Below are 57671 nucleotides of genomic sequence, written 5' to 3'. Positions count from 1 at the left end.
ACGAAGCCCATCGACATCGTAATGTCATGCTTGCCCGCCTGTTGATTATACATTCGCGCAATGGCATGCCACGCTGCCTTTATATTATAGTCTACCGTTTCCTCCCTGCGCATACGTTTTCAGAGCGTTAGCGAAGGTATAAAAAAAATGGTATGCATGCAGAGTATTCCGGAAATTTTTGAAAACATGGGGCGGATTTAACATTAGGGACTCATACGATTGTAAAATATCGTACCCGGAGCAGATTCCGAAAGGTCCATGATCCATAGTCAATGGTCCATGGAAAGTACATCAAAATATCCATTTACAACGCTAAAAAGCAGAAATCCCTTAACACCATCCTTTTGCTTTCTTAAAACTGTCCTTTGAAAACAACCCTCCGGCCATGGACTATGGACCATCGACCATGGACTTTTTTTCCAATTGCCTGCAACCTTGTCTCTTCTCCAGCGTCTTATGCATAAGAGTATTATGTATCAGGCAACTATGCATTCATCCGAACTCCTGAAAGGAACGCTTCAGACCATTGTTCTCAAGATCCTGGCCGACCATGGCAAAATGTACGGTTATGAGATCACCCAGCGCGTAAAAGATCTTTCAGATGGCACCATCCTACTAACGGAAGGTGCGCTCTATCCCACCCTCCACAAAATGGAGGCGGAAGGACTTCTGAAAACGGAGACCGTGCTCATGGGCAAAAGGGTGCGTAAGTATTATACGCTTACGCGCGATGGCAAGAGCGTTGTTCAGGAAAAGGTGCGCGAGTTCGCCGCTTTTATGAAAACCATGTCTGCTTTATTGAACCTGCAAACTGCGTAATGGCACAGCTCAACGCCCAGCATATCGACTACATCGTCAAAGACCTGACCTACCGGGGCATCATTCTCGAGGGATTCAGGGATGAGGTGATCGATCATGTTTGCTCGGCGGTGGAAGCAGAGCTTGAGAAAGGTGTACGTTTCATTGATGCCTATCATCACGTGCTGCGCAGCTTCGGCCACACTGCGGGCCTGCGCAAAACACAACAACAAACTTTACGGTACGAAAATCAAAAGACAAAGATCATGTTGAAGAACTATCTCACCATCGCCATGCGCTCGCTGGCCAAGCATCGCTTTTATTCTTTTGTCAATGTTGCCGGGCTCGCTACCGGCGTGGCAGCCTGCCTTGTGATCGTGCTGTTCATCCAGCATGAGCTGAGCTACGATCGTTATCATGAAAAGGCAAACCGCATCTTCCGCGTGAATGGCGAGATCAAGTTTGCCGACAATCATTACAAACTTGCTGTTGCACCCGCCCCACTGGCCGACGCCCTGCTGCAAGACTATCCGGAGATAGAGACCGCGGTTCGTTTTCGTCAGCGCGGCACTTACCTGGTGAAAGTCAGTGACCAGGCCGAGAATATCCGTCAGGATGGTGTAGTATGGGCCGACAGCACTTTCTTTAAAATTTTCTCCGTACCTGTGATCAGCGGCAACGCCGGTAAAGCGTTGAAAGAGCCGAACAGCATTGCCATCAGCCGGAAGGTGGCCGAAAAATTTTTCCCCGATGGAAACGCATTGGGCCAGTCGCTAATTCTGGACAATCGTTGGAACCAAAAGGTCACCGCCATATTTGAAGACATGCCTGTCACGGGACATTTCCATTTCGAGATCATAATCTCGATGACGGGACTCGAAGAAGCAAAGAATAACAAATTTCTCGCTAACAACTTCAATACTTATCTCTTGCTGAAGAAAGGTGCCAGCGCACAGGCACTGGAAGCAAAACTGCCGGACTTCGTTGAAAAATATATAGGCCCGCAAGCTGCGGCAGCCGTGGGTGGTGATTTTACAATGGAGAAGTTCAGGGCAGCGGGCAACAAAATCGAGTATACGCTCATGCCCTTGCGCGATATCCACCTCCGCTCAGACCTTACAGCGGAGCTCGAGGCTAACAGTGATATCACCTATATCTATCTGTTTTCCGCCATCGCGCTTTTTATTCTCGGCATCGCGTGCATTAATTTTATGAACCTCTCCACCGCACGCTCAGCCAACCGTGCCAAAGAAGTGGGCGTTCGTAAAGTGATGGGCTCACTGCGTTCACACCTGGTTCGGCAGTTCCTCACAGAATCTTTTTTACTCAGTCTTTTTTCTTTCGCGCTCGCCGTGGTGCTGGCCTGGTTCCTGCTTCCCTTCTTCAATTCGCTGGCACATAAGGAGCTCTCGATTCCTTTTTCCGATCCTGTTTTCTATGGTGCGATGTTGCTCGCCGCCGCGGTGGTGGGTATGCTGGCCGGTCTTTACCCTTCATTTTTCCTTTCCGCATTTAAACCGGTGAACGTGCTCAAAGGTCAGGTCTCGCTGGGCATGAAGAGCGGACTCATCCGAAGCACACTGGTGGTATTCCAGTTTGTGATCTCCATTTTTCTGGTGGTGGGCACACTGACAGTGAACCGCCAGCTAAACTATATTCAGAACAAGAAGATCGGTTTTGAAAAAGACCAGGTGCTGGTGGTGAATGATGCTTATGCGCTGAGCGATAAAGTGGAGGCCTTCAAGAATGAGGTGCTTCAAAATAACTTCATCAAGAACGGAACCGTTTCAGGTTATATTCCCGTCAATGGCGGATGGAGAAGCAACGACACCTATTGGCCCGCAGACAGCGAACCTACCCAGGAAAACATGGTAGGCATGCAAGGCTGGGATGTTGATTACGACTACGTGAAAACCATGGGCATGACCATCAAGCTGGGTCGTGATTTTTCACGGGAGTTTTTGTCTGATTCTTCTGCTGTGATCATGAATGAAGCTGCCGTGAAGCAGTTTCGTTTTGAAAAAGATCCTATCGGCAAAAAGATCTCCACCTTCGGCGGCGATAACCCGGACGGCAGCCCCGACCGTAATTCAATAAAGTCATGGACGGTGATCGGCGTTGTAAAAAATTTCCATTTCGAGTCGCTGAAAGAAAATATAACGCCGCTCTCGTTGTTCATCAAAAGAAGCAACGGATATGTCATCTTCCGTTTCAATGCTGCCAATACACAAAACGTGATCGCCGCGGTAGAGAAGAGCTGGAAGAAACTGGCACCCGGCCAGCCATTCCAGTATTCATTTCTCGACGAAGACTTTGGAAGGATGTACGCGTCTGAGCAACGGCTCGGAAAAACATTTGCCGTTTTTGCAGGCCTCGCCATCATAATTGCGTGCCTGGGTCTGTTTGCACTTACTTCATTCACGGCCGAGCAACGCACAAAAGAAATTGGCATCCGCAAAGTTCTCGGGGCGTCGGTTCCCAGCATTGTGATGCTGCTCTCGAAAGAGTTCAGCAAGCTGATCGGTATTTCGTTTTTACTGGCTGCGCCGCTTTCATGGTTTGCCGTGAACTGGTGGCTGCAGCATTACACCTATAAAGTGGAAATTGGAGTTCTCGTGTATCTCCTGGCCGGCGTTTTTGCTTTTCTGGTAGCATGGCTAACCATGGGCTATCAATCGGTGCGGGCGGCAACGGCCAATCCGGTGAACTCGCTGCGCAATGAATAACCGATGAGATTAACAGCTGACCATATCAGCTATATCGTCAGGGATCTCCGCTACCGGGGCATCGTACACGATGAACTTGAAAATGAGCTCACCGATCACATCGCCACGTGTGTTGAAAACGAGATGGCTTCCGGAAAAAATTTCATCGAAGCCTATCACACGTGCTCCGGTCGTTCGGTCATACTTCGGGGCTGCGCCAGATCCAGCGCCAAACGATCCATTCAAAAAATCAAAAACCCGCGCTTATGTTAAAGAACTATCTCACCATCGGTTTTCGAAATCTGCGCAAGCATCGCTTCTATTCTTTCATCAACATTGCAGGACTCGCCATTGGCCTGGCTGCCTGCCTGATCATGGTTTTATTTGTGATGAGTGAGCTCAGCTACGATCGCCACTTTAAAAACGCCGAGCGGATCCAACGGGTGAACTGCGAGATCAAGTTCGGCAGCACCAATGCGAAACTTGCTACCGTAAGCGCAGCGCTCCCGGAAAGGCTTTCGGAAAATTTTCCCGAAATAGAATCAAGCGTAAGGATCGTCAGACGCTGGGGTCCGGTGCTGGTAAATAGAAACGACGGAGAGCGTTTCAAGGAGACTGAAATGGTGTGGGCCGACAGCTCTTTTTTCAAAGTCTTTTCCATTCCCGTGTTGCATGGCGATGCAAACCGTGCCTTAGCAGAACCTAACCAGATAGCCATCAGCAGAAAAATGGCCGAGAAATATTTCCCGGAGGGAAACGCTGTGGGACAGTCGCTCTTCCTGGATGACGAGAACTATCAGGTAACGGTCGTTTTTGAAAACTTCCCGGTAAATACCCATGTTCATTTCGAGGCTATCCTTCCAATGGCAAATCTTGAAGAATCCAGGTCTTCCATCCTGATCGGCGGCGCCGGTTTTAATACTTACCTGCTGCTGAAGGAAGGCACGGACGCGAAAAAGCTCGAGACAAAATTTCCAGAGATCGTTAAGAAGTACGTTGCACCGCAGCTCGCCGGGATCGCAGGTTCGGATTTCTCTTTTGAAAAATTCCTGAAAGACGGAAACACCTGGACGTACAGCTTAACACCACTTACCGATATCCACCTGCATTCAAACCTCACCGATGAGCTGGAACCTTCGGGCAGCATCACGTATGTTTATTTGTTTTCGGGCATCGCGTTGCTGATACTGGTAGCAGCATGTATCAATTTTATGAACCTCTCTACCGCACGCTCGGCTAACCGCGCAAAAGAAGTGGGCATGCGCAAGGTGATGGGTTCGCTCAGGCCACACCTGGTGCGGCAATTTATGATGGAGTCGTTGCTGCTCATGCTGTTTTCAGTGGCGATCGCGCTCGTGTTGGCCCAGCTGTTCATTCCTGTTTTCAATGACCTCGCCCTTAAAAAAATTTCGATACCCTTTTACGATCCGGCATTCTATGCGATCTTATTTTTAAGCACCCTGGTCGTTGGTGTTTCCGCCGGACTTTATCCTTCGTTTTTTCTATCAGCGTTTAAACCGGTAGATGTTTTAAAAGGCAAGCTATCGCAGGGTGCGCGAAGTGGAGCGATCAGAAGTGTGCTGGTGGTCTTCCAATTTTTGGTTTCCATTTTTCTCATCACAGCCACCATAGCCATCAACCGGCAGCTCACCTTCATCCATCAAAAAAAACTCGGGTTCGAAAAAGAGCAGGTGATCGTTGTCAAAGAAGCTTATCTGCTTGGCAACAGGATCCGGGCATTCAAGGAAGAGATGATGAACAACAGTTTTATCAAAAGCGGATCCATCTCTGGCTATCTTCCTGTAACCGGAACCTGGCGCGGGGGCGATACTTTCTGGAAAGAAGGAACCGTTTCTTCAGGCAACAAAGTGGATGATATGCTTCATTTGGAAGTATGGAACATCGATCATGATTACCTGCGAACATTGCAGATGGAAATAAAAGAAGGCCGGGGATTCTCTTCCGAATTTGCGTCCGATTCTATTAGCATAATTCTGAATGAAGAGGCCGTTAAAAAATTCGGCTTCGGAAAAAATGCATTAGGACAGCGGATCAGCAGAATTACTGGCAGAAAACCTGATGGAACACCGGATCCAACCCAGTTGACGACCTGGACCATTATTGGCGTAGTGAAGGATTTTCATTTCTCGCCCATGAAAACGATGATCAAGCCACTGGCTTTCCAGCTGCGCCAGAGCACCGGTAACATCATTTTCCGGTTTCAGGGACAGAATACCGCGGCGGTTATTGAGGCCGTTCAGCAAACCTGGAGCAAATTTGTGCCTGATCAGCCGTTGCTTTACTCATTTCTGGACCAGGATTTTGAAAAAATGTATGAATCTGAAACCCGGCTGGCTACCGTCTTTGGCCTGTTTGCCGGTTTGGCCATTATGATTGCCTGCCTGGGTCTTTTTGCGCTTACCGCATTCATGACCGAGCAACGAACCAGGGAAATCGGCATTCGTAAAGTTCTGGGCGCGTCCGTTACCAACATTGTTGTGCTTATTTCACGTGAATTCAGTAAGCTGATCCTGATTTCCTTTATTATTTCTATTCCTTTTGCCTGGTACGCCATTTCCCGCTGGCTGGAGAGCTACAGTTACAAAACAGAAATTGGCTGGATGGTGTATGCGGTTTCGGGAATTATTGCTGCGATCATTGCGCTGTTCACCATCGGCTACCAATCGATCAAGGCGGCAATCGCCAATCCGGTAAATTCCCTCAAAAACGAATAAATGAAAATCGGCTTTTTACAAAAGTGCATTTCGGCCCTGGAAACGCATTTGACGATTTGGAACTCTCGTGTGCTTCCGCCGATTCTTTGCCAGATCAAAAATTCAAATTTGACCCAGAAACAAAGATTCGATTTCGGCTAAAATAAAAAAGTGCATTTCCGTTACTGAAAATGCACTTTGAATTTTTTCGAAAAATCAGTTGATGGTCGGCTCCTGTTCGCCAGAAAAATCGCCGCGAAGAGTCCGGAATCGCTTCCGGGCTTCGGCCGCAAAAACGCTTCCGGGGTATTTGTTCAAAAATTCGCGATAGATCTCCATAGCCTTTGCCTTGTTTTTAAGCTGACGCTCGTAGATCTCGGCCTGAAGAAAGTAAGCGTCGTCACTCAGCACGTCGTCAGGGTATTCCGTTAAAATTTTTTGCAGCAGGCCGATCGCCTCGTCAAATTCGCCGCGTTTCATGCGCATATTCGCTTCCAGCCAATACACATCGTCGAGGATGGTCTGGTTTGAAAAAGTTACCGTGCCTACGGAGCCCTGTTTCAGATTTTTTATTTTTTCCAACGCTTCGTTTTGTTTGTTCTGATACAACAGCAGCTCTACGGCCGCATACTGCTTCAGCGCTTCGCCCACAGAATCGAAGGCGATGTTTTCTTTGATGCGCATGCTCAGCTCCATGGCGTCATTGGCGATCTCGCGGGTTGTAGCTTCTTTGAGAATGTCCAGGTGCTCTTGCGAAAGCCGGAAATCGCCCTTGTAATATGATAATTTGGCGTTTTTCAATTTCGCTTCGTAGCCCACCGGGTTTTCTTTTTGCGTTTTTTCAACCTGGGAGTACAAGAGTGTCGATTCCCACGGTTCGCCTTTGATGAGGTAAATATCACCCAGGTCGAGCTTGGCTTTCGATTTCAGGTAAAGTGACGCCCGCGGATTGAGGATAAGTTTGTTCAGGATCTGGATCGAGGAATCTTTCTGATCAAGGAAATTGGCAAACAGCAGCGCCTCGTTCCGGGTGGCTTCCAGCGAATTGGCGTTGTCCGGATATTTTTCAATGAATTTGTGGTAGTCGTCGATCAGCGTTTTTACAGAATCGACGTTTACCGGGAAGCTTCCTTTTACCCGGGCTTCCCTGGTCCGGATCAGACCGAGCCTCGCCAGCAGGTGATTTGACGTGCCGGAGTACTCCCGGATCACATACCGGTAAATTTTTGACGCGTTTTCGTAATCCTCGTTGTCTAGAGCGACTTTCGCCACCTCCATGGACTTTTCCCCCTCCTTTTTGTAACGCTTGTCATAAGCCCTTGCTTGGATAAATGAAGCGTAGAAGTTTTTCTGCTGCATTGTGACCCAGATCAGCAGATCTGAATAAACTTCCACATCCGGATTTTTCTGCACTTTGTCGTACAAGAGCCGCTCCAGGCTCTCCAGCTCCTCGGGCTTGGTCAGCAGCGCCTGCATCACATTTTTTACGTACTGGATGTTGGCCGAACTCTGGGTTACATAGCTGAGGTATTCCTGAACCATTTTATCCTGCTGGCCCTGGATGCGATAAAGCATGGCCAGGTCGAGGCAAAACAGGTACGGGTTTCCCAAAAAGCTGCGGGATTCATTCAAGGTCAGGATAGAGTATTCCGTCAGTGAACGTGCAGCCAGGTAATCCGACATCATTTTTGAAAGCTGCACATTGGACTTTACCTCACCGATAATATCGCGCAGGTAACGGTCCGCTTTGCTCAGGTCGCCGGAGCGCACATACACCAAACCAACATCGAGCTTGTATTGCATGTTCTCCGGATCGCGGCGCAGAATTTTTTTCAGGTAAGCGTGAGCTTCTTCGTAGCCGCCCAGGTCCAGCAACAGGTTGATATAATTGTTGTGGATCAGCGGAACGTTGGCATCACTTTTACTAAGATCCTTGTACAGCTCAACCGCCTTCTTCTTGTCACCCTTCAGAAGGTATTCATTGGCGAGCTGGATCTCACTGTGGTTCTGTGCCGAGAGCACCAGGGAGGTGAGCAGGAAAGGAATTAAGAAAACTGCCTTTCTTATTATTAGTATTAAATTATATATATAATAGATATAATAAGCCATGTTGAAAAGTTGATAAATAAGCGTTCCCGGGCCTTGTGGATTTGATGTTAGCTAAAATAAGAAATCAAATACTTAATGTTCAGCCGTTTATCCTTTTATCAACATGTTTTTTTTGTGTGCATAGATCTGGTGTGGGTATTTCCGGATGTTAGCAACTGTTGATAAAGGCTTACCTGTACACATCAGGCGTTGTCAGTTCTTGGTTTTAACGTTGTACACAGAATTTAGATTCCTTTCTGAAAGTTGTCAACATAGGTTTCAATAGTTTATCAACATTGGGGAAAGCTCAAATTCCCAGTTTGTTTTCAGCGGAATGGTCATCGAGCCCTTCTCATCTTTGTAGTAGAACAAACGTTCAGGCTCCTGTCGTTTGAGATAATTTCCTGGGTCCCATGCGTTGTTGGCGTTTGTGTCAATTACTACCCGCATCATATAGTCGCCGGCTTCGAGATCTTCGAACTGACCCTTTGTTTTGTTAACCATTTGCCTGAGAACATTCAGGTTTTTATCGAGCAGCTGGACAAGGAAGTTCTTTTGGGTAGTCTTGATCTGGAAGATGATCATCGCAAGGTCTTCGGTCCTCAATGGATTTGTGGATTGGGAGGTACTCTTTGAGGTATCACCGTCTACACTGATAAAACTTCCTTTACCCAGGTAAATCTGATTTGTCTTGTTTTGATTTCCCTTTTTTGTCGGTTCGGGTTTCTTTGGTTTCTGTGGAGGGTCAGTCGTTTCAGTTTTGGGTTTGGCGAAGAGCGCTTTATCTAATGTTTTGGTAATGGTTAGTGTATTGTGCATCTGTTCCCATACAAGATCTTCTTTAACAAAAGGTATTCGCGTTGCAGAGTCTACCTGGAAGTAAAGGCTGTCGAAATTTATCTCTGTGATGGGTTTGGTGAAAGTGAGCACTGTCTTAAGCGATCCTTTATCGGCAAGCAGTGAGGTTGACTTGAAGGCGATCTCGAACTTTTCGGGGGTTACCTCTCTCTCTGAGATCTTGGCATAGAGTAACGTGTCAAGCTTGTTGCCGATACTATCTTCCGCATGAAGGTTCACGGCAAGACTGTCACGATCTGCGAAAGTGTTGTAGAGTTTTATGTTGGCCTGATCTTCACCAAAGGAATATAGTAATAGTGTAGTGTCAATAGCCTTCAGTGAGAATGTCTTGAGATTCTTTGTAGCGCGGATATTGAAGTAGGTATTGTAAGGTCTGGCGCTGGTAAGTTTCAGAGGCCGGGCATCGAGCCTGATCAGGCCGATCTCGATCCGAGTGGTGTCCTCGACTAAGTTGATAGAATCTTTGAGGAACCCGTAGGCTTCCGTTCGGCTGTCGGCGGTGAGGTTCCTGTTCTTGTCATCTATCGCATAGATGTAATAGACATCCGGTCGAAGGTGGTCTATTTTAAAGTTTCCCTTTTTGTCTGTTTTGGTAAAGTAGGTTGCCGGATGTTTGAGAATGTTGAAGGTGTCGTTGCGCGGATGGATGGCAACCGTTGCTTCGGTGATCTCTTTTCCTTTGAGCAAGTCATAGACATTTCCCTGAATGGAGAGGGAGTCGATGTAGCTGCCGGTGCTGATGGCGAGCTGCAGATTTCTGACAGGGTTTTTTTCTGTGACATCCTGAACGGCATCGCGGAAGTTAAAGGTGTAGGTGGTGCTGTCTTGGAAGTCTTTCTCGAAGGATACGATGATGGAGTTCTTTTTCGCCTTCACTTCGAAGTCTTTTCCCATGGACGGCGTGATGATGAGTTGCTCCTTGGGATTGTTGGCCGCTACCATTTCTGTGAACTCAAGCTCGATGCTCCGGCCTTTGAAATTAATGGCTTCGTTTTGTGGGTTCGCGTTGACGAGCCTGGGTGGTATGGTGTCTTTAGGCCCTCCGGTGGGTGAGGTTTGTTTTGCGCACGAGAGTACAAAGAGAAAGTAGATGGGCCAGTGAAGATTCTTTTTTAAATTCATTTACGTACCAGGTAGATCAGACTTGAGTATTCATTGGGTTTAGCCAAAGCGTTCGATCGGAATCCATTCACAAATCCTTGTATGAATCCACCGATGGAGCTTCTGCCGCTGCTGTGTTTTTCGCTCAACATGCTCACGTAGAACGCATCTAGCTTCATCGGAATTATTTTTTCCAGGGTGAGGCCGTGCTTCTTTAATAGTTGGCTCATGGTTGGTTCGCTGAAATGCCAAAGGTGGCGCGGTACATCGTAACCAGCCCAACGTTCCTGATAAGTGCGAGCATCATAACTTTGATGGTTCGGTACAGCAATAAACATTATGCCATCTTTTTCCAGTTTGCTCTTGAGCTGTTCGATCTTCTGATTGAGATCGGGTACGTGCTCAAGCACATGCCAGAGCGTGATCACCTGGAAGCTTCCTTCAACTTCTTCCAGGGTGCTGTGAACTTTGCCGGCGGTGAGCTCGGCTGCGTGCGCCCGGGCGATGTCGGAAGGTTCTACCCCAGTAGTGACAAACCCATTTTGTTTGCATGTCTGCAGAAACTCTCCAGTGCCGCACCCGAAGTCGAGAATGGTGCTTGAGTTGCCTTTCGATCGGAGATTCTCTTTTACAAGATTCAGCTTCCATCTTAGGGTATAAAGTCTACTTGTCTTGTAGACTTTATCAAACAAACCTTTGGATTTTTTTGCGTGCGATACGTAATCGTCTGATAAATAGTAGCGGCCCAGTGCTTCATTGGTTGGCCGTGGTGAAGTGATCACCAGTTTACAGTTTTCGCATTTGATCAGTTGAAATGTTTCATGTGAAACAGTATGGTCCTTACACTTGAGGTATGGGCGGAACACTTTGCCCTCACATACCGGACACTGGTTAACTGCGATCATTATTTGCCGAGATAGATAGTAAGCACAGAAATGTCTGAAGGTGAAACACCACTGATGCGTGAAGCCTGACCAATGGTTTCAGGTTTGATGCGTTTCAGTTTTTCTCGTGCTTCGGATGAGAGAGCTTTTACCCTGTCGTAGTCAAAGTCTGATTTGATCTTGAATGTTTCAAGCGATCCGATCTTTTCAGCCAGCTTCTGTTCACGGTCTATATAAGCTTCGTATTTAATGTGTACTTCGGCCTGTTCCTGAACTTCCGGGGAATATTTGCCGATCAATTTTTCAAGTTGCTGATCGATTGATTTGATTTCCTTCATTCCAAGGTGCGGCCTCCTGAGAAGATTGATAACGGGGATTTTCTCGCGGATGGTGGCCGTGTTGAGGGTTGAAAGATCTTCGTTCACCACAGAAGGTTCTGCCTTGAACTTTTTGAGCTCCTGAATGAGTGATTCGATATCCGCTTTCTTATCGACTAGCTTTTTCATTCTCTCATCGCTGGCTAGTCCAAGCTTATGGCCGAGCTCGGTCAGACGCAGGTCGGCATTGTCCTGGCGGAGTAGAATCCTGTATTCAGCCCGTGATGTAAACATCCGATAGGGCTCCTGGGTGCCTTTGTTGACCAGGTCGTCAATGAGTACGCCGATATAGGCTTCGGAGCGTTTCAGGATGAAAGGTTCTTTATCGTGTACTTTGTTATGAGCGTTGATGCCGGCCATCAGTCCCTGGCAGGCTGCTTCTTCATAACCTGTAGTGCCATTGATCTGCCCTGCGAAGTACAGGTTTTCTATTACTTGAGTTTCCAGGGAAAGCTTAAGCTGCGTTGGGGGAAAGAAGTCGTATTCGATAGCATATCCGGGGCGGAACATCTTGGCGTTCTCAAATCCTGGTATTTTGGTCAGGGCTTTATATTGAACATCCTCAGGCAGTGAGGTTGAGAACCCATTCACGTAGATCTCTATGGTATTCCATCCTTCGGGCTCTACAAAGATCTGGTGGCGGTCTCTTTCGGCAAACCGGTTGATCTTGTCTTCTATAGAGGGGCAGTACCGGGGGCCAAGGCCTTTGATGCGTCCCTGGAACATGGGCGACCTGTCGAAGCCCTTCTGAAGCTCGCCATGTACATCATCGTTGGTATAGGTGATCCAGCAGCTTACTTGTTTGTCTAAGGGCCTTGTGTCAGTGAAGGAGAATTTGGAGGGATTCTCGTCTCCTTTCTGTTCTTCCATTTTAGAATAGTCAAGGCTTCTGCCATCAATCCTGGGTGGTGTGCCTGTTTTCATTCTTCCGGATTCAAACCCCAAGCTTACCAGCTGTTCCGTTATACCAGTAGCTGATCTTTCAGCTGCACGCCCTCCTCCGAAGTTCTTGTCGCCTATATGGATCTTTCCGTTGAGGAATGTGCCGTTGGTTAGTACCACCGCTTTGGATTTGATCTCAATGCCCAGGCTTGTGACGATGCCTACCGCCCTGCCGTCTTTCACTATGATCTCTTTGGCCATTTCCTGCCAGAAGTCTACGTTGGGAGTTTGTTCCAGGGCTAGGCGCCATTCTTCGGAGAATCTCATGCGATCGTTCTGGGTTCTGGGGCTCCACATGGCTGGGCCCTTGGACATATTGAGCATTCTAAATTGGATCATGGACTTATCTGAGATGATTCCAGACATTCCACCCAGAGCGTCTATCTCCCGGACGATTTGGCCCTTGGCTACCCCTCCCATTGCTGGATTGCACGACATCTGCGCAATGGTGTTCATGTTCATAGTAACCAGCAGCACTTTTGACCCCATAGCAGCCGCTGCAGCTGCCGCCTCACAGCCGGCATGACCGGCACCAACAACTATTACATCATATTCTCTAAACATCTGTATTGGAATTGACCTTATTCGATAAACGTTTCACGTGGAACGAAACTTGTCCACAAAATCCTTCCACAACTCCACAATTGGTTTCACGTGGAACACTGTCGTGGAGCAAATCATTCGATTCTAACGCAAAGATAGATAAGCATCTTCTTTTTTGCGCATCTCCTTTTTCTTGGCAGAAGTCTTGTCGGAATAGCCAATGAGATGGAGAACCCCGTGGATCACCACCCGGTGGAGCTCATCTTTGAACGGCAACTCCAGATTGTCCGCGTTCTCTTTTACCCTATCCACGCTAATGAAGATGTCACCCTCAAGCTCTCCCTTCACATCGCTGTTGTCGAAGGTGATGATATCAGTGTATGTCTTATGGTTAAGGTATTGTAGGTTAATCTTGAGCAGATCTTCGTCAGAGCAGAAGATAAAGTTCAGCTGTCGGAGCTTTCGCTTCTCTTTTTTGATTGCGGCCTGGATCCAGGCGGAGGTTTTACGGGGTTGGGGAAACTTAAAGTAATCTAACTGAGAAAAGAAGTTAATGGAGGCCATCAGGCGTTCATGTAAAAGCTGAGCTCTACGATCCGGCCATTGTCTTTGAATTCCACTTCGTCAGAAAGGTGTTTCATGAGGAAGATGCCTCTGCCGCCGGGCTTCTCCAGATTCTCAGGGGCAGTAGGATCAGGGAGGTTATCGTAGTTGAAGCCTGAGCCTTCATCCTTAACAGTGAACTTCAAAAGGCTGTCTTGCAGGGAAAGGCTCAGGTGCACGTTCTTAGACTTGTTGTTATTGTTGCCATGTTTGATGGCATTGTTCACCGCCTCTGTAACGGCAATCATAATATTGCCATAGATGTCATCGTCCAGGTGGAACTTGTCCTTAGCGTTGTCAATGAAGCTCTCAATCATTCTGATATTCTCTGTCATTGAAGGAACCTGGATGCTGATCGTATTTATCATGAATGCACTGTTATTCATTGTTACCCATTCTCTTAAAATATTCACTTACCTCTTTCTTATAATAAGGGTAAAGCTTAGGCGGAACGGTTTTCAGCAATTCTACTTCTTTTTCTTTGAGCCGCAAATATTCTTCAAAGGCCTTGGGTATTTCTTTTTCATAATCCTTGGCAGTCTCGCCTTTGCGCTCATCATCCATGTCTTGCTCCCTCATCGACTTCTCCGTTTCAAGGAGCCGGGTCATGATCTCCTTCTGCCTTTTGATCATCTGCTCTGTGATCTGCTTATTCACCAGCTCCATTTCAGTCTGTTCCATCTTGGAAGGGAGATCTCCTCCCGGCATCTGTCCTTCATTCTTCATCTTCTCCTGCATCTCCTGCAGCGCCCTTCTGATCCGCTCCTGTTCAGCGGCCATCTCTGCTAATTCCTCTGAAAGCTGACGTCCGCTCTTTCCACTATTCTTTAACTCCTGGATCTTCTGGTTCAGTTGCTGCTGCATCTGGCTCAGGCTTGGCTTCTGCCCTTTCTTCTGGTTCGACTTCTTCATTGAAGGCTGGGCATTGGCCATCATCTGCATCATCATATCGAAATGATCATCCAGCATCAGCGCCAGGTTATTGATAGAAGTCATGGTCATCTGCATCTCACTTGAAGCCTGGGGCCTTCTGCGCTCGCGATTCGATTCAATTACTTTGTCAAGGTGGTTGTTCAGCTCGCCAATCTCTTTCGTGATGAACGATCCCATCATCGGATCCTTTTTACCTAATGCCAGCAGACTATCCTCCAAAACCTTGGCATCATCTTTCAATTTCAGCTGCAACTGGGCCAGTGTATTGAAGCGCGGGTCGTTCTGCTGAAGCTCATTGAACTCCTTCATCAATCCCTCCTGGTCAAAAGACAATTTCACCAGGCCGTGCAGGATCTGACGCAGCGATTCCAGGTTCTGCATATCCATCTCCATCATCATAGAGCTTTGCATGCCTTCCATCTGCTGTTGCATCTGCTGCATCTGTTCCATGGCTTTCTTCTGGGGCTGCTTTGACTTTGAAGGTTGCTTCTGTTGAAGCATTTCCTTGCTCTGCTGCTGCTGGTCCTGAACTTCTTTGGAATCCTGCTCGCCAGGAAGCTCGTCTTTCTTATCGAGCTCGTCTCCCAGCTTCTCAAGCTCCTTGATCTTCTCAGTGGTCTCTTTGAACTCTTCCATCAGCTTCTCCTGATCTTTGGCCAACTCCTGGCTGTCTGTGTTCTGGGAATCTTCATCGCCACCCTTCTGGTCCTTCTGATCTTTGTTGTCGCTGTTCTCCTCTCCGGCTTTCTGATCTTTATCACCGCCCTTGCTTTCGTCTCCCTGCTTATCCTTGTCTCCTTTGCTATTCTTCTTGTCGTCTTTCTGATCCTTGCCTGACTTCTGTTCCTTCTCCAATGATTCTGTTTTCTCCAGCAGCTCCTTCTGCTCTTCGATCTGCTTCTTCAGATCCTGGATGGTTTGGTCAAGCTTGAAGTCGTACTGCAATTGCTTGAAGAGCTCCAGCGTACGCTCCAGTTCCTTTTCAAGATTGTTGGTGTTCTGGTTGAGCTTGTCGAGGAGTTTCTGGATCTGCGATACATCGGTGTTCTCATTCAGCAGTTTCTTCAGCTCTTCAAAAAGCTTTTTGGTCTCTTCATCCAGGAGCTCGTCCATCAATTTCTTGATCTGCTCCGCCTTCTCCTTGATGCGTTCGTCCTGTTCCGTAAATGCATCCTTCTTGTCTTCCAGCAATTTGTTCTGCTCTTTCAGCTGCTCCACCATCTGGTCAAGTCCCGTCTTTTGCTGAATGATATCTTCCAGCATTTTCTTGTCCTGCCAATCGAGGTTCTGCTTGCCTTTTAATTTCTGGTTGGCCTGCTCGATCTGATCCTGCAGACGTGTTGCTTTGTCTACACTCTTATCGATCTGCGATTGTGTCTGTGATTGCGAGCGGCTGATCTCGGCGATGAGGTTGTCTTCTGTGGGCACCAGGAAAGTATAACTTGCCGAGCGGGTTGACTTCCTTCCATTCACGCCGTCGTTATCCCATACCTGGAGGTAATACTCGAGCTGGTCGCCGGGACTGAGTTTTAGTGAATCAATGGACCAGTTGTAAAAGAAGCTTTGTTGTAACTGGTTCCGGGAGATCGGGATCTTCACCTCACGCTTCAGGATCTCTTTCTGATCTTCGTTGCGGATCCGGAAATTCAGTGACAGTTGTGTAACGCCATAATCGTCGCCGATCATACCACCCAAGATCACGCGCTTGTAAAGCACTGAATCTTTGAAGTTGTTCACAACGATCTGCGGATACTGATCTTTAACTACATCAACCCGGTACGCTATCTTTTCTTTGTTCCGGCTCCTGTTATTTTCCAGGGCGATCTCGTACTGATCTGGCTCTCCGAACTTTTTTGAGTAGCTAAATGTCTGATTATCAATGCCTTGAAAGTCATTGGGCTGATTATCAGAGGCAAAGGTGATGTTGGCCTTCTCGGCATTGGAGGTCATCAGCTTCCAGCGAACCACGGTGCCCTCGGGTACTTCGAGGTTGCCGGCGTTCACGATCTTTTCATTCTTGCGCAGAATGTAGCGCGGGTACTCGAGCTCTACGGTGAACTGCGTTACCTCGGGACGGCTGACCAACTCCACCTCGTAAGCTTCAGAAAAGAAACCCGCAGCTTCCACCTGGAAATCCATCGGCTGCTGAATTCTTTCGATCGTGTATTGAAACTTGCCCCCGCCGAGACTCTCCATTTTGAAGCGCTGGTTTTTAGAAACGATGTAAGCGCTGGGAGGAATGGCCTCGCCTTTGAGCTCGAGCTCGATGGTAAAATCTTCGTTGTAAAATGCTGTCAGCGATTTATTGCCGATCGCAAAAGTGAAGGGTGCTTCGGGTGAATATTCACGGTTGAAGTGAACGATGCGGTTGGTGCTTTGGAAGAGGATGTTCTGGTTGATCAATAAAATGATGAGCACAATGCCAACTGGAATGGCGAGGTACTTCAGGTACTTTCTGTTTTGCCTGAGGTCAACAACGGTGTCAAAGGCAAGCGGCTGAAACTCTTCGGACTTCTGGCGGATGCTGGCATAAGCGAGACCGGAATCTTTGCCGGCGCTCTCAAGCTGGATCAGGTTCACCAACCGGTCTTTCACAGAAGGCATGGCGGCGCCGATGATGCGCGCGGCTTCTTCGTCATTCAGTCCACGCTTGGCGAGCCACCAACGGAAGGGTTGGTTCAGAAACCGGAAGGCACAAAAACCCGCTACCCCAAAGAACGTTATGAAGATGAGCAACCGGCTCCATTGGCCCAGCCATAGGGCGTGCTCGAGCAGAGAGGCGAGCACAAAATAACCAACAAGAACCGCCAGGGTGAGTATCACCCCCCTGATAAAGATATTGAGGTAATACTTTCTCTGAAAAGATCTGATCTTTTCATGAATATGCCCTACTCCATCGCTCATCGTCCAGACCGTTTAAATTAGAAAACGAAGTTATGCCACTCAAAGTTGAGTTCAGAACTAATATAAGCTCTATTCAAGTGCAATCAAAGCCAGGAAAGAGCACCGGCTTTGCCTTGCTGTTACTGGTCGGGAGACGAGGGAGTGTACTGCCAGTCGTACTCTTTTTCGAAGTACTCCATCACGTGCATCTTCAGGAGTTTCTCCTGTTCCAGCAGATCGAAGTGCGGTAATTTTTTGACCAGCTTCCAATGGGGCCATCCCTGCTGATCGTGACCTTCAAGGATATAGTAACCGGCCAGGCTCAGCACCTTGCAAATGCCGATGTGCATCAGGTCTTGCTTCTCCTCTTTGGAAAATGTAAGGTTGCCTTTTCCCAGCTCTTGTACACCGATGAGAAACAATACGCCGTTGAGGTCTTTGGGTTTTTTGCCGATGATATCATTCAGGTCATCGAGCAGGCCATTCCATTTTCTTTCAAGGTCCAGGTCGCGCTTAAACATGCTGAAGCTCCTCCCAGAATTCAAAGGCTCTTCTCAGGTGAGGTATAACAATCGTGCCGCCGATCAGGGTGGCCACGCCCATGGCCTCGTTGATCTCGTCTGTTGTAAAGCCAACCTCCTTACATTTTCCCAGGTGGTATTTTACGCAGTCGTCGCAGCGCAGCACCAGTGAACAGGTAAGGCCGATGAGCTCTTTTGATTTTATATCGAGATGCCCTTCCGCGTAAGCATTGGTATCGAGGTTGAAGATCCGCTTAATGATCAGGCTGTCGGAGTCCATGATCTTCTCGTTCATTTTGCTGCGGTAGGCATTAAAGTCTTCTACTAATCCCATAAGTATTTTTGGATAAACCTGATTAAATTCAATTTAGTTTTTCACAACAAAGATATTATTGATTTGAACAATTCAGCAGCCCTCGACATACTCCGCGATTTTGTGGCTCTTTTCTTTCCACGTTGTTGCACCGGTTGCCAGGGGGCACTGGTGCGTGGGGAGGAGCTGATCTGCACCAATTGTATGCTCGAGCTTCCCCGGTCATATTACCACCTTGAAAGAGAGAACCCGTTCTACAACAAGTTCCGGGGCCGGCTTCCCGTATCGCAAGTCATCACGCTCTTTAAGTTTGTGAAGGGGAGCCGGGTTCAGCACCTGCTGCATGCGCTGAAGTACAAGAACCAACCGGAGCTCGGGGTAGCGCTGGGCAGAATGTATGGCAACGACCTGCTCCATGCGGGTTATGCGCGAAAGTTCGACCTGATCATTTCCGTACCGCTGCACAGCTCGCGGAGGCGGAAACGCGGATATAATCAGAGCGAAGAGTTTGGCAAAGGTTTGTCAGAGGCGTTGGGTGTTCCGTGCCGCGATGACCTGATGGAACGTATTGTCAGCACCAATACCCAAACCCGCAAATTGCGCTTGAGCCGGTGGCAGAATGTGAGCAATGTTTTCAGGGTAACCCGGCCTGCCGAGATTGACAACCGGAAGATCCTGCTGGTAGACGATGTGGTAACAACGGGGGCGACACTGGAAGCTTGCGGGCAGGCGTTGATTGATGCGGGGTGCAGGGAATTGAGCATTGCTTGTATTGCAGCGACCCAGTGAAAAGGAGCCAGAAGCCAGGAGTAAGGAGTCAGGAGTCCGGACCTTCCGATGGAGTCATGCAAAGTTGAGCCTGCGTACTTAACCGAAGGCGGTTGGGAGGAAGAAATCAGCTTATTGGTAGGAAACAAAAAACCCCGTCTTTCGGACGGGGTTTCGGATATCTTTCAGAGATATGGCCTAGTAGTTGGAGCCGGCACGGATCATGGCGCAGCGGAAGCCGATGGTTGCGGCAGCTGAGTCCTGATCGAGGTAGCGGCGTGTACCGGGCGACATCCAGTAAGCTACATCTTTCCATGAACCGCCTTTGTAAACGCGGGCACGGTCAGTGATCAATGAGGTAAATGCTTCAGGGTTTTTCTCCTGGTTATTGTAGTTCTTGGCGTCATCCAGGAAACCATCCCTGCGGATAGGGTTCAGGTCATCGAAGTCCTGGAACGACATCGGGCGGTAAACGTCCATCACCCACTCGCTCACGTTACCGGCCATGTTGTACAGACCGTAATCGTTCGGAGGGAACTCATATATATAAGAAGTGATGAGGGCACCGTCGTTCAGGCGGCCAGCAATACCGGCGTAGTCACCACGGCCTCTTTTGAAGTTAGCCAGCATAAAGCCCATCTGTTTTCCATAGGGGTTACGAACTGCGTGACCATCCCAGGGATAGATGCGCTGGTGGGTTTGCATTTCTTCCAGCCACTGAGTTCCGATCAGGGCCTGAGCAGCGTATTCCCATTCAGCTTCTGTAGGCAGGCGGTAAGAAGGCACCACGATACCAGATTCCAGCGGAATGCGGCCATCGCTTTCGGCATATTCTTCACCCGCATCTTGTGCAAGCTTGATGTTCACAGCCTGGGTTCTCCAGGTAGCGTATTTGTTAGCCTGATTCCAGGTGATACCTACCACAGGGAAGTAACGGAAACCAGGGTAACGGAAATAGTGATCAACATAAGGATCGTTGAACGCAAGGTGGCTTACCCATACCATGGTATCAGGGAGGGCTGCCTGGTAAGCTTCCTGCGAAGAGTCTTTCGCCAGGTAGTGGATATATTCGAGCCAGTGAATGTTGGCGATCTCGGTTTCGTCCATGTAGAAGGATGCTACGGATACCGTTCTTTCGATGTTATCGCGGAACGACATCACATCTTCCTCGAAAGAGCCCATTACTGCACGGCCTCCTTCAATGAAAACCATGTTGGGAGCGTCGGGCTGACCTTCATAGGCATTCACCATGAATCCCCCGGCGTCTTCATCGTTATACGCCAACCCTGTGGCTGAAGAAACCTGTCCGGGATTCTGGGCTGTGGGCTTTCCACCGCCACCACCGAACAACGAGCAGGCTGATAGAGCTACTGATCCGCCAAGCACAAACAAAAGAGCTCTGAAAGAATACTTCATTTTAGTTTTTGATTTAAAAGAATTGCTAATATAAGGACATAATCAAGTGTTTTCCAAGCAGATCAGTTTTAAATCATACATCTTTAATACAACACCGAAGATCGTATTACACCACTGAACATTCCGACGACCTGCCTATTTGAACGCCGAGCCCTGGATGTTATTGCATTTGAGAAAGAGCAGTCTATTTCTGGGAATATTCCTACAGCAGAAGTGGTAAAAAACAGCGTTTAACAAACCTTTAAAGCGGCCAATTACCATGGCACGTTATTTCGTATATATCACTGAAATTTACCTTACCATGTATACTCTGCAGGATTTCAGGATCATGCCGTTTGAAAAGAAATGTGATCTTATCACTTTTAGCGGAAGTTATCTCAGCCAACGTACTTTGGGAGAATGCAAAGTTTTCCTCTACCACGCGAGTAAATTTTTTATCGAGGTATTCTATTCACCCAAGCATCAAAAGGTGCTTATGATCAATGCCTTCGACAAACCTATTGGACTCGATCCTTATCTCGACAAGATCTCGTTGGAAGATTTGAACGGCTGACCGGTCATCTGGGTCAGCAGCTCAATTGCGGAATCTACTGTTTTGATGTTCTCTACAACCAGCATGGCCTTGCCGGCACTGTCTTTCATCTTGCATTGCCGCGAATGCTTTTGTACGAAACTAAGGATCTTTCCGAAGGTATCGGAATTGAAGTAATCGTCCTTGTTGGAAATGAAGTAAGCCCTGAGCTTTTCATTCTTGAGGCTGAGCTTTTCAAATCCCAGCTGTTCACCGAGCCAGCGCAGCCGCACTGAGTTGATGAGCTCTTCTACTGAAGGCGGCAGCGCTCCGAACCGGTCTTTCACTTCTCGTGTGAATTTCTGAAGCTGATCTTCGTCCTTGATATTGTCGAGGCGTGAGTACAGCTGCAGTCGTTCGCTTGTATTGTTCACATACGTTTCAGGGATCAGAATCTCGAGGTCTGTTTCGATCACGCAGTCCTGAACAATGAGCTTCGCTTTTTCGGCGAGCTCTGCCGCGAACAGATCTTTGAAATCGGTCTCCTTCAATTCCTGGATAGCGTCGTCCAATATCTTGTGATAGGTATCGAAGCCCAGGTCGTTGATGAACCCGGTCTGTTCCGCACCCAATAAATTACCCGCACCGCGGATATCGAGATCGCGCATCGCCACCTTAAAACCATCGCCCAGCTCCGAGAACTCTTCGAGGGCAGACAACCGCTTGCGCGAATCAGACGTGAGCAGCGATGCCGGCGGCGTAAGCAAATAACAAAACGCTTTTTTGTTCGACCTTCCCACACGGCCCCGCATCTGGTGCAGGTCTGAAAGTCCGAACATGTGCGCCGAGTTGATGATGATGGTGTTGGCGTTCGGGATGTCCAGACCGGACTCAATGATGTTGGTTGATACCAGCACATCGTATTCGGCATCGATAAACTTCAACATTACTTTCTCCAGCTTGTCGCCGTCCATCTGGCCATGGGCTATGCCGATGCGCGCATCGGGCACCAGTTTGTAAACGGTGTTGGCAATACTTTCAATATCGCTTACACGGTTGTGCACAAAAAACACCTGTCCTCCCCTTCTCAGCTCGTAGCTCACGGCATCGCGGATGATCACTTCATCGAATGTATGCAACTCGGTGGTTACGGGCTGGCGGTTGGGCGGAGGTGTGGAGATGATGCTGAGGTCGCGGGCACCCATCAGTGAGAAGTGCAGGGTTCGCGGGATCGGCGTGGCCGTGAGCGTGAGCACGTCAACATTTACTTTCAGTTCCTTGAGCCGGTCTTTCACCTTCACGCCAAACTTCTGCTCTTCGTCTATCACGAGCAAGCCCAGGTTTTTAAACTCCACGTCTTTGCTCACAATGCGGTGGGTGCCGATCAGCACATCCACTTTTCCTTCCTTCACTTCGGCCAGGATATTTTTTATCTCCTTTTCTGTCTTGAACCGCGAGATGTATTCAACCTTTACGGGAAAGTTAGACAACCGGTCGCTGAAAGTGCGGTAGTGTTGCATGGCCAGGATGGTGGTGGGCACGAGCACGGCAACCTGTTTGCCTTCGGTGGCAGCCTTGAACGTTGCGCGGATGGCCACCTCGGTTTTTCCGAAACCCACGTCGCCGCAAACAAGACGGTCCATCGGGTGCGGCATCTGCATATCGCGCTTCACATCTTCGGTAGCCTTGGCCTGGTCAGGGGTGTCTTCGTAAATGAAAGACGACTCAAGCTCGGCCTGCATAAAACCATCAGGCGTATAAGCGTAGCCAGGTGATGTTTTCCGTTTCGCGTAAAGCTCGATCAGCTCTTTGGCGATATCCTTAACACGTTTCTTGGCTTTGTTCTTTTTCGTTTCCCACTCCTGCGTTCCCAGTTTATTCACCAGGGGTGGTGCCCCATCTTTGCCGGAATACTTGGAGATCTTGTGGAGTGAGTGGATGCTCACGTAAAGCAGATCGTCATCGCGATACACAAGCCTGATAGCTTCCTGCTCGTGCCCGTTCACTTCTTTTTTCTCCAGGCCGGCAAATTTGGCAACGCCGTAATCGATGTGTGTTACGAAGTCGCCAGGCTGAAGTGTTTGCAGCTCGCGGAGGGTGAGCGCTTTGGTCTTGGAGAATTTTTCTTTTGCGCGATAGCGGTGAAAACGTTCGAAGATCTGGTGGTCTGTGTAACAGACCATTTTGAGGGCCATGTCTACAAAACCTTGCCGCAGCGAAAAATCCAGGGGCTGAAATTGTACCTGCGAGCTGATCTCGTCAAAGATCCCTTTCAGGCGCTCAAGCTGGCGCGGCATATCGGCTGCAATAAAATTACTGAAGCCCTGCAGCTGGTGATCGCTCAGGTTGCCCGCGAGCAATTCAAAGTTCTTGTTAAAAGAAGGTTGCGCCGAAGACTGCCACTCGAATGTTTGGGGTTGCTCCAGCACAAAGCGTGAACCGAACTCGATGCGCGAAAAATTCTGTGACCGTTGTAAGAACGCGTAGCCCTGGTCGAACAGTTGCTCGGGGCTTGCCACCACCTGGGTGTTGCCACTTTCTTTCAGGATCTTATCGAACGAGCCTTCCACTTTTTCGAAGCTCTTCTGGATGATGTCGCAGGTGAACTGAAAGTCTTTGAACCACAAACGGGTTTGCGGCGAGATGAACTCAAGAAACGACTGCCGTTCTTCCTGCACCAGCCGGGTCTGAACGTTGGGGATCACGCTGATCTTGTCGTGGTTACCCACGGAGAGCTGCGAGCCCGGTTCAAATGAGCGGATGCTGTCTACTTCGTCGCCGAAAAGCTCGATGCGGTAAGGCAGCTCGTGCGCGAAGGAGAATACGTCTATGATACCACCGCGTACGGCAAACTGCCCGGCCTCGTAAACGAAGTCGGTCTTTTCGAAATCGTAGTTATGAAGGAACTCTTCCAGGAACGAGATATCGAGCTTCTCTTTGAGGGTAACGGTAAACGTGTTCGAAGCCAGCGATCGTTTATTGATCACTTTTTCGCTCAGGGCTTCCGGGTACGTGATGATAATATCGGCCGTGGTCTTGTTGGCCAGGCGGTTGAGCACTTCGGCCCGCATGAGGATGTTGGCGTTCTCGGTCTCGTCAAACTCGTAGGGCCGTTTGTACGACATCGGAAAAAGCAGGACCTCGCGGTCGAGCAGGTTTTGCAGGTCGTTCTGAAAGTAAGCGGCTTCTTCCCGGTCCTGGAGCACCACCACATAATCCAGCGGGTGAACCTTGAAAGTTGCGGCCAGAAGTATGGCATCGAGGCTTCCGGAGAGGCCTTTGATGCGGATGTTTTTCTGTTCAGATGCTTTGATCCTTGCGGCCACGGTCTTGACCAGACCATCCGCGCGATAGATGCTTAAAAAATCGTTCGCCTTCAAACTGCCGTTAAATCCTTTATTCCTTAGCGGGGAAGCCGCAAATATACAGGCATTTCTATAATTTTGGTGCCATGAGTTTCTTTCAACAGCTTTTCCTGTATGTGAGTTTCATGGCGCTGCTCTTTTTATTGATCGGCCTCTACAAACCGTGGGTGATGTTATGGTGGGAAGACGTTCAGAACAGGAGAAAGGTGATCAGGGTTTACGGGCTGGTGGCGCTGGTGAGTCACGCCGCCTATTGGGGAATGGTTTTATTAGGCTGAATTCAGGAGACATGAAACAAATGTTAATATTTCTAACGGTGCTGATAGCGCTGACAGGCTGTGCCAAAAAAGAAAAAGAAGTTGAACAGAAACCGGTGGCTGTACCCAACGATCTTCCGGCCATGACCATCAGCCTTCCGGATGGAAAAACCATTGATGCCAAAACCCTTACGGGGAAAAATGTGCTGATCCTCTTTCAGCCCGACTGCGATCACTGCCAGCACGAAGCGGAAGATATCCGTGAACAGCTTGCCTCCTTTGCGGGATATACGCTGTACTTTGTGTCGTCTGCACCGATGGCGGAGATTCAAAAGTTTGCGGCAGACTATAAATTGTCAGGGAAAGACAACATTGTGTTCGGCTGGACGGCTACGGAAAATGTGCTGAACAACTTCGGTCCCATCCAGGCGCCTTCGGTTTATATTTATACCAACCAGGGAAAGCTGGTGCAACAATTCAACGGCCAGACTGATGTAAGCGTGATCGTGAAATACCTGTGATCACTTTACCCGACGGGCGGCCACCAGGAATTTTTCTATAACGCCCGAAAAACCGATCAGGAATTTTTCACCACCATCTTTCAAACCTGTTTTCTTTTTCAGCTCCTCCACGGTGAGCGGGTAATTGCGCGTGGTGATATTTGCCTTTCCTTCCGGGAAGAATGGTTTCAGGCTTTTCGCGTCAGGCTTAACCCGCGCCTCGATAAGGAAAATCCTTCCGGGAAAATCTTCGGCGAGAAGATCTGCAGTATACAAATGTGTGCTCGACTGAATTTTGGCAAGCTTAAAACGCTGGGCTATGGTTTTGAACGCGCCGGCTTTCAGGATCGCGGCATTGGGCTCATACAGATACACAAGTGGATCGGAGAACTTTGCTATAGTGGTGGCTTCATCCGTCAATGAAAATGAAAAAGAATCGTGGCGTTGTTTCAGCAGGTTAACGCTGTGGATCAGCGGCTCGCCATTAAAATCTTTTTCTGCCAGGAACAGCAGCTCTTTCACTTCGTTGTCGACGGCCACTACATAAACACTTTTTACAAAATCGAGCGCTTTCAAGGCCAGGCTGATGTCGAGCAGCGGAGAAGCTTTTACGAGAAGGTTGTCTGTTTTTTCAAAGATCGTGTGTTGAAGGCTGACAATATCGGGTTCGCTATCCGTAAGTGTGAAGACCTTTTTGTTTGAAGTTCTTCGCGACGGGTCGATGAAGACCAGGTTAACCTTTTCGTTCAGCTGTGCGAGAAATGTCTCGGCCGTGGTATTGTGATGGCGGATGTTTGTGGCGCCAAGCTGTTGATGATTGTGCTGTGCTGTTTCAAGCAAACCTGGATTGGGTTCCACGGCATCGAAGTGGGTAAAGATCCTGCTAAGGAAATAAGTGTCGATGCCCAGACCAGAAGTTAGATCGATTGCCCGTGCAAGAGGTTTGTCGCCATGGGCGGCCAGGGCTTCCGTGATGAGCGAAGACTTGAAGCGGGCGGTTTGTTCAGAGGAAGTCTGTTCAAGGTTTATTGCGGGCGGATAGACGATGCCAGGTGTTTGATAATACAACGGAAGTTTTTCCTTGGCTTTTCTTCGGCCGGCGATCTGCTCAGCTATAACAGCTGAGGGCACTCCCAGTATTTCTTTGTGCCGCAGAACGAGGTCGCGCTCATCATCATGTTCGTGTGTGATGATATAGTTCTGTACTTGTTCTGAGAACAGAGATTCAATTATTGCTTTGGCCTGGTTTTCCAAGTTTTTGTTCAATCCTTAGAAGCACGTCCCTGACAGGGGAAACATTATTCGGATTCTTTGAATACTCCCTTAAACGTCTGTTAAGAATCTTTTTTTTTCTTGACTTACCTGGATTCTGTCTAGGGATGAAATGATCTTTCATGGCTTCTTCCTCAAAAGTAATGAAAGCCTATAATAAACGACAACTTGCAAGAATTCAATTGACCGTCTTTGCCCGCGCTTTAAAATGTATAACGATGTTGCGCAGGTAAACGAAAATGCCCATGCCTTGTGCTACGAGCAAAACCGGATCGAGGCGATAAGATGCGTAAGCCAGGATCATCACCGAGGCAACGCTGCTGATCACCCAGAAGCCCAGCGGCAAAATGGAGTCGCTGTGCTTTTCTGAGTAATACCACTGATAAATGAATCTCAGGTTCAGCATCAGCTGGCCTACCGCGCCAATGGCGATGATGGGATGCGATAGGTCGCTATTGCTAAAAATATCCTGGAGCTTGTTCTCTGAACCCATCACGATCCAACCGAGCGCCAATACCGGCAAAGCAAAAATGATAACCCGGATGATGAGCGGAAATTTCACCCAGTCGTTTTTCAGCTGCAGATTGCGGATGTAGATCAGGTACGACAACGTTTGCCCGATGATGATCACCAGGTCGTTACGGATGATGCCATAGATGAGGAAAAGAAAGGATGCCATCAGGCTCAGCTGCCAGAAGATGGTGGGAGAAACCACCTTTCCCTTTTTTTCAGAAAGCAATAACTGCACGATCAGGCGGGCGCCAAAAAGTGACTGCGCAAAGAAGCCCAGACCATAAATGCCGTATTTTTGAACAAATTCCATGATTGAGGCGCAAAGAAACAGAAAACCAGTCTAGAACCCATCTCGAAAATAGATTTTAAGGAAATTTCAAGTATTTGGCCATTATGCGAGGCGTGCTTTTGCTGCTCATACAAGAGGTAGTCTGAACAAAAGGCCAACGAAGCAGAATGGGCAAAGACGCCGGAAATTTTCAAAAGGTATTTTTGAGATGGGTTCTAATCTATAATTGCAGATATATCGGATTAACGCACGTAAGTTTGAAGCGTGGAAGATCAGGGATTAAAAAAATATGACCTTATTGTTATCGGCGGAGGTGCTGCCGGCTTTTATGGTGCCATCCAGGCGGCAACACTGAAACCGGGTCTTCAGGTGCTACTCCTCGAAAAGTCGAACAAGCTGCTGGCGAAGGTTAAGGTTTCCGGCGGAGGTCGCTGCAACGTGACCCATCACTGTTTTGACGCGGCGCAACTTTCCCGCCATTACCCAAGGGGTGAGAAACCACTGCGGAATGTTTTCAGAACCTACGAAGCTTCTAAAACAGTTGCCTGGTTTGAATCGAAAAATGTAAAGCTCAAGACCGAAGACGACGGTCGCATGTTCCCTATTACTGACAGCTCCCAAACCATCATCGACTGCCTGATGCAGGAAGCGCAGCGCCTGAAGATCAGGATCGAAATGGGCGAAGGGGTTGTGAAGTTAGAGAGGGATGGAAGTGGATTCAAAGTGCACACCCAGACCGGTAAGACCTATTACAGTAATAACGTTTTGACTGCCACGGGCGGAAGTCCCGGAAAACAGGCCTACGACTGGATCGCCAATGCAGGTCACACCATCGTTCCTCCCATTCCTTCGCTCTTTACTTTCAATGATTCTGAAAAAAAATTCAGTGACCTGATGGGCGTGGCGGTGCCGGCGGCAGAAGTAAGGATTGCCGGAACAAAACTTTCGCAGGAAGGTCCTGTGCTCATCACGCATTGGGGACTGAGTGGCCCGGCGGTGATCAAACTTTCGGCCTGGGCGGCGGAGCACCTCCACAACATCCAGTACCAGTTCACGGCGCTGGTAAGCTGGATCGGTCCTGCCAAGGAAGATGACATCCGGCTGCAATTGCTCGAGCACAAAAAGAATCGCGGCAAGCAGAAGGTGCTTTCCAATCCTTTGTTCGCCCTTCCGCAACGGTTATGGGTGCGGGTTTGCGAGCTTGCCGATATTGATGATAACAAGATCTGGGCGGAGTTGCCCCAGAAGAACATGAATCGCCTGATGGAGTTCCTGATCCGGTGCCCCTTTCAGATCAAGGGTAAGACTACCTTTAAGGAAGAGTTTGTTACGTGCGGAGGCGTTGACCTGAAGGAGGTTGACCTCGCCACTATGCAGAGCAAAAAGATGCCCGGGTTATATTTTGCAGGCGAGGTATTGAACATCGACGGTGAGACCGGGGGCTTTAATTTCCAGGCTGCGTGGAGCACCGCTTACCTGGCAGCCAAGGCAATTTCCGTAGCGCACTGGTAACTATTTGCGGGTAGAGTCGTCTCCCCCGCGCAGGGGTGGAGTGGGTATGGGTGTCTTCCATAGACCACTGAATTCTTCTTTTTTGTCACAAAACCATAACAAGCAAAGCCCAATAGCTTTATATTTCTCTAATCATTAATCCTAATTGCGCATGAATCAATTTAACAAGTTTGTATCCAGATCGTGTCTTGTAATGGCAACGGTCATACTGGCTGCCTGCTCTCCTGGCGAGAAGAAAGGCAGCGAAAGTTCATTTAGTGTACCGGTTGAATATTATAAGCTCGACAACGGCCTGCGTGTGGTGTTGTCTGAAGATCACACCGCCCCCACAGTTGTTGTAGCGGTATATTACAACATCGGTTTTCGCATCGAGCCGAAAGACCGTACAGGTTTCGCCCACCTTTTTGAACACATGATGTTTCAGGGATCGCAGAACCTGGGCAAGATGGAGTTTGTGAATATGGTGCAAAAGAACGGTGGCGTGCTGAACGGCTCAACCCGTTTCGATTTCACCAACTACTTTGAAGTGATGCCAGCCCACAAGCTTGAAACGGCACTGTGGGCCGAAGCAGACCGCATGAAAGGGCTCGCCATCACCCAGGAAAATCTTACCAACCAGCAAGGTGTGGTGAAAAACGAAGTAAAAGTGAACGTGCTCAATCAGCCTTACGGCGGATTTCCATGGCTCGATATGCCGCAGTATGCCAACGAGAACTGGTATAATGCCCACAATTTTTATGGTGACCTCGCTGACCTCGACTCGGCCAAACTGGAAGACGTAGACAAATTCTTTAAGACCTTCTATGCACCCAACAACGCCGCGATCTCTGTGGTGGGCGACTTTGATAAGGAGGAAGCAAAAAAATGGATCCAGCAATACTTCGGAGGCATCGCCAAGGCAGAGCTTCCGGCCAAACCCGATATTGCTGAACCCGCTCAGAACAAAGAGAAACGTTTCACCAAAGAAGATCAGCTGGCCAACAAACCTGCTATTGCCGTGGCGTACAAAATGCCTGACCGTAACACACCGGAGTATTTCGCGATGGGCCTGATCGATCAGCTGCTCGTGCAGGGCAGTGACAGCAAGCTCTACCAAAAGCTGGTACAGGAAAAAGGTTATACCGGAGGCGTGAGCGGTGGCATCAACTACCTCGGCAATATGTTCAACTACAACGGTCCGATGCTGTGGATGGCCGACCTCATTCACGATGCCAACGTTCCGGCTGACTCTATTCTCAAACAGGTAGATCAATCAGTGGCCGAGCTTGACAACGTTACACAAGAAGACCTCGACATGGCCATTGTCAAGATCCGCTCAAGCCTGTACGATAACCTGGGTGGTGTGTTCGGTGTGGGTCGCGCTGACCTGCTGGCATGCTTTGCCTTGTTTGACGATGACCCGGCGCGCATCAACAAACTCGAAGACGAGTTCAAGAAGGTTACGCCCGAGGTGATCAAAAAAACCGCGAGCGAGTACCTGCGTGCTACCAACCGCACCATTTTAATTGTAGAACCTAAAGCTGTAAATCAATGAGAACATCCTATAAATTTTTAAGCTGTGTTGCAGCAGCCTGTTTCCTCTCCTTCGCAGCGCTCGCGCAAAAGCAGACGCCGCCCGAAGGAGGCAAGCCACGCGATTTCCAACTTCCCGCCAAGAAGGTCGAAAAGCTGGGCAATGGTCTTTCTACCACACTGGTGCAATACGGTGCCATTCCTAAAGTGAATATCAACGTGATCATCAAAACGGGAAACATCCATGAAGGACCTAATGAAGTATGGCTCGGCGACCTGACCGGCAACCTGATGCGTGAAGGTGGAACCACCACGATGGACTTCAAGACCATCGCCAAAAAAGTTGCCGCCATGGGCGGTGAAGTAAATGTTTCTACGGGCCCTAATCAAATGACGGTCTCTGGTTCAGTGTTGTCAGAATTTGCGCCCGACCTGGTGAAGATCCTCGCCGATATTGTGATCAATCCCGCGTTCCCTGCCAGCGAAGTGGAGCGCCTCAAGAATGACCTCAAGCGCCAGCTCACCGTTCAGAAAAGTGTTCCGCAGAATCAGGCCACGGAAAAATTCAGGTCGATTATCTACAAAGACCATTCTTACGGAAGGTATTTCCCCACGGAAGAAATGCTTAACTCGTATACCCTCGACATGGCGAAAGGATTTTACGAAAAGAACATCGGCGCCAAACGCACTGTGGTGTATGCCGTTGGTAAATTTGACGAGGCCGCCGTGAAAAAGGCCATCGAAGAAGCTTTTGGAAAATGGAAAGAAGGTCCTGAAGTAGATTACCCGGTAGCCACACCGGTAAAGACCAACGAAGTAGCGATGATCGATCGCAAAGGCGCCCCGCAGACCACTGTGCTGCTGGGACTGCCAACGCTCGATCCCTCCAAACCTGACTACCTTCCGCTGCAGGTAACCAACTCGCTGCTGGGTGGTTCATTCGGGTCGCGCATCACTGCCAACATTCGTGAAAATAAAGGTTATACCTATTCACCTTTCAGCACTATCAGCTCGGGCTACCGTGTGGCCATCTGGTATGAGCAGGCTGATGTTACCTCGGAGCACACCGGTGCGTCGTTACAGGAAATTTCCAAAGAGATCAAACGTCTTCAGAATGAGCCGCCGTCGGCCGACGAGCTGAAGGGCATTCAGAATTACGAGGCGGGTATCTTTGTGCTGCAGAACTCAACACCCGGAGGTATTATCAATCAGCTCAACTTCCTCGACCTGCATGGCCTGAGTGATTCATATCTTACCGATCGTGTGAAGAACATCTATAATGTTACGCCGGAGAAGGTGCAGCAGATGGCGAAAGATTATTTCAAATATGAAGACATGACCCTAGTGCTAGTGGGTGATAAAAAACTGCTGGAGAAGCAGATCAAAGAACACCAGAATGCGCTGAAGGTGAAGTAACGATTTGTTTGAGTTATAAAAAGTCAGGTGATGAGCCTGACTTTTTTGTTTTCGGTGTGTTATCGTGAATGGTCCTGAGGCCTCTTGAATTACGAGCGTGCGTGATGTGCCAATGCATGCATCTAACGATTTAGAGTTCCTATGGCACATGAAATGCCAAAGACACAATATCCATGGGCTGCGCCCATGGATATTGACATTGAGGCCCTTCAGGCCTCTCGGTAACGCGGTGTCCCGAAAAACCGGAGGCACTGCTACGACTCCGAGACGCTTTGTGTAAATAAAAAAGTCAGGTGATGTGCCTGACTTTTTTATTTGGAGTTGTGAAGTCTCCTGAACTACGAGCGTGCAGGATGTGCCAAGGAATGCATCTCGCGAACGACCTATTCACCTTTTAGATTATCAACCAGATTGGTAAATGCTGCGCGAAGGGTTTGCGAGCCGATGGTGATCGCACCCAACAGCAGCAGGATGAGAATTCCTGTTAAGGCAAGGGTAACCCCGATCTCGGTGTGATAGGCGATGAGCTCGAGCCAGAGGTTGTTGATGAACCACGCTGCCGGAAGACCGATCGCGATGGCCACGAGCAGTATTTTCAGAAATCCTTTTGACAACAGTATGACAAGGGCCTGGTCAGAAGAGCCCAGCACCTTGCGGATGGAGATCTCACGCATGCGGGTCTCGATCGTGTAGGTGGCCATGCCCAGCAATCCGAGACACGAGATCATGATGGCGAGTGCGGCAACTACGCCGAGAACATCTACCAGGTCTCCGAACAGCGTATTGTAAAAGAGCTTGATCTCGGATTCCACCAGCTTGTAATCTACTTTGAGTCCGGGGTTTACAACGCTCCAGGCTTTTTCAATCGTCTTGCTCGCCGAGGCTTCTGTACCGGTGTATCGCACCTGCAGTAAGTTGGCACTGGAGTCGTGCCACATGAGCGCCAGCGGCCCGAGCTTGCTCATCAGCATCTGGTGGTTGTAGTCCTTAACAACTCCGGCAATCACTTTGCGGCTTGAGTCGGGCCGGTACATGACCTCTTCACCAACAGCCTCGGCCGCCGTTTTGAAATCAAGCGCCTTCACGGCCTCCTCGTTGATCACAATGAAATTTTTGTTGCTTTCGCCATTCGCAGCAGCAAAGAAGTTTCCGGCAACAAGCGCCACCTCCATGTTCTTCAGGTAATCTTCATCAACCAGGTAATAGCTGAAGCTGGTCCAGTCAGGGTCTTCCGTCTTCTTAAACTCATTGCCCCATTCCACGCCGGCGGAAGGAACATGCGAAGACGCCGTGACATTTTGAACATTGGGATATTTCAGCAGCTCGGATTTAAGTGCCTGGGCCGAAGTGTTGTTGAGCCTGATCATGATGTTGTCTTTCATGTTGAACCCGTAGTCTTTTGTGAGGAACAGCTCTACCTGCCTGTACATCACCAGGGCGGAAAGAATAAAGATCAGCGAGATGGAAAACTGAGATACCAGCAACGCTTTTCGCATGCCCATCTTCGAGAACAGCTTCACCGTGGTGAGACTTTTTAAAACTTTCACAGGCTGGAATCCTGACAGCACTACCGCAGGGAAAAAGCCCGCGAGAATTCCCACCACCGTGGCGAAAACCATGAATACCGCGAGCACCGCATAGTTGGTCTCGAAATTCCACATGAACACCCGCACCAGGGTTAGCTGCAGCAGCAGCGGTTTGATAAAGATCAACAAAAAGAAAGCGAGCACCAGGCTGCACAACGCCACCACAACCGACTCGGATAAAAACTGCATGAAGATCTGCCACCGCGCGGCGCCTGCCACCTTGCGCACCCCGATCTCTTTTGCGCGCCTTAAAGAACGGGCAATGGAAAGGTTGGTGAAATTAAAACATGAGGTGAGCATGATCACGGCGGCCAATCCGCTCAGGAAGTAAACGATCGCCCAGGGCAGAGACGGTCCGATCGGGTTGTTCACCAGCCTGCCAGGTGTCACATCGTTGATGCTTTGGAGGCGGAACTTCGCTTTAAAAACGTTGGGGTCTGTGACTGTGGCAATGTGTTGCTGATAGATCTTTTCGAAGTATGGCTCAACATCGCGAACCTCCCTGCCCTCCTCCAGCAGCACGTAGGTCCATCCGTTCCAGAAGTTCAGCCAGTCGTCAAGGCTTTTTCCAAATTTGCCTTCTGCTTCAAGGCTTTTTACGCTGGCCATGCTGCCGAGCGCTTCGAAGAAAATGTGCGACTTGTTTTCCGTCTCTTTCAATACACCCGTCACCGTGTAGGTGCCAACGCCTCCTACCTTGATGGTTTGGCCTATGGGATTTTCTTCATTGAACAGCTTGCTTGCAGCTTTCTGCGTGAGCACAACGGTGTAAGGCTCCTGAAGCGCGGTGCGTGGATTGCCGTATCTGAACTCGTACTCGAGCACGTCGAAGATCTCTGGGTCGGCGAAAAAACCTTTTACGGGAATATTCACATCCTGGTTCTCGAATTCAAGCCAGCCATTGCCGAAGCCGCGCCTGATCCTTACCACCTTTTCGAAACCGGTATAATTTTCAAGCAGCTCCTGCCGCAGGGTCATGGGCGAGCTGGCGTTATCCAAGCTGCTTCTGTCTTCGCCTTTTTCATTCACGGCGAAAGTATTGACCCTGAAAATACGGTTGCGTTTTGTGTTGTGGCGGTCATACTGCATCTGGTCGGCCACCAGCATAATGATGGCCATGCAGATGGTCATGCTCACGGCCAGGCCAAAGATGTTGATGGCCGAGAAGAATTTGTTGCGCACGAGGTTGCGTATCGCTACCTGGATATAATTTCTGATCATGATTGGAGGTTATAGAGACGGAATTACACTCAGCTATTTGTTCAGCTCCTTTTTAACGATGAAGTAATAGATCAGAAAGCCCAGCGAAACGGCCACGGCAAACAGACCATAGGGCAGGGATGAGCGTCTGTCAAAATCGATGTACTCCATGATAATCAGGGAGACGCCCGCAAAAAAAACGATCAGTCCCCATTTAAGAGAAGCATATTTGTTTTCTTCCGTGTGCTTTTTAAAGATCGCCTGCGCATCGTCATTGACGTATCCTTTATCGATCATTCTCTTTTTCAGGATATAGTCTGTCAGCGTTCGGGTAAAAAGAAGGATACCACCGGCGAAGCTTCCGATAATAGTGAGCGGCATGAGCACGTTTTTCAAATTTTCATCCATATACAGATTGATTAAATGTTAATTTTTGGGTTTTGCACGTGAGACACCACACCTGCCCCGGAATGTTGCAGCCGGATCAAAAAAACTTTGGGCCTGAAAATTTTTATACCTTTTCTGCAACATTGGGTGGACGATGCTTGTCAAACGCAATCAATGATTGATGACCGGATCCTGGTAAAGAATGTATTGGCTGGCGATATGCAGGCTTTCAGGCTTTTGATCAGGCAGCATGAAAAACTGGTGGCCCATATGATCGGCCGGCTGGTGAAAAAAGACGAAGAGCGGGAAGAACTGTGCCAGGATGTTTTTTTACGCGTTCATGAAAAGCTTGGAGAATTTTCGTTCCAGTCTAAGTTGTCGACCTGGATCGCCACCATTGCTTACCGGTACGCGATAAACCACCTGCGGAAGCAAAAAATACGGTTCGCAGACCTCCCTGACGAAGAAAGTTTCACCAAACACTTCATCGAGGAAACTGACCCGGAAAGCATTGTTGAGGAGGGCGATACCGACGCGTTTGTGCTGAAGCTGGTAGACGAGCTGCCGCCACAATACAAAACCGTGCTTACGCTTTATCACGTGGAGGGTATGACCTACCCGGAGATCTGCGAGGTTACACAAATGCCGGAGGGCACTGTCAAGAATTATCTTTTCAGGGCCCGCAATTTGCTGAAAGAAAAAGTAAAGAAGTATCTTGGTAAAGAAGAGCTGTTATGAACCATTACGAAGAAGAGCTGCAAAACAATATTGAAGCGGGGCGGCCCACAGCCGCAGACGATGTGGATGCAAAGGCCTACCGCGAAGTATTCCGTGCCCTCAGCGCGCCGCCCAAAACTTCTTTGTCCTCTGATTTTGCCGACAGGATCGTAGCCCGGATCGAAGAAAAGCAGAAACGCGAAAGTAAAAAAGATGTGATCTGGTTCGCTTCAGGCATAGGCGTGATGATTTTAGTCTTCGTAGCCACCATCCTGTATACGGGCTTTAAATTCGACCTCGGATTTTTAAATGACATGTCAGGATATGCAGGACTTTTCATCTTTGGCGCTGCCTTTATCCTGCTACTGAATATCCTTGACAAAAAGCTTGTGATAAAAAGCACAGCAAAATAAAGGGATTGTGTTCTCAGCCTTCATCTCCGAAAGGAGAATGCAGGTTTCCCGCAGATTGCGCAGAAAATAAATTCAACAACATCTGCGGTCATCTGCGGTCATCCGCGAGATCTGCGGGAACCAAACCAGCACATTAGTTTCTTATTTGAGCCCATCCCTTCAAGGTTTAACATGTAAACGGCGAAACGTCCGGAAGAGCATAGATTAGCAGTTGTCTGGTACTTTATTGGCGATCAAACGTCTGAAAAACCAGATCAAACACAGGCATGCAATGAAAGCATGATTTTTTTCATTTTCTGGCGAGCGGCAATATCGTATCATTGAGAATGAAAAAGTTTTTTATCCCCATTCTCACCCTGATCGTCAGCTTCTCTTTCGCACAGAAATACCAGGGCGATAGCTGGAACAAGATCAAAACCTCGGGCTCAGGCACACTGGCCGTGGTGTATTACGAGCAGCCCGGGCTCATCCAAAAAGGAAAAGATGGTAAAATGGAGGGCGTGTGTGTAGACATGCTTTCAGATCTTCAGAAGTTTGCAGAGACCAAACACGGCAAGAAGATCACCATTCAATATGTTGGCCAGGAACCGGAGTTCTCGGGTTTTCTGAAAGAGATCCAACATTCCGGCAACGTTCTGGGTGTTACCAACACCAGCATCACCGAAGAACGTAAAAAGATCCTGCAGTTCTCTCCGCCATTTATGAGCACCCAGCTTGTGCTGCTCACCAACAAGAATACGCCGAACATTAAAAGTCTTAAAGAGCTTTCAACGGTTTATTCGGGATTCACTGCACAGGTGATCACAGGCAGCACACACGTAAAGTACATCGAAGAGATCAAGAAGCAATATTACCCTCAGCTCACGGTTACGTATGCGCCTTCCAGCGAAAGCGTGATCAAAAACCTGTCGGCCAACCAACGTGTTTTCTCCATCCTTGATTTTACAGAATACATCGGTGTGGTAAGAAAGAAGATCCCTGTAAAAAGGCAGGAGGTTGAGCTGGGCAACCCGGAGCAGCTCGGCTTTATCATGTCGAAGCAAAGCGATTGGGGTCCGCTGTTTAAAGAGTTTCTCACAGAAGATTACCGCAAGAGTGTACGGTATAAGGAGATCATTGCCGAGAACCTGGGCTCGTCTTTCCTGAGCCTCGTTAGATAGAGTCCACAGTCGACAGTCCACAGCATTCCGGTGACTTGTCAACTGCTCGTGACATGAAGCTGGCGGCTCGTAGCCATAAATAAAAAATGCCACCCTTGTTCGGGGCGGCATTTTTATTGGAAACTAATTTCTAGTACACGAGGCTTTTTTCCATCATAAATTCTGCGATCTGCACGGCGTTGGTAGCAGCGCCTTTGCGGAGGTTATCGGCAACGATCCACATGTTGAGCGTGTTGGGCTGAGAGTCGTCTCTGCGCAGCCTGCCTACAAACACTTCGTCACGACCTTTTGAATTGATCGGCATCGGGTATACGTTGTTCTTGGGATCATCCTGAACAATAACACCAGGCGTGCTGGCAAGTGTAGCGCGTACCTCGCTGATGTTAAAGTCTTCGTAGAACTCAACATTCACCGCTTCAGAGTGGCCGCCGATAGAAGGAATGCGAACTGTTGTTGACGTAACGCCGATGGTCTGGTCGCCCAGGATCTTGCGGGTCTCGTTCACCATCTTCATTTCTTCTTTGGTATAACCGTTGTCAAGGAATGTATCGATGTGCGGCAGCGCGTTCATGTCGATCGGGTGAGGGTATACTTTCGGACCGTTGATGCCTTTGCGTTCGTCCATCATCTGCTGCACGGCATCTTTTCCGGTGCCGGTCACTGACTGGTATGTAGAAACCACAATGCGCTTCAGCTTGTATTTCACGTGCAGGGGCGCCAGGGCCATTACCATCTGAATGGTTGAACAGTTGGGGTTTGCAATGATGCGGTCATCAATGGTGAGCACATGGCCGTTGATCTCGGGTACAATGAGCTTCTTGGTGGGATCCATTCTCCAGGCTGAAGAATTGTCGATCACAATGGTGCCGGCTTCGGCAAACTTGGGAGCCCATTCAAGCGAAGTATTACCTCCGGCTGAGAAAATCGCAATATCCGGCGCCAGCTTCACAACTTCTTCCATGCCCTTGATCTTGTATTCCTTACCCTTGAAGGTAATTGACTGTCCTACTGATTTGGCGGAGGCTACCAAATACAGTTCATCAAACGGGAAGCTGCGTTCCTCCAGCACACTTAAGATTTCCTGGCCAACCAATCCGGTGGCGCCTACGACTGCGAGTTTCATTTTAATTTTGTAGATTAGAAATACAAAAATAGTGTTTCCCTCTCGCACTATGAACAACAGCAGGAAAATATCCTTGTGTTTTCGGCATAATCTCCGCCTGAAAACGATTACTATGCTTGTAACAGTTACAGGCATTTTCACCCAACAAGCGTTAGGTCAGGTTTCAGAAGATTTCTCCGATGGAGAATTCACGTCAAACCCCGCCTGGAGCGGATCTTCAGCACATTTCACGGTGAACGCTTTGCACCAGTTGCAGCTCATGAACACTGCCGCGGGCACATCGTATCTGTCTGTTCCGTTTTCATTTTCATCGGCACAAAACGTGCAGTGGGAATTCTTTGTGAAGCAGACCTTCGCAGGCTCTGCTTCCAACTTCGGCAGGGTTTACCTGGCCAGCAGCCAGCAGGACCTCACCTCGCCGTTGAACGGATATTATCTGCAGTTCGGGGAAGCCGGCACCAATGATGCGGTTGAGCTCTTCCGGCAAACAGGTACGAGTTCAGTCTCCGTATGCCGTGCAACACTTGCACAGATCGCCAGCGCTGTGAATGCGCGCATCAGGGTAACACGAAGTTATGCCGGAGCCTGGACCCTGTTCATCGATTATGTTGGCGGAATAAATTTCAATCAAGAGGCAACGGGTGTGGATGCCACCCATACTTCGGGTTCTTTCTTTGGCATCAGGTGCACTTATACCGTAGCCAATGCCACGCGTTTTTTCTATGATGATATTTCCATCGTCAGTCACGCCGTTCCCGATCTCCTTCCGCCAACAGTATCTGCTGTCAGCGCGCACTCTTCCACCACATTGGATGTTCGTTTTTCGGAGCGGTACGATCCACTGACGGCACAAGACCCACTGAACTATTTGCTTTTGGAAGGAAGTTTAAATCCGGTTTCTGTAACACAACAAGATGACGAGACCATCAGGCTGGCGTTTGCTGCACCTTTCAGGAATGGCTATTCGCAGAGGCTTGCTATGAAAGGTGTAAAAGATCTGGCCGGGAATGTGATGGCCGATACCACCACTAGCTTTACATTCTTTCAGCCAGTGCCGGCAGTCCATAAAGATATTGTGATCACCGAGATCTTCGCAGATCCGAGTCCGTCGGTTGGGTTGCCTGAAGCAGAATTCGTGGAGCTCTTTAATCGCAGCAGCGAGCCGTTTGATCTGTCAGGCTGGCAATTCACAGATGGGAGTACTACGGGAGTTCTTTCAACACGCATACTGCTTCCGGGGGAATACCTGATCGTTACCACTCCGGCTGCCCTCTCGGCGTTTTCAAGATTCGGAGACGTTATAAGTATTTCACCTTTTCCTTCGCTCAACAATACGGCTGACATTATCAGACTGAAAGATCCGCAAGGAAGAACCATCGACTCGGTAAGTTACTCGGCTGCCTGGTATCACCATGATGATAAGAAAGATGGCGGCTGGACTCTGGAACTGATCGATCCTTATGATCTGTGCAAAGAGGAGGCAACTAACTGGACGGCCAGTGTACAAGAAACCGGTGGAACTCCCGGTGTTCAGAACTCGGTGTTTGCTCACGTACCGGATCTGTCGGGCCCAAAGCTTGTTTCAGCAACAGCACTTGCCGCAGACCGGGTAAGCCTCACTTTTAATGAGAGGCTGGATGCGGCGTTGCCAGCGGTTACTAATTTTATCGTTGAACCGTTACAGGAAATTTTTTCTGTCTCCTTTGTTGATGAGAATCGTACCCACGTCGGCCTGGTGTTCGCCGGTGCGCTGGACTCAGCGAAGGCCTACACCATTTCTGTTAAGGATGTTTTTGATTGCCCCGGCAACATCATTCAGTCTGCGAACGCTACGGTATCGTTCAAATTGGATACAGTCCGGCCCCGCGTTGAATCCATCCGGGTTGTTTCTGCGCGAGAACTGATTGTCGAGTTCTCTGAAAAATTGAATTCAACATCAGCAGGCCAGACGGCCGCATTTTCAATTTCAGCACAGATCGTTATAACTTCTGCTGCGGTGTTACCCGATCAGTCATCCGTTCAGTTGATGCTTGCGCAGCCGTTGATCAACGGATATGAAAATACCATCGCCATTAACGGCATCACTGACCTTGCGGCGAATGAGATGCTGCCAGCGGAAAAGAAGTTCATGTTCTTTCAGCCTGTTGCCGCCGTCTACAAGGACGTTGTGATCACGGAGATCTTTGCCGATCCGGCACCAACCTACGGACTGCCCGAAGCGGAGTTTGTAGAAATTTTCAACCGTGGCGAACATCCATTCGATCTCAAAGGCTGGAACTTGTCAGACGGAAGTTCCGGTGCCACGCTTACGAACCGCATCCTGCTGCCACAACAGTATCTGATTCTGTGCCTTTCGGCAAAAACATCGCTGTTCATTTCTTTCGGCAGCGTGATGGGCACGGCGGTGTTTCCTTCGCTGAACAATAGTGGTGATGTGCTGATGCTGCGGGATGCCGCAGGAACGATGGTGGATTCCGTTCACTATGACGCAACATGGTATAAGGATAACGAAAAGAAAGATGGCGGTTATACGCTGGAGCTGATCGACCCTGACAATGTTTGTGCGGAGATGGAAAACTGGGTTGCCTCGGAGGATGATCGTGGCGGAACGCCCGGTGCACAGAACTCGGTTTTTGCCAGCAAGCCCGACCTCACCGGTCCGAAGCTCGTATCTGTTTTCCCCGCTGCCGACACGGTGTTATTGTTGCAATTCAATGAGAAGCTCGAAAAAAATTTGCCATTGACGGATAACTTTTCCATTACACCCACACATGCGGTAAAGCGTATTATGTTTGCCACCCAGGCGCTCACCTCCGTTTATCTCACGCTTGAAGAACCCATGCACAACGGCGTGAGGTATACGCTTACGGCAACGCGCGTTTACGACTGTGCGGGAAATGTTTTGCAACCTGACTTCAGCAGCGCCACTTTTGCTTTACCCGAAGTGGCAGACAGTGCCGATGTTGTGATCAACGAGCTCCTGTTCAATCCCCGCCCCACGGGTGTTGACTTTGCAGAGCTGTTTAACCGGTCATCGAAGTTCATCAACCTGAAACACTGGAAGCTGGGTAACTGGCGCGATGGATCGTTGGTGAATACCACAGCCTTGTTCGAAAATGATTTCCTGCTGGAGCCGCAAGCTTACCTCGTGCTGACCGAGGATGGAAATATTTTGAAAGGAGAATATCCCCGGGCGAAAGAAGAAACTTTTGTTCAGATCAATTTGCCTTCGTTCCCTGACGATGAGGGCTCCGCAGTGCTCACAAACGAAAAAGGGAAGATCATCGATGCCTTCTCTTATAGTGATCAACTTCATTCTGTTTTTTTTAAAGAAGACGAAGGTGTTTCGTTAGAACGGATCAGTGCCTGGACATCTGCGCATGAGGCTCAGAACTGGAAGTCGGCCAGTGCCGATGCCGGTTTTGCCACACCGGGTTATGCCAATGCCAACGCCAGGGCTGAAGGCGATGCCGATGGCGCCATCACCGTTGAACCGGAGATCTTTATTCCGCTCAGCGGCCAGCCAGACTTTGCCCAGATCAGGTACCATCTTGACCGTGGAGGGTATGTTGCCAACATCCGGATCATCGATGCGCAGGGAAGACAAGTAAAGCAGCTGGCCAACAACGAGCTGCTGGGTACAGAAGGTTTCTTTAGATGGGACGGTGATCTAGACAGCGGTCAACAGGCGCGGATCGGAGCTTATATGATATGGGTCGAAGTATTTGACTCAACCGGTGAAGTGAAAACTTTTCGAAAAAGGGTTGTCGTGGCCGGGGAATTCTGACATTCAATTTCCCGCAGATCACGCAGTCCCCGATAGCCGGTTGGGATTATCGCAGAGGTTTTCTAAGAGGGTCTTCCTCTGCGTTGGCTGCGTGATCCGCGGGAGATTTTTAAATACTTTGAGTCAAATGTCCCGCATATTACGCGGATATACGCAGATGCCCTTGCATTTTAATCTGCGCCAATCAGTGGGATCTGCGGGACATTGCATTTATTGATCGTCCTTATAAATAAACGTCTTCCCTTCCCCTTTTTTACGAATGTATCCACGATACATGCCGGCGCTGCTGAACGTCATGGCGATATTTCCCTGCCGGTCGAGCGCAACAATACCACCATCGCCTCCCAGCGCAGGTAATTTCTTCATCACCACGCCGTCCGCCGCTTGCTCGAGTGAAAGTCCGCCGTATTCCATCATTGCTGCAATATCATGCGCCACAGAAAGCCGGATAAAATATTCTCCCCATCCAGTAGACGACACGCCGCAGCTTTTATTATTTGCATAAGTGCCCGCGCCGATGATCGGAGCATCACCGACACGGCCATATTTTTTGTTGGTCATACCGCCGGTTGAGGTTGCTGCCGCGATATTGCCGAACTGATCGAGTGCTACGGCGCCTACGGTTCCAAACTTTTTATCTTTGGTATAAGGATCAATCAGCGCAGCCGTTTTGCTGGTATCTTTTTTCAGCGCATTCTGCAGTTGCTCGTATCGCAGGGAATCAAAAAAGTAGCTCGGGTTTACGATCTCGAGGCCCTGCTCTTCGGCAAATTTTTCAGCGCCTTTTCCTATGAGCATTACGTGTTCGGATTTGGTCATTACGGCGTAAGCGGCTTTAATGGGATTTTTAATGGTGGTGACACCCGCCACCGCACCGGCCATAAGATTGCTGCCATCCATGATGGAGGCATCGAGCTCGTTCTTACCGTCATGGGTGAACACGGCACCCTTGCCTGCATTGAACAAGGGAGAATCTTCCATGATCTTGATGGCGGCGATCACCGCATCAACGCTCCTTCCACCATTGTCAAGCACACTATATCCTGCCTCCAAAGCCTGTTGCAGTGCATCATGGTAGGCTTTTTCCCTCTCGGGCGTCATATTTTCACGTTTTATCGTGCCCGCGCCACCATGGATCACAAGGGTGATGGGTCCAGGTGCCATATCCTGGCGGGAATCTGCCTTTTTTATCTTTTCACATCCCGAAATCATCAAAAAAAGAAGGATTATCAGTAACGAATGCTTCATAAAAAACTGTGTAATGGAGGTTAATATGAGATTTAAGTTATCAAATCAAGATGAAAATTTTGGTGGGGTTGGAATTTTCTGTAATATTTTTTGTTTTAGAGGGCAACCTGATAATTTTGCGAATCTTTTACCAAACGGAGGAACTATAAAACAATGGCTAAGAAAAAGACACCTGCCAAACCGTCTAAAAAAGCAGCGAAAGCTAAACCCACAGCGAAAGCTAAGAAAGCGTCTCCTGTAAAAGCAAAAGCAAAACCCGCGGCTAAAAAAGTCAAGGCAGCAACCCCCAAGAAGGCAGCGCCCAAGGCAGCTCCCAAGAAAGAGATCGCTAAAAAGGTAGTGGCTAAAAAAGCGGCGCCGGCCCCCGTGAAGAAAGCCATAGCTCCTCCGCCAAAAGAAGCCCCCAAAACCCCCGCGGCAACCGCAGCAAAAGTAGCTGCGAATGCACAACTAAATTTTTTTCAAATGCCCAACCAACGCCCCATGGCACACAAGCCGTCTAAACCCTCTTCACAGTCTGAGGATAAGACGCGTTATTCTGAAGAAGAACTGAAAGAATTCCAGCAACTGATCACCAAGAAGCTCGACAAAGCGAAGGAAGAATACAAGATCCTGAAAGAAACCCTGAACCGTAACAACGATGAGGGTACTGATGCTACTTCGGGCGGAAATACCAAGGTGCTGGAAGACGGTGCAGAAACCGCCGAGAAGGAAAACCTCAGCCAGCTGGCCGCACGTCAGCAGAAATACATCACCAACCTCGAGAATGCCCTGATCAGGATCAAGAACGGAACGTACGGCATCTGCTCCGTTACCGGAAAGCTGATCTCGAAAGAAAGGCTGATCGCTGTGCCGCACACAACGCAGTCTATTGAAGCGAAGCTAATGCAGCAGGATTAGCTCCCTCGTATTTCCCGGTGGGAAATACGGTCCCTCTTTGGCAAGAGGGACGAAATGCCGAGCACGAACGAGAAGAGAGTCTATACTTAAACCACCTGGAACTTGGATTTTTTACAGAATCACATCGAAGCCCTGATATTTTGTTCACCCAGCCCGATCAAGCTGGCCGACATTAAGGCATGTTTGTCAGAAATGTTCAATGCCGATGTGCCTGAAGAAGACATTGTGGGGGCTATCCAGCGCCTCGATGAAAAATTCCAGGCGGAGGAATACTCTTTCCAGCTCTTCAAGGCCGCGGGCGGGTACCAGTTCCTCACCAAACCTGCCTACCAGGCCAGCATCAGCATCCTGCTCAAGCAGCAGTCCAAAAAAAGATTGTCTACCTCCGCGATGGAGACACTTTCCATCATTGCGTATAAACAACCCATCTCCAAAACGGAGATCGAAAACATCCGTGGTGTGAACTGCGACTATGCCGTGCAGAAACTGCTCGACAAAGGTTTGATCGAGATCACCGGCAAGGCTGACAGCATTGGCCGGCCGATGCTCTACGGCACAACGAATAAATTCATGGAGTACTTCGGCATCAGCGACCTCGTTGAGCTGCCTACACCAAAAGAATTTACCGGCGAAGTGAACAGCATAGGCCAGAACACCGAGACGGCAGACACTACAGAATCATCCGATACAACAGAATCACCCGAGACAAAAGAGCCTGATGGCCAAGCGTAACCAATCCGGACCTTCTTCTGGCAGAAGAGGTTCTTCGCGTTCAAACAGCGGAGAAGGATCGTTTTCCGGAAGGAAGAAATCATCCGACAAGCCATTCAGGAAATCTGACTCAAAACGTTCAGGAACTTCATCTTTCGGAAAAAGTGAACGCTCCGGCGATGGCCGCGCTTTCAAAAAATCCGGCGGATACGGTAAAAGAGGTGACGATTCATCTGAATCGGGCAGATCATACGGCGCCCGAAAAAGCGGCTATTCGTCCGGACCGCGCCGGTCAGGAGAAGGCCGCGGAACCGGTAAACTGTATGGCAGAAGAGAGGACGATTCATCCGAATCTGGAGGGAGATCATACGGCGCGGGTAAGCGCAATTTTTCATCCGGTCCGCGCAAGGGTGGCGAAGAATCAGGCGGAGGACGCTTTAAGAAATTCAGCGGTACTGATTCCGAAAAACCCAGACGCCGCACCCGCGACAACAATTCCGAAGATCGTGGATACAACAGATCAGACAAACCTTACGGTAAAAGAGGTGAGCGCTCATCAGACTCTGGCGACAGGTCTTATGGAAATAAGAAGAGCTCGTTCTCCAAAGATTCCGGTGGAGGCCGTTTTAAGAAATTCAACACGGTAGACTCCGACAAGCCCTCAAGACGCAGGGGAAAGGACGACTCCGGCGAGGAAACTTCATCGGAAAGCCGTTTTAAAAAGAAATCATTCGACAAACCTTTCGATAGATCAGAACGCGGGGGCAAACCCGCCCGTGAGCGAAGAGATTCATCGGGTGACGAGCCCAGAGGCTTTTTCAAAAAATCGAAAGACAGGTACGCCGAAAAACCGAAAGGCGCCCGGTCAGCCGAAGATGTAACAGCTCCCGCCCAGACAGATAAGATCAGGCTGAACCGCTACATTGCCAACAGCGGCGTATGCTCCCGCCGTGAAGCAGACGAGCTCATTAAAATGGGCCTGGTTTCCGTGAACGGAAAAACCGTTACGGAGATGGGTTATAAAGTCAATCCCGGCGACGAAGTACGTTACGAGAACAAGGTGCTGAAGGCCGAGAAGCCGGTATACATCCTCATGAACAAGCCCAAGGGATTTCTGACCACCACAGAAGATCCGCAGGAGAGGAATACCGTGATGCACATCATCGGCAACAACGTAAAAGAGCGTATCTACCCCGTTGGCCGCCTTGACCGGAACACCACAGGACTTTTATTGCTCACCAACGATGGTGACCTGGCCGATAAGCTGATGCATCCTTCTTACAACGTAAAGAAGATTTACAAAGTAGAGCTTGACCGCCCGCTCACCAAAGCCGATTTTCAAAAGATCACGGAAGGTGTACTGCTGGAAGAAGGCCGTGCCGTGGTAGATGACCTGGCCATTGTCTCTGAAGATGGCAAAACCGTGGGCGTAGAGCTTCACATCGGCTGGAACCGCGTGGTAAGAAGGATCTTCGAAAGCCTTGAATACGAAGTGGTGCGACTCGACCGCTCCGTTTATGCAGGCCTCGATAAAAAAGACCTCAGCCGCGGCCAGTGGAGATTCCTCAGTAAAGAAGAGGTCGTTAGATTAAAACATTTTAAATAAGTACGATCCGATAGCTATCGGGAACGATTACGAGGTACGAAGTTCCGTACCTCGTATTTCGTACCTCATACCTTCTTCTTCCGCTCATCCCTTTTAATCCAGTTAATCCGGTATTCCTGTTCCTTATCAGGGAACGGTGTCCTATCTTTATTCCGGGTAAATTGTCAAACTTGGTAATCCTGAATCCAGAAAATCCGTTAATCCAGTTTTAATCCCTAAAACCCCATAAAATCATGGTCAACATTGAGACTATACCCCCCTTCTACCGCGGTTATGTAGAAAACGTTAAAGACATGGATATACTGGAAGCCATGAAACATTCTAACGACGTTATGCTGAAGCTTGTGCGCAGCATTCCGGAATCAAAAGGCGAATACCGGTATGCCGATGGAAAATGGACCATCAAAGAGGTGCTGGCACACATGATGGACGCCGAGCGGATCATGTCTTACCGTGCGCTAAGGTTTTCGCGTAACGACAAGACGGAGCTGCATGGATTTGAAGAGAACGATTATGCCCCGGAAGCCAACGCCCACGGCCGCACCATCCTGCAGCTGGCCGACGAAATGGAACGGCTGAGGCTCGTTACCATAGACCTTTTTAAAAGTTTTACACCTGCCATGCTTGCCCGCGAAGGCACGGCTAACAAGGTAAAATTCACGGTGGCAATGTTCGGGCACATTATTCCCGGACATGAAACACATCACCGCAAGATCTTAACCGAACGTTATCTTTAATAATGCGCATTATTTGTTCTCTGCTCCTGCTGGGCTTGCTCGCCTCCTGTTCCCCGATATCGAGACCGGCACTTACAAAAAAATTCAACGGCATAGAAAAAGACCTGAAAGATCATACGGGCTTTATTCTCTACGATCTTGACAAAAAGAAAAATGTCTTTGAATACAACTCGGCCAAGTACTTTACGCCGGCATCCAACACCAAGATCTTCACGATGTTCGCTTCGTTCAAGATCCTGGGAGACTCCGTTCCGGCGCTGCGGTATGTTCAAAATGGCGATTCACTGATCTTCTGGGGAACGGGAGACCCGTCGTTGTTGTACAAGAATGTTTTTAACAACAACCGGGTTTACGACTTCCTCAGAAATGCGCCCGTACCGTTGTATTACTCCTCCTCAAACTTTCACACTTCCAGCCTGGGTGACGGCTGGGCATGGGACGATTACAACTACTATTATTCAGCTGAGCGATCGCCCTTTCCCGTCTATGGCAACATCTTTACCGTGAAGCTCGAGGGCGATTCACCGCGCATCTATCCGCCGTATTTCAGGAAACATTATTCCAGGGGAGAGCAGAAGGAAAGGAACCAGTTCATTCGCGAGATCCACTCGAACGACTTCAAGTTTCATCCGGGCCTGAGACGATCAAGCACCCGGGAGTGGGATATTCCAATCAGGGTCGACAAAGATATCATCGTAACGCTGCTGTCAGATACCCTGAAACGTGACGTGAAACCGGTGAGCAAGCTGATCCCTCAAAACACAAAGACGTTGTACAGCATGCCAGTCGACAGCCTGTTCCGTGTGCTGATGCAGGAGAGCGATAACTTTATTGCCGAACAGCTGTTGCTGATGTGCGCCGATGCGGTAAGCGACAGCCTTCAGCCCGAGATCGCCATCAAATACGTTAAAGAGAATTTTCTGAAAGACCTCCAGGACGAGCCCTCATGGGTGGATGGCTCGGGATTGTCGCGGTTCAATCTGTTCACGCCGCGCTCCGTAGTGCAGATGTGGCAGAAACTTTACGAGATGGTGCCCCGCGAGCGGCTGTTCCCATTGCTGGCTATCGGCGGAAAGAAAGGCACCGTGAAAAATTATTACAAGGGAGACCCGCCGTATCTTTTCGGCAAGACAGGCTCGCTGAGCAACAACCATTGCCTCAGCGGTTTTTTGATCACCAAGTCGGGCAAAACACTGATATTCTCGTTCATGAGTAATAATTTTGTAGCCCCCACGAGCAGCGTGAGGAACAACATGCAGGAAATTTTAAAGATGATCCATGAACGTTATTAAGAGCACCGTATACCTTACCTTAACACTTTTTGCCTTTCAAACCGCGGCACAGACCCGCGATAGCCTCGATATCAAGATCGGCCAGATGATCCTCATCGGTTTTCCGAAAGCGGAAGTAGATCAGCAGGTGCTGCAGGAGATCAGGGAAGGCAAAGTGGGCTCTATCATCATTTTCGAAAAAAATATTCCGCCGCGAAATTCTTTTGTGGCGCTGAAGAAGATCGTGTGGACCTACCAGCAGGCGGCTCCCATTCCGTTGCTGGTGAGCATCGACCAGGAAGGCGGCCGCGTAAACCGTCTGAAAGACAAATACGGATTTCCGAAGTCAATTACCGCTGAGGCTATGGGCAAATCACCCTCGCTCGATTCGGTGAAATTTTACAGCGAGGCAACGGCCACAACACTGGCAGGCCTGGGCATCAACGTGAACTTCGCCCCGGTGGTCGACCTTAGATCAAACCCAGTTAATCCCATCATCGCTAAAGTAGGCCGGGCCTTTTCGGCGAATGAAGACTCCGTAACGCTGATGGCGAAAGAAGTGATCAGGCAACACCGTAAATATGGTGTGCTCACGGCGCTGAAACATTTTCCCGGCCACGGCAGCTCGAAGGATGACACGCACCTGGGCATCGCTGATGTAACCAACACCTGGGAAGACCGCGAATTGAAACCTTATCAATCTTTGATCGATTCCGGTTATGTGGATGCGGTGATGACCTCGCACATTGTGAACCGCAAGCTCGATCCCGATGGCCACCCGGGAACATTGTCAGATGATGTGCTGGCAGGTATCCTGAGGCAACGGCTGCACTTCAACGGCGTGGTGTTCTCTGACGATATGCAGATGCACGCCATCACTAAACACTATGGTCTTGAAGATGCCATCCGGATGGCGGTGAATGCCGGTGTAGACATCATGACCTTCTCAAACAACATTGCCGGCAGCGATGAGCGCACGGTAGACAAGGTGCACGGTATCATCAAAAGAATGGTGGAGAACGGCCAGATCAAACGGCAGCGCATAGACGAGAGCTACGCCCGTGTGATGCGCATGAAAAAAAATCTGCTGACCCGCGACAAAGAAGCGATCTACAAACAAGAGCTGCAGGAAGCGAGCCGGAAACTGGATGCAGCGAATGCCGAGCTTGCTAACTATGCGCAATACAAGGATGTGATCGCCAAAGCCGAAAAGAAAAAGAAGAAACGGTCGAAAAAGAAATAGGCCGGATCCATCCTTTCAAAAAGGAATAACCTATGCCTCCTTACAAGATCAGCGCCGCCGCGACTCCGCAAGTGCCCATTGTGATCAGTGTTCCGCATTGCGGCACCGCGTTTCCCGATGAGCTCAAGGATCAGTATGAGCCATCACTGATCAGCGCACCCGACGATACAGACTGGTTTGTAGATCAGCTTTATGATTTTGCGCCGGCCATGGGCATGACCATGATCAGCGCTGTTTACAGCCGTTGGGTAATAGACCTCAACCGCGATCCGCAAAGCAAACCTTTGTACACCGATGGCCGCATCATCACCGGGCTTTGTCCCACTACTGATTTCCTGGGCAAGTCGTTGTACGGGGATCAGCGAACCGAAGTAGAAAAAAAAGAAGTGGAGCGGAGACTTCAGGCCTACTACTGGCCTTACCACCAGAAGATCGGTGAGCTGCTGGATGATCTCAAATCAAAATTTGGTAAGGTGCTGCTGTGGGATTGCCACTCGATCCGCCAGGTGGTTCCTACCATCCAGCAAGAAAAATTTCCCGACCTGATCCTGGGAAGTGCTGACCAGACCTCAGCACAACAGACGTTGATCGATACAGCATTGAAAAATCTGGAGTCGGCCCGCTATTCACTGCAGCACAATCATCCTTTCAAAGGAGGTTTTATTACCAGAAATTTCGGCAAGCCCGGGGAGCAGCAACACGCGCTTCAGCTCGAAATGAGCAAAGTGAACTACATGGATGATGCCGAGCTGCGGTACGATAACATCAGGGCCGATCGCATGCGTGAAGTATTGAGGTCTACGCTGCGTTCACTGGCTGACCAGCTGATGTCAAAATAACTTTATAACGGATGAAGTTTTTTCGCTTTAACGCCCTGCTTCAGTCTTCGGGCTGGCTTAGTCCCGCTTATGTGGGCATCGACGCCGCTGGCAACATTGCGTACCTGTCAGACCAGGCTCCCGAAAATTCTGCGGGCATCGAGCATGTTCAGGGTTATGCCTTGCCGGGATTTCAGAATGCCCACTCCCATGCCTTTCAATATGCCATGGCAGGCCGCGCAGAAACGCACAAGCCCGGATCGAACGATGATTTCTGGAGCTGGCGTGAAGCAATGTATGCCTGTGCGCTGAGCATGGATCCCGACCAAATGCAGGCGGTGGCAGCCATGCTCTATGCAGAGATGTTACGGAAAGGATACACGCACGTGGCGGAGTTTCACTACCTACATCACGACAAAGACGGGAAGCATTATGCCAACCTTGCCGAAATGGGTCTCCGCCTGGTGGAGGCTGCCTCCATCGCTGGCATCGGCATTACGCTGATACCAGTGTTCTACCAGAAAGGCGGTTTTGGAAAAGATCCGCAGCCACGTCAACGCCGGTTTATCTCGAAAAATATTGAAGATTATTTTCACCTGCTCGATGATTCGGCTCACGCCATCAAAAACTATAAGCATGCGTCCCTGGGATTCAGCGTACATTCCCTGCGGGCGGTTGACGCAAAAAACATCATACAGACTTTTCAGGAAGGCCCGCAGCAGATCCCCTTTCACCTGCACGCCGCGGAGCAGCTGAAGGAGGTTGAAGATTGTGTAGCTCACCTGAAGCAGCGGCCTCTGCAGTGGTTGCTGAACAGCCTGCCTGTGAACGACAGGTTTCATATTGTGCATTGCACCCACATGACCGACGATGAAGTAAAGGGTCTGGCAGCAAGCGGTGCCCATGCCGTGCTCTGCCCCGGAACGGAAGGCAATCTCGGCGATGGAATTTTCAGGCTCACGGATTTTGCTTCGCACAACGGAAGCTGGTCTATCGGCACCGACAGCCATATCAGTCTCAACCCGCTGGAAGACCTGCGCTGGCTCGATTACGCCCAGCGTTTCACCACCCATAAACGCAACACCTTCGATGATGGTGCGCGCATCCTTATCAACAAGACCATCACCGCAGGACGCAAGGCCATGGGTGCTGAACGAAACGATTTTTTTGAAACAGGGCACTCCTTCGATGCGGTGATTCTTGACGCGAGGTCGCCCCTGCTTGCGCACGGAAATCTTTCTCACGTGCTTTCCGGAATACTGTATACGGCAGACAGCGCAGATTTTCTGGGAACCTTGGTGCGCGGCCAGTGGAAGGTGAAAGACGGACATCATGTTAACGGGCGTGCCATCAGGGAGTCATTTGTTACAGCAATGAAAAACATTTCTTTTTAAAAGATCATGGAGTATATCGTACGCAAGGTTCAGGCAACAGATAGCGCCCAGGTGGCGAAGATCATCCGCACCGTGATGCCTGAATTTGGTGCGAGCGGCGCCGGCTTTGCCATTCACGACAAAGAAGTAGACGACATCTACAAAGCCTACACGCAGCCACGCACCGCATACTTTGTTTGTGACCTCAACGGCGAGATCATCGGTGGTGGAGGCATAGCACCATTAGAGGGCGGCGACGAGAACACCTGCGAGTTAAAGAAGATGTACTTCCTGCCCGAAGGAAGAGGCAAGGGACTGGGACAAAAAGTGCTGAGCAGCTGCATTCAAGGCGCGCGTGAGCTTGGCTTTGCTTTCTGCTACCTCGAAACATTTAACACCATGAAAGATGCCATGAAGCTCTATGAGAAGAACGGCTTCGAACAGATCCCCGGTCCGTTGGGCAACACCGGGCATTTTTCATGCGATGTATTTTATCGCCTTAAATTATAAATCAAAAGCCACCAATCAACGATCTCCCTCAGATGCAAGAACAAAATCCCGGTCGGGATGATATATCGGTAGCTGAACAATTGGCGAGATAAAGCAAATCCCGTCAGGGATGACATATTCATACGCATGGTAAAGATTTCGGAAATAGCAAACGAATATGCCATCCCTATGGGATTCTATTGCCACTCTATTTGGCTTACTACCGATATTTCGTCTCTAACGAGACTTAAGCTTAGCTCCTGTTTCAAGTTTGGTTGTGTCGCTGTATTGCAAACGCAATTCTTTCAACGCGGTCTTCAAAGAATCGGTGAGCGTTTGAAGCTCTTTTCTTCCGTAAAGATTATTCAGCTCGTGCGGATCAGCTTTGAGGTCGTACAACTCCCACGCATCTATGTCATTGTAGAAATGAATGAGCTTGTAACGGTCTGTTCTGATGCCGTAATGTTTTTTCACTTTGTGCGCGCCGTAGGGGAATTCATAGTAGTGATAATAAATACCTTTTCTCCATTGTCCTTCATTTGTCGATGTTAACCCCAGGAGCGACCTGCCTTGCATATCGGCGGGCACGGGTACTCCGGCACTTTCGAGCACCGTGGGCGCAATGTCGAGATTCATGACCAGGTTGTGATTCACCTGGCCTGCTTTTATTTTTTCGGGGTAACGCATCACCAGCGGAATTCCCAGTGACTCTTCATACATAAAACGTTTGTCGTACCAGCCGTGCTCACCGAGGAAAAAACCCTGATCGGAGGTGTAGATGATCAGCGTGTTGTCGAGCAGGTTTTTGCTTTCCAGGTACGCCAGAAGCTTGCCGATGTTCTCGTCGACAGAGCGCACGCAGCTCAGGTAATCTTTGATGTATCGCTGGTATTTCCATTCCTCCAGGGCTTTGCCGTTGGGGTTCTTTTTGTAGAAATCATCGGAGATAGGTTTGTAATACGCGTCCCACTGTTTTTTCTGCGCTTCGGTGAATCGTTGGTAATCCATCTGCCAGAATTTTCGGCCGTCGCCACCCGCGTGCCCTCCCGTGCCGGGGTCTTTCATTCCTTCGGGCATCATGAGCTTGAGATCGTAGGCGTAAAACATATTGCGGATCTCCATGTCCTGCTCGCGGGCAGCGGCAGAGCGTGTCTTGTAGTCATCGAACAGTGTGGACGGCGCCGGGATTGCTACACTGTCGAATGCGCCAAGGTCTTTCAGGTTGGGCATCCAGTTGCGGTGAGGCGCCTTCTGGTGTAGCATCAGGCAGAAAGGTTTGTCTGCAGGGCGCGCGTCAAGGGTTTGAAGCGCAAGATCGGTGATGATGTCGGTGGTGTATCCTTCTTTGCGGATGGTATCGCCCATCTGCACAAGATCGGGATTGTAGTAGGTGCCCTGGTCGATGAGGATGTTCCAATAATCGAAGCCCGTGGGTTTTGTCACGAGGTGCCACTTGCCAACAACCGCGGTGTAGTACCCAGCTTGTTGCAGGATCTTTGGCAGTGTCACCTGGGTGTTGTCAAACCTGTCGTTGTTATCGCGAAAGCCATTGATGTGACTGTATTTTCCTGTGAGGATCACCGCGCGTGAAGGACCACAAAGCGCGTTGGTAACAAACGCATTTTCAAAGCGGATGCCCTCGTCGCCCAGCCTGTCGATGTTGGGTGTTTTGATAAGCTTGCTGCCGTACACACTTACGGCGTTCTTCGCATGATCGTCTGTCATGATCATGATGATGTTGGGCCGCTGCACAGGTTGCTGCTTCTGCTCCGTTTTGCAACTGACAAGAATAACATCGGAAGTATATAAAACAAAATACGTGTTGCGCCAATGAAGCGGATACGGGATGCGTAGATCATGATTCTTTTCCTCCCGTCTAAAATAATTATTTCTGTTGAGTTATTCCACGGTATCGTAAGGGGTGAGCCGCGGGATCCAGCGCGGAACGTGTTTCTTATAGTGCTGGTACTCGTCTCCGAAACGCGCCAGCAATCCGGGTTCTTCCGAAAGCATAAAATAGATCGTGTTGATCACGAAGAAGGTGGCGGCCCAGACCAGGATGCTGGTGGAATGAAAAACAAGCGTTTCGCCGATGAGGATAAAAAGAACACCGGTGATCATAGGATTTCTGCAATAACGGTATGGCCCCACCACCACCAGCTTTTGTTTGGCAGACCACGGCGCCAGCGTGCCTTTGCCGATGGTTCTGAACAGGAATACAGTGTACAGGAATAACGACAATCCGCTTAATAAAAAAAGAAAACCCACAGCACGGATCAGCAGATGATCGCTGATAAAATGCTGCACCGGATCATAGATCAGGTAAGGAATAATGCAGGTGACCGTGAACGGAAGGATCAGCACATCGCGAAGGTGAGCAACAATGGAAGGGGTCTTCATAAGCCTCAGCGTTTGATCATGATCATGCCTGCGCCAAAGTTTTCGTTGGGTCTTTCAATGAACCCCAGCTCGGCATAAAATTTCTCACGACCCTTCGAACACATCAGGCCGATATTGGTATTTTCTCCGGCGGCTTCATCGGCCCAGGCCAGCAGCTCGGTCATGATCATTTTACCAATGCCTTTTCGCTGGTGACCAGGATGTACGATCACATCGGAAATGTGCAGGTAAATGGCGCCATCGCCCACGATCCTTCCGAACCCTGCGAGCGTGTTGGTCTGGTCCATGATGCAGACTGAAAAAAGCGAATTGTCGAGACCTTTCTTCGCCCGCGATTCCTCGAAGCGCGGCCAGCCTGCCAGTTGCCGGAGAGAATTGAACTCGCTTACCGTGGGTGTCCGTTTTTCAATGCGGTACTCCATATCGGCTTACTCCTGGGCGAATTGTGATTTCCAATCGCGGTAGCGGTTTTTGCTGATCTGCGTGATCACGTCGTGGATGGCACCGGCCCAATAGTTGCGGATGCCGATGCCCGAAGGTTCTCCCCTCAGCCGGTCGTGTATCAGGATCTCTTTCGTTGTCATGTTGATGGCCACGAAATGAAACCACGCTTCTGTTGACGCTTTGTTCAAAGCTTCTGCCACGAACAGCACGCCGATGCCTTCTTTCCCGCTGGTATTATAACTGCTGATGAATTTTTCGATGTCTTCCCTGCTGTACTGCGGTGCATTATGCGTTTCCAGCGCTTCTGTCGGGGCGTTGGCGTTGATAGCCGTGATCATATCGAGGTCATAGAACACTTTGTCTTTTCTGAGCATGCCGGCTACGTCATACTTTTCACGTTCATCAGGGATGAGGTTGTTCCATCCGGGAAAGTAGACGGATTTGATTTGGGTGGCATTTTTCTCGCCGGCGCTGCCGAACTGGGCAAATTGTCCGATCAGCTTCACGTGCGAAAAGTCGATGCCAAGCCAGCTCACTTTGGTATTGCCGGAAGCGAAAAGGTCCTCCGCCTTTTGTGCATAGCCGGTGCCTACAAGAAGCAGTGCCATGAGGGATAACAGTATTTTCATAAGGATGGGGTTATAAGCGTTTATACGATGGTTTACTTGTTGTGTTCTTTTTCGTAGTGTTCTTTGAGAATGTCTTCGGCAAAATCGTTGGCGAGGTCGCGTACAACGGTATGCACGTGGTTGGCATTGTTCTGTGTGTTGTCATACTCGATGAGCAGCATCGGACCCTGGATGCGGTAGTAATGTCCGGCTCCGGGTTGCATGCTGCCCGCCCAAGCGAAGCTCAGGTTCTCGATGCCCGCCTTCCGGATGCGCGCCATCAGTTTGGAAGAGAAGCCCAGCTGATAATTTTTTACATAGAGATCCAGCAGCTGCATCAGGATCTTTTTCTGATCGTCGTTGAGCTCCCGGTACGAGATCCCTTTTGGGTCAAGCATCGAGGCATTACGATCGTTGCCCGAGATGATCTCAGCAGGCGCCGTGTCAGAGAACCGCGCCGTTTTCAGCTGATCTTTTGAAAGCGAGTTTACCAGTATAAAGCCCAGGTCTGTTTCCTGCTTCAGCACCTGCTTTCCACGCTCGGGGCCACGCGGCACAACGGCCGGGTTAGCGCCCATAAACGAAGGCGTGGAGGCTTCAACAACACCTTTGAGGGAAGTAAAATTGAGGGCGAGGTGATGACCTTCAATGCGCCATCCCCAGGGTTGGTCAGCAGAAGGCTCGCCGAAAAATGTGAAGTAATAGTTCTGCGGATCGCGGTAAGTGTCATTTGCGGACCGTCCCTCAACATCTCTGAGAATGGCTTCGAGCGCAAGGATGCCTGATGCTTTCTGATAACCCTGATCGCTGAGCGACGCTTTCAGCAGGCTCATGGCCGCGGTTCTTTGCGTTGCATTCATGTCGTGAAATGAAAGGCCATTACGCGAGCGGGGCACAAACCACCAGTTGACGCGTTCACTGTCGTTATAGGGATACATGACCTTGGCTTTCAACGTTTCGTCTAGTGTTGCCAGGAATTTCGTAGCCTGAACCATGTGGTCAGGAGTCTGGGCGTTTGCGCTTGCCAGCAGGGTGAGCAGCACGATGAAAGACCAGGTGAGTTTCATAAGGTAGTGTTTTTGTTCCCGCAGATCGCGCTGATTACCGCAGAAATTTTGTGATTTATCTGCGAGCATCTGCGGGAAACCGCATTCTGAAGTTACACATTCCACACATTTCATGCCTGTCTTTTCATGTCAACGGTGTATTTTAGGGCCTGTTTAACTTAAAAGATTATGGCACAGACCAAACTTGGCGACAATACCGTAAACACTTCGGGCAATCTCCCTCCGGTGGGCGCAACGGCCCCTGACTTTTCACTGGCAGCTACTGACCTGAAAGATGTGAGCCTGAAAGAATATGCAGGCAAAAATGTGATTCTGAACATCTTTCCAAGCATCGATACCCGCGTTTGCGCGATGTCGGTAAGGGAATTCAACAAGCGGGCTACGGGTGTGAAGAACACCGTGGTGCTCAGCGTTTCGAAAGACCTGCCCTTTGCACACAAGCGGTTTTGTGCCGCCGAAGGCATCGAGAACGTGGTGATGCTTTCTGATTTCCGCAATAAAAGCTTCTCCAATAACTATGGTACTGAAATGACCGATGGCGGAATGGCCGGCCTCCACGCCCGCGCCATTGTGGTGATCGATCCCTCCGGAAAAGTAAAACATACCGAGCTCGTTCCTGTGATCGGGCAGGAACCCAATTATGACGCTGCGATCGAAGCTCTGGGCTAGGGACTAGAAGTCAGGAGTCAGAAGCCAGAAGTCAGAAGGTGTCTGTCAATCCCTAAAATTGGTTGACCGTTTTATACTAACCAATTACCATTGGGCAAACATGAACCTGAGGTCCTGTTT

General features: G+C 49.4%; 48 protein-coding genes (1 of these 48 running past the window's edge). 25 read left to right on the top strand and 23 right to left on the bottom strand.

Features of this window, described 5'->3' with window-relative positions:
- On the bottom strand, positions 1 to 113 hold the beginning of the coding sequence (locus KK083_RS24305) for a MarR family winged helix-turn-helix transcriptional regulator (RefSeq protein WP_254168342.1). It extends 355 nt beyond the left edge of the window; 113 of the gene's 468 nt are visible here — the first part of the coding sequence; the start codon lies at positions 111 to 113; the stop codon falls past the left edge of the window.
- Between the two features lie 373 nt (positions 114 to 486).
- Here KK083_RS24305 and KK083_RS24300 point away from each other — a divergent pair, with 373 nt between their 5' ends.
- Genes KK083_RS24300 through KK083_RS24285 form a run of 4 tightly spaced genes read left to right on the top strand, consistent with a single transcriptional unit; the run spans position 487 to position 6238 of the window.
- Complete coding sequence (locus tag KK083_RS24300) at positions 487 to 819, top strand: PadR family transcriptional regulator (RefSeq protein ID WP_254168341.1); 333 nt, start codon at positions 487 to 489, stop codon at positions 817 to 819.
- Positions 819 to 3524 (top strand): ABC transporter permease, encoded by a 2706-nt coding sequence (locus KK083_RS24295; RefSeq protein WP_254168339.1) that lies wholly within the window; start codon positions 819 to 821, stop codon positions 3522 to 3524. The genes KK083_RS24300 and KK083_RS24295 overlap by 1 nt, the downstream gene beginning before the upstream one ends.
- Before the next feature lie 3 nt (positions 3525 to 3527).
- A complete protein-coding gene (locus tag KK083_RS24290; RefSeq protein WP_254168338.1) occupies positions 3528 to 3776 on the top strand; it encodes a hypothetical protein in 249 nt (82 codons plus the stop codon).
- Positions 3770 to 6238: an ABC transporter permease gene (locus KK083_RS24285; RefSeq protein ID WP_254168337.1), complete on the top strand. Its 2469-nt coding sequence runs from the start codon at positions 3770 to 3772 to the stop codon at positions 6236 to 6238. The genes KK083_RS24290 and KK083_RS24285 overlap by 7 nt, the downstream gene beginning before the upstream one ends.
- A 195-nt stretch (positions 6239 to 6433) precedes the next feature.
- Here the strand turns inward: KK083_RS24285 and KK083_RS24280 are convergent, their stop codons facing one another.
- From KK083_RS24280 to KK083_RS24240, 9 genes are all read right to left on the bottom strand, one after another.
- A complete protein-coding gene (locus tag KK083_RS24280; RefSeq protein WP_254168336.1) occupies positions 6434 to 8326 on the bottom strand; it encodes a tetratricopeptide repeat protein in 1893 nt (630 codons plus the stop codon).
- A gap of 258 nt (positions 8327 to 8584) precedes the next feature.
- On the bottom strand, positions 8585 to 10285 hold the full coding sequence (locus KK083_RS24275; RefSeq protein ID WP_254168335.1) for an Ig-like domain-containing domain: 1701 nt from the start codon (positions 10283 to 10285) through the stop codon (positions 8585 to 8587).
- Positions 10282 to 11046 (bottom strand): class I SAM-dependent methyltransferase, encoded by a 765-nt coding sequence (locus tag KK083_RS24270; RefSeq protein WP_254168334.1) that lies wholly within the window; start codon positions 11044 to 11046, stop codon positions 10282 to 10284. Before KK083_RS24270 ends, KK083_RS24275 begins: the two co-directional genes overlap by 4 nt.
- A gap of 122 nt (positions 11047 to 11168) precedes the next feature.
- Positions 11169 to 13031, bottom strand: a complete 1863-nt coding sequence (gene mnmG / locus KK083_RS24265) for a tRNA uridine-5-carboxymethylaminomethyl(34) synthesis enzyme MnmG (protein ID WP_254168333.1) — start codon at positions 13029 to 13031, stop codon at positions 11169 to 11171.
- A gap of 123 nt (positions 13032 to 13154) precedes the next feature.
- Positions 13155 to 13574: an rRNA maturation RNase YbeY gene (gene ybeY, locus KK083_RS24260; RefSeq protein ID WP_254168332.1), complete on the bottom strand. Its 420-nt coding sequence runs from the start codon at positions 13572 to 13574 to the stop codon at positions 13155 to 13157.
- Positions 13574 to 13978, bottom strand: coding sequence for an ATP-binding protein (locus tag KK083_RS24255; RefSeq protein ID WP_254168379.1), 405 nt, complete (start codon positions 13976 to 13978; stop codon positions 13574 to 13576). The genes ybeY and KK083_RS24255 overlap by 1 nt, the downstream gene beginning before the upstream one ends.
- A gap of 13 nt (positions 13979 to 13991) precedes the next feature.
- Positions 13992 to 17450: a coiled-coil domain-containing protein gene (locus KK083_RS24250; protein WP_254168331.1), complete on the bottom strand. Its 3459-nt coding sequence runs from the start codon at positions 17448 to 17450 to the stop codon at positions 13992 to 13994.
- 119 nt (positions 17451 to 17569) lie between these two features.
- Positions 17570 to 17950, bottom strand: coding sequence for a hypothetical protein (locus tag KK083_RS24245; RefSeq protein ID WP_254168329.1), 381 nt, complete (start codon positions 17948 to 17950; stop codon positions 17570 to 17572).
- A complete protein-coding gene (locus tag KK083_RS24240; RefSeq protein ID WP_254168327.1) occupies positions 17943 to 18284 on the bottom strand; it encodes a carboxymuconolactone decarboxylase family protein in 342 nt (113 codons plus the stop codon). The genes KK083_RS24245 and KK083_RS24240 overlap by 8 nt, the downstream gene beginning before the upstream one ends.
- Before the next feature lie 63 nt (positions 18285 to 18347).
- On the opposite strand from KK083_RS24240, the gene KK083_RS24235 reads away from it, so the two are divergent.
- Positions 18348 to 19052, top strand: coding sequence for a ComF family protein (locus KK083_RS24235; RefSeq protein WP_254168325.1), 705 nt, complete (start codon positions 18348 to 18350; stop codon positions 19050 to 19052).
- A gap of 177 nt (positions 19053 to 19229) precedes the next feature.
- On the opposite strand, the gene gldJ is transcribed toward KK083_RS24235, so the two are convergent.
- Positions 19230 to 20447: a gliding motility lipoprotein GldJ gene (gene gldJ, locus KK083_RS24230; RefSeq protein WP_254168323.1), complete on the bottom strand. Its 1218-nt coding sequence runs from the start codon at positions 20445 to 20447 to the stop codon at positions 19230 to 19232.
- Between the two features lie 259 nt (positions 20448 to 20706).
- Here gldJ and KK083_RS24225 point away from each other — a divergent pair, with 259 nt between their 5' ends.
- Entirely contained in the window at positions 20707 to 21000 is a 294-nt protein-coding gene (locus KK083_RS24225; RefSeq protein ID WP_254168321.1) for a hypothetical protein, read from the top strand.
- On the opposite strand, the gene mfd is transcribed toward KK083_RS24225, so the two are convergent.
- Positions 20961 to 24338: a transcription-repair coupling factor gene (gene mfd, locus KK083_RS24220; RefSeq protein WP_254168319.1), complete on the bottom strand. Its 3378-nt coding sequence runs from the start codon at positions 24336 to 24338 to the stop codon at positions 20961 to 20963. The two genes, KK083_RS24225 and mfd, sit on opposite strands and share 40 nt — an antisense overlap.
- A 71-nt stretch (positions 24339 to 24409) precedes the next feature.
- On the opposite strand from mfd, the gene KK083_RS24215 reads away from it, so the two are divergent.
- Positions 24410 to 24601: a hypothetical protein gene (locus tag KK083_RS24215; RefSeq protein WP_254168317.1), complete on the top strand. Its 192-nt coding sequence runs from the start codon at positions 24410 to 24412 to the stop codon at positions 24599 to 24601.
- A gap of 11 nt (positions 24602 to 24612) precedes the next feature.
- On the top strand, positions 24613 to 25101 hold the full coding sequence (locus tag KK083_RS24210) for a peroxiredoxin family protein (RefSeq protein WP_254168315.1): 489 nt from the start codon (positions 24613 to 24615) through the stop codon (positions 25099 to 25101).
- Here KK083_RS24210 and KK083_RS24205 read toward each other — a convergent pair whose 3' ends face one another.
- Both KK083_RS24205 and KK083_RS24200 read right to left on the bottom strand, forming a co-directional pair.
- Complete coding sequence (locus KK083_RS24205) at positions 25102 to 26334, bottom strand: THUMP-like domain-containing protein (protein ID WP_254168313.1); 1233 nt, start codon at positions 26332 to 26334, stop codon at positions 25102 to 25104.
- Positions 26335 to 26530: 196 nt separating this feature from the next.
- Complete coding sequence (locus KK083_RS24200) at positions 26531 to 27175, bottom strand: lipid-A-disaccharide synthase N-terminal domain-containing protein (RefSeq protein ID WP_254168311.1); 645 nt, start codon at positions 27173 to 27175, stop codon at positions 26531 to 26533.
- 243 nt (positions 27176 to 27418) lie between these two features.
- On the opposite strand from KK083_RS24200, the gene KK083_RS24195 reads away from it, so the two are divergent.
- From KK083_RS24195 to KK083_RS24185, 3 genes are all read left to right on the top strand, one after another.
- Complete coding sequence (locus KK083_RS24195) at positions 27419 to 28666, top strand: BaiN/RdsA family NAD(P)/FAD-dependent oxidoreductase (RefSeq protein WP_254168309.1); 1248 nt, start codon at positions 27419 to 27421, stop codon at positions 28664 to 28666.
- Between the two features lie 151 nt (positions 28667 to 28817).
- Positions 28818 to 30200, top strand: coding sequence for a M16 family metallopeptidase (locus tag KK083_RS24190; protein ID WP_254168307.1), 1383 nt, complete (start codon positions 28818 to 28820; stop codon positions 30198 to 30200).
- Positions 30197 to 31594 (top strand): M16 family metallopeptidase, encoded by a 1398-nt coding sequence (locus tag KK083_RS24185; protein WP_254168305.1) that lies wholly within the window; start codon positions 30197 to 30199, stop codon positions 31592 to 31594. The genes KK083_RS24190 and KK083_RS24185 overlap by 4 nt, the downstream gene beginning before the upstream one ends.
- Positions 31595 to 31977: 383 nt before the next feature.
- Here KK083_RS24185 and KK083_RS24180 read toward each other — a convergent pair whose 3' ends face one another.
- Positions 31978 to 34401, bottom strand: coding sequence for an ABC transporter permease (locus KK083_RS24180; protein WP_254168303.1), 2424 nt, complete (start codon positions 34399 to 34401; stop codon positions 31978 to 31980).
- Positions 34402 to 34434: 33 nt separating this feature from the next.
- A complete protein-coding gene (locus tag KK083_RS24175) occupies positions 34435 to 34788 on the bottom strand; it encodes a DUF6249 domain-containing protein (protein ID WP_254168301.1) in 354 nt (117 codons plus the stop codon).
- Between the two features lie 153 nt (positions 34789 to 34941).
- Here KK083_RS24175 and KK083_RS24170 point away from each other — a divergent pair, with 153 nt between their 5' ends.
- The 3 genes from KK083_RS24170 to KK083_RS24160 all read left to right on the top strand — a co-directional run bounded on the left by KK083_RS24170 (position 34942) and on the right by KK083_RS24160 (position 37057).
- Positions 34942 to 35505, top strand: a complete 564-nt coding sequence (locus KK083_RS24170; RefSeq protein ID WP_254168300.1) for an RNA polymerase sigma factor — start codon at positions 34942 to 34944, stop codon at positions 35503 to 35505.
- The gene (locus KK083_RS24165) at positions 35502 to 35897 is read left to right on the top strand and encodes a hypothetical protein (RefSeq protein ID WP_254168299.1); all 396 of its coding nucleotides are present in this window, start codon (positions 35502 to 35504) and stop codon (positions 35895 to 35897) included. The genes KK083_RS24170 and KK083_RS24165 overlap by 4 nt, the downstream gene beginning before the upstream one ends.
- Before the next feature lie 326 nt (positions 35898 to 36223).
- Positions 36224 to 37057: a substrate-binding periplasmic protein gene (locus KK083_RS24160; RefSeq protein WP_254168298.1), complete on the top strand. Its 834-nt coding sequence runs from the start codon at positions 36224 to 36226 to the stop codon at positions 37055 to 37057.
- A 130-nt stretch (positions 37058 to 37187) separates the two neighbouring features.
- On the opposite strand, the gene KK083_RS24155 is transcribed toward KK083_RS24160, so the two are convergent.
- Complete coding sequence (locus KK083_RS24155; protein WP_254168297.1) at positions 37188 to 38180, bottom strand: aspartate-semialdehyde dehydrogenase; 993 nt, start codon at positions 38178 to 38180, stop codon at positions 37188 to 37190.
- A gap of 112 nt (positions 38181 to 38292) precedes the next feature.
- On the opposite strand from KK083_RS24155, the gene KK083_RS24150 reads away from it, so the two are divergent.
- Positions 38293 to 41967 carry a lamin tail domain-containing protein gene (locus KK083_RS24150; protein WP_254168296.1) on the top strand — a complete coding sequence of 1225 codons (3675 nt, stop codon included), beginning with the start codon at positions 38293 to 38295 and terminating at the stop codon, positions 41965 to 41967.
- A 210-nt stretch (positions 41968 to 42177) separates the two neighbouring features.
- Here the strand turns inward: KK083_RS24150 and KK083_RS24145 are convergent, their stop codons facing one another.
- The gene (locus KK083_RS24145; protein WP_254168295.1) at positions 42178 to 43131 is read right to left on the bottom strand and encodes an isoaspartyl peptidase/L-asparaginase family protein; all 954 of its coding nucleotides are present in this window, start codon (positions 43129 to 43131) and stop codon (positions 42178 to 42180) included.
- Between the two features lie 567 nt (positions 43132 to 43698).
- Here KK083_RS24145 and KK083_RS24140 point away from each other — a divergent pair.
- The 9 genes from KK083_RS24140 to KK083_RS24100 all read left to right on the top strand — a co-directional run bounded on the left by KK083_RS24140 (position 43699) and on the right by KK083_RS24100 (position 52384).
- Positions 43699 to 44115, top strand: a complete 417-nt coding sequence (locus KK083_RS24140; RefSeq protein WP_254168377.1) for a TraR/DksA family transcriptional regulator — start codon at positions 43699 to 43701, stop codon at positions 44113 to 44115.
- Between the two features lie 102 nt (positions 44116 to 44217).
- Positions 44218 to 44847 carry an SMC-Scp complex subunit ScpB gene (gene scpB / locus KK083_RS24135; RefSeq protein WP_254168294.1) on the top strand — a complete coding sequence of 210 codons (630 nt, stop codon included), beginning with the start codon at positions 44218 to 44220 and terminating at the stop codon, positions 44845 to 44847.
- Complete coding sequence (locus tag KK083_RS24130) at positions 44834 to 46432, top strand: pseudouridine synthase (RefSeq protein ID WP_254168293.1); 1599 nt, start codon at positions 44834 to 44836, stop codon at positions 46430 to 46432. The genes scpB and KK083_RS24130 overlap by 14 nt, the downstream gene beginning before the upstream one ends.
- Before the next feature lie 233 nt (positions 46433 to 46665).
- Positions 46666 to 47169, top strand: coding sequence for a DinB family protein (locus KK083_RS24125; RefSeq protein ID WP_254168292.1), 504 nt, complete (start codon positions 46666 to 46668; stop codon positions 47167 to 47169).
- A 2-nt stretch (positions 47170 to 47171) separates the two neighbouring features.
- The gene (locus KK083_RS24120) at positions 47172 to 48461 is read left to right on the top strand and encodes a D-alanyl-D-alanine carboxypeptidase/D-alanyl-D-alanine-endopeptidase (RefSeq protein ID WP_254168290.1); all 1290 of its coding nucleotides are present in this window, start codon (positions 47172 to 47174) and stop codon (positions 48459 to 48461) included.
- On the top strand, positions 48448 to 49683 hold the full coding sequence (locus KK083_RS24115) for a glycoside hydrolase family 3 N-terminal domain-containing protein (protein ID WP_254168288.1): 1236 nt from the start codon (positions 48448 to 48450) through the stop codon (positions 49681 to 49683). Before KK083_RS24120 ends, KK083_RS24115 begins: the two co-directional genes overlap by 14 nt.
- Positions 49684 to 49715: 32 nt before the next feature.
- Positions 49716 to 50522 (top strand): N-formylglutamate amidohydrolase, encoded by an 807-nt coding sequence (locus KK083_RS24110; protein WP_254168286.1) that lies wholly within the window; start codon positions 49716 to 49718, stop codon positions 50520 to 50522.
- Between the two features lie 11 nt (positions 50523 to 50533).
- The gene (gene hutF, locus KK083_RS24105) at positions 50534 to 51895 is read left to right on the top strand and encodes a formimidoylglutamate deiminase (RefSeq protein ID WP_254168284.1); all 1362 of its coding nucleotides are present in this window, start codon (positions 50534 to 50536) and stop codon (positions 51893 to 51895) included.
- Positions 51896 to 51901: 6 nt separating this feature from the next.
- Positions 51902 to 52384 carry a GNAT family N-acetyltransferase gene (locus tag KK083_RS24100; RefSeq protein ID WP_254168282.1) on the top strand — a complete coding sequence of 161 codons (483 nt, stop codon included), beginning with the start codon at positions 51902 to 51904 and terminating at the stop codon, positions 52382 to 52384.
- Between the two features lie 216 nt (positions 52385 to 52600).
- Here the strand turns inward: KK083_RS24100 and KK083_RS24095 are convergent, their stop codons facing one another.
- The 5 genes from KK083_RS24095 to KK083_RS24075 all read right to left on the bottom strand — a co-directional run bounded on the left by KK083_RS24095 (position 52601) and on the right by KK083_RS24075 (position 56882).
- On the bottom strand, positions 52601 to 54094 hold the full coding sequence (locus KK083_RS24095; protein WP_254168281.1) for a sulfatase family protein: 1494 nt from the start codon (positions 54092 to 54094) through the stop codon (positions 52601 to 52603).
- Between the two features lie 168 nt (positions 54095 to 54262).
- Positions 54263 to 54763, bottom strand: a complete 501-nt coding sequence (locus tag KK083_RS24090) for a methyltransferase family protein (RefSeq protein WP_254168279.1) — start codon at positions 54761 to 54763, stop codon at positions 54263 to 54265.
- Positions 54764 to 54768: 5 nt separating this feature from the next.
- Positions 54769 to 55185 (bottom strand): GNAT family N-acetyltransferase, encoded by a 417-nt coding sequence (locus KK083_RS24085; RefSeq protein ID WP_254168277.1) that lies wholly within the window; start codon positions 55183 to 55185, stop codon positions 54769 to 54771.
- A 6-nt stretch (positions 55186 to 55191) separates the two neighbouring features.
- The gene (locus tag KK083_RS24080) at positions 55192 to 55836 is read right to left on the bottom strand and encodes a hypothetical protein (RefSeq protein WP_254168275.1); all 645 of its coding nucleotides are present in this window, start codon (positions 55834 to 55836) and stop codon (positions 55192 to 55194) included.
- A gap of 32 nt (positions 55837 to 55868) precedes the next feature.
- Positions 55869 to 56882, bottom strand: coding sequence for a DUF3500 domain-containing protein (locus KK083_RS24075; protein WP_254168273.1), 1014 nt, complete (start codon positions 56880 to 56882; stop codon positions 55869 to 55871).
- A 168-nt stretch (positions 56883 to 57050) separates the two neighbouring features.
- Here KK083_RS24075 and tpx point away from each other — a divergent pair, with 168 nt between their 5' ends.
- A complete protein-coding gene (gene tpx, locus KK083_RS24070) occupies positions 57051 to 57551 on the top strand; it encodes a thiol peroxidase (RefSeq protein ID WP_254168272.1) in 501 nt (166 codons plus the stop codon).
- The last annotated feature ends 120 nt before the right edge of the window (positions 57552 to 57671 follow it).

This window comes from Chryseosolibacter histidinae, from assembly GCF_018598225.1.
GTDB lineage: Bacteria > Bacteroidota > Bacteroidia > Cytophagales > Cyclobacteriaceae > Chryseosolibacter > Chryseosolibacter histidini.
The sequence above is the reverse complement of the archived record's forward strand: the minus strand, read 5'-3'. Positions and strand labels throughout refer to the sequence as shown.

Bases quoted from the DNA above. Each gene is read 5' to 3' on its own strand.
- mnmG (WP_254168333.1), bottom strand. From the start codon at position 13,031: ATGTTTAGAGAATATGATGTAATAGTTGTTGGTGCCGGTCATGCCGGC.
- KK083_RS24075 (WP_254168273.1), bottom strand. From the start codon at position 56,882: ATGAAACTCACCTGGTCTTTCATCGTGCTGCTCACCCTGCTGGCAAGC.
- KK083_RS24285 (WP_254168337.1), top strand. From the start codon at position 3,770: ATGTTAAAGAACTATCTCACCATCGGTTTTCGAAATCTGCGCAAGCAT.
- KK083_RS24155 (WP_254168297.1), bottom strand. From the start codon at position 38,180: ATGAAACTCGCAGTCGTAGGCGCCACCGGATTGGTTGGCCAGGAAATC.
- KK083_RS24290 (WP_254168338.1), top strand. From the start codon at position 3,528: ATGAGATTAACAGCTGACCATATCAGCTATATCGTCAGGGATCTCCGC.
- KK083_RS24095 (WP_254168281.1), bottom strand. From the start codon at position 54,094: ATGATCATGACAGACGATCATGCGAAGAACGCCGTAAGTGTGTACGGC.
- KK083_RS24215 (WP_254168317.1), top strand. From the start codon at position 24,410: ATGAGTTTCTTTCAACAGCTTTTCCTGTATGTGAGTTTCATGGCGCTG.
- KK083_RS24080 (WP_254168275.1), bottom strand. From the start codon at position 55,836: ATGAAAATACTGTTATCCCTCATGGCACTGCTTCTTGTAGGCACCGGC.
- KK083_RS24145 (WP_254168295.1), bottom strand. From the start codon at position 43,131: ATGGCACCTGGACCCATCACCCTTGTGATCCATGGTGGCGCGGGCACG.
- KK083_RS24280 (WP_254168336.1), bottom strand. From the start codon at position 8,326: ATGGCTTATTATATCTATTATATATATAATTTAATACTAATAATAAGA.
- KK083_RS24275 (WP_254168335.1), bottom strand. From the start codon at position 10,285: ATGAATTTAAAAAAGAATCTTCACTGGCCCATCTACTTTCTCTTTGTA.
- KK083_RS24125 (WP_254168292.1), top strand. From the start codon at position 46,666: ATGGTCAACATTGAGACTATACCCCCCTTCTACCGCGGTTATGTAGAA.
- KK083_RS24165 (WP_254168299.1), top strand. From the start codon at position 35,502: ATGAACCATTACGAAGAAGAGCTGCAAAACAATATTGAAGCGGGGCGG.
- KK083_RS24110 (WP_254168286.1), top strand. From the start codon at position 49,716: ATGCCTCCTTACAAGATCAGCGCCGCCGCGACTCCGCAAGTGCCCATT.
- KK083_RS24175 (WP_254168301.1), bottom strand. From the start codon at position 34,788: ATGGATGAAAATTTGAAAAACGTGCTCATGCCGCTCACTATTATCGGA.
- KK083_RS24160 (WP_254168298.1), top strand. From the start codon at position 36,224: ATGAAAAAGTTTTTTATCCCCATTCTCACCCTGATCGTCAGCTTCTCT.
- KK083_RS24295 (WP_254168339.1), top strand. From the start codon at position 819: ATGGCACAGCTCAACGCCCAGCATATCGACTACATCGTCAAAGACCTG.
- KK083_RS24170 (WP_254168300.1), top strand. From the start codon at position 34,942: ATGATTGATGACCGGATCCTGGTAAAGAATGTATTGGCTGGCGATATG.
- KK083_RS24190 (WP_254168307.1), top strand. From the start codon at position 28,818: ATGAATCAATTTAACAAGTTTGTATCCAGATCGTGTCTTGTAATGGCA.
- KK083_RS24210 (WP_254168315.1), top strand. From the start codon at position 24,613: ATGAAACAAATGTTAATATTTCTAACGGTGCTGATAGCGCTGACAGGC.
- KK083_RS24300 (WP_254168341.1), top strand. From the start codon at position 487: ATGCATTCATCCGAACTCCTGAAAGGAACGCTTCAGACCATTGTTCTC.
- ybeY (WP_254168332.1), bottom strand. From the start codon at position 13,574: ATGGCCTCCATTAACTTCTTTTCTCAGTTAGATTACTTTAAGTTTCCC.
- KK083_RS24250 (WP_254168331.1), bottom strand. From the start codon at position 17,450: ATGAGCGATGGAGTAGGGCATATTCATGAAAAGATCAGATCTTTTCAG.
- KK083_RS24085 (WP_254168277.1), bottom strand. From the start codon at position 55,185: ATGGAGTACCGCATTGAAAAACGGACACCCACGGTAAGCGAGTTCAAT.
- KK083_RS24185 (WP_254168305.1), top strand. From the start codon at position 30,197: ATGAGAACATCCTATAAATTTTTAAGCTGTGTTGCAGCAGCCTGTTTC.
- KK083_RS24130 (WP_254168293.1), top strand. From the start codon at position 44,834: ATGGCCAAGCGTAACCAATCCGGACCTTCTTCTGGCAGAAGAGGTTCT.
- gldJ (WP_254168323.1), bottom strand. From the start codon at position 20,447: ATGAAGTATTCTTTCAGAGCTCTTTTGTTTGTGCTTGGCGGATCAGTA.
- KK083_RS24200 (WP_254168311.1), bottom strand. From the start codon at position 27,175: ATGGAATTTGTTCAAAAATACGGCATTTATGGTCTGGGCTTCTTTGCG.
- KK083_RS24150 (WP_254168296.1), top strand. From the start codon at position 38,293: ATGCTTGTAACAGTTACAGGCATTTTCACCCAACAAGCGTTAGGTCAG.
- KK083_RS24120 (WP_254168290.1), top strand. From the start codon at position 47,172: ATGCGCATTATTTGTTCTCTGCTCCTGCTGGGCTTGCTCGCCTCCTGT.
- KK083_RS24225 (WP_254168321.1), top strand. From the start codon at position 20,707: ATGGCACGTTATTTCGTATATATCACTGAAATTTACCTTACCATGTAT.
- KK083_RS24090 (WP_254168279.1), bottom strand. From the start codon at position 54,763: ATGAAGACCCCTTCCATTGTTGCTCACCTTCGCGATGTGCTGATCCTT.
- KK083_RS24245 (WP_254168329.1), bottom strand. From the start codon at position 17,950: ATGTTTAAGCGCGACCTGGACCTTGAAAGAAAATGGAATGGCCTGCTC.
- KK083_RS24100 (WP_254168282.1), top strand. From the start codon at position 51,902: ATGGAGTATATCGTACGCAAGGTTCAGGCAACAGATAGCGCCCAGGTG.
- KK083_RS24240 (WP_254168327.1), bottom strand. From the start codon at position 18,284: ATGGGATTAGTAGAAGACTTTAATGCCTACCGCAGCAAAATGAACGAG.
- tpx (WP_254168272.1), top strand. From the start codon at position 57,051: ATGGCACAGACCAAACTTGGCGACAATACCGTAAACACTTCGGGCAAT.
- KK083_RS24140 (WP_254168377.1), top strand. From the start codon at position 43,699: ATGGCACACAAGCCGTCTAAACCCTCTTCACAGTCTGAGGATAAGACG.
- hutF (WP_254168284.1), top strand. From the start codon at position 50,534: ATGAAGTTTTTTCGCTTTAACGCCCTGCTTCAGTCTTCGGGCTGGCTT.
- KK083_RS24180 (WP_254168303.1), bottom strand. From the start codon at position 34,401: ATGATCAGAAATTATATCCAGGTAGCGATACGCAACCTCGTGCGCAAC.
- KK083_RS24115 (WP_254168288.1), top strand. From the start codon at position 48,448: ATGAACGTTATTAAGAGCACCGTATACCTTACCTTAACACTTTTTGCC.